This is a genomic window from Prochlorococcus marinus str. MIT 9302, from assembly GCF_000759975.1.
Taxonomy (GTDB): Bacteria; Cyanobacteriota; Cyanobacteriia; order PCC-6307; family Cyanobiaceae; genus Prochlorococcus_A; species Prochlorococcus_A marinus_M.
The window spans coordinates 1-55,634 of record NZ_JNAM01000011.1 but is presented as its reverse complement, the minus strand read 5'-3'; the positions used below and the strand labels follow the sequence as shown (position 1 = coordinate 55,634).

69 protein-coding genes and 1 pseudogene (1 of these 70 running past the window's edge) are annotated in these 55,634 nt (G+C 31.2%); 39 read left to right on the top strand and 31 right to left on the bottom strand.

What is annotated here, in order from left to right; translation table 11 throughout:
- The 3 genes from trxB to EU96_RS02485 all read right to left on the bottom strand — a co-directional run.
- Nucleotides 1-1,256: the 5' portion of a thioredoxin-disulfide reductase gene (trxB, locus tag EU96_RS02475; protein ID WP_032527089.1), read on the bottom strand. 121 nt of this gene lie to the left of the window's left edge; 1,256 of the gene's 1,377 nt are visible here — the first part of the coding sequence; it begins with the start codon at nt 1,254-1,256; the stop codon falls past the left edge of the window.
- Between the two features lie 76 nt (nt 1,257-1,332).
- Nucleotides 1,333-1,557, bottom strand: coding sequence for a hypothetical protein (locus tag EU96_RS02480; RefSeq protein ID WP_032527088.1), 225 nt, complete (start codon nt 1,555-1,557; stop codon nt 1,333-1,335).
- Nucleotides 1,558-1,711: 154 nt separating this feature from the next.
- Complete coding sequence (locus EU96_RS02485; RefSeq protein WP_032527087.1) at nt 1,712-2,290, bottom strand: hypothetical protein; 579 nt, start codon at nt 2,288-2,290, stop codon at nt 1,712-1,714.
- A gap of 123 nt (nt 2,291-2,413) precedes the next feature.
- Here EU96_RS02485 and EU96_RS02490 point away from each other — a divergent pair, with 123 nt between their 5' ends.
- From EU96_RS02490 to EU96_RS02505, 4 genes are read left to right on the top strand one after another with little or no spacing between them, the layout of a single operon-like run.
- Nucleotides 2,414-3,544, top strand: a complete 1,131-nt coding sequence (locus EU96_RS02490) for a Re/Si-specific NAD(P)(+) transhydrogenase subunit alpha (protein WP_032527086.1) — start codon at nt 2,414-2,416, stop codon at nt 3,542-3,544.
- A 12-nt stretch (nt 3,545-3,556) separates the two neighbouring features.
- Nucleotides 3,557-3,850 carry an NAD(P) transhydrogenase subunit alpha gene (locus tag EU96_RS02495; protein ID WP_032527085.1) on the top strand — a complete coding sequence of 98 codons (294 nt, stop codon included), beginning with the start codon at nt 3,557-3,559 and terminating at the stop codon, nt 3,848-3,850.
- An 8-nt stretch (nt 3,851-3,858) separates the two neighbouring features.
- Nucleotides 3,859-5,298, top strand: coding sequence for an NAD(P)(+) transhydrogenase (Re/Si-specific) subunit beta (locus EU96_RS02500; RefSeq protein ID WP_032527084.1), 1,440 nt, complete (start codon nt 3,859-3,861; stop codon nt 5,296-5,298).
- A complete protein-coding gene (locus EU96_RS02505) occupies nt 5,279-6,364 on the top strand; it encodes an alpha/beta fold hydrolase (RefSeq protein WP_032527083.1) in 1,086 nt (361 codons plus the stop codon). Before EU96_RS02500 ends, EU96_RS02505 begins: the two co-directional genes overlap by 20 nt.
- Here the strand turns inward: EU96_RS02505 and EU96_RS02510 are convergent.
- From EU96_RS02510 to EU96_RS02530, 5 genes are all read right to left on the bottom strand, one after another.
- A complete protein-coding gene (locus EU96_RS02510) occupies nt 6,351-6,695 on the bottom strand; it encodes a (2Fe-2S) ferredoxin domain-containing protein (RefSeq protein WP_032527082.1) in 345 nt (114 codons plus the stop codon). The two genes, EU96_RS02505 and EU96_RS02510, sit on opposite strands and share 14 nt — an antisense overlap.
- Before the next feature lie 2 nt (nt 6,696-6,697).
- Nucleotides 6,698-7,927, bottom strand: coding sequence for a 1-deoxy-D-xylulose-5-phosphate reductoisomerase (locus EU96_RS02515; RefSeq protein ID WP_032527081.1), 1,230 nt, complete (start codon nt 7,925-7,927; stop codon nt 6,698-6,700).
- An 82-nt stretch (nt 7,928-8,009) separates the two neighbouring features.
- Nucleotides 8,010-9,479, bottom strand: coding sequence for a cysteine--tRNA ligase (gene cysS / locus EU96_RS02520; protein ID WP_032527080.1), 1,470 nt, complete (start codon nt 9,477-9,479; stop codon nt 8,010-8,012).
- 24 nt (nt 9,480-9,503) lie between these two features.
- Complete coding sequence (gene polA / locus EU96_RS02525) at nt 9,504-12,434, bottom strand: DNA polymerase I (RefSeq protein ID WP_032527079.1); 2,931 nt, start codon at nt 12,432-12,434, stop codon at nt 9,504-9,506.
- Nucleotides 12,431-13,492, bottom strand: coding sequence for an efflux RND transporter periplasmic adaptor subunit (locus EU96_RS02530; RefSeq protein WP_032527078.1), 1,062 nt, complete (start codon nt 13,490-13,492; stop codon nt 12,431-12,433). The genes polA and EU96_RS02530 overlap by 4 nt, the downstream gene beginning before the upstream one ends.
- Nucleotides 13,493-13,636: 144 nt before the next feature.
- Here EU96_RS02530 and ychF point away from each other — a divergent pair, with 144 nt between their 5' ends.
- The 5 genes from ychF (at nt 13,637) to EU96_RS02555 (ending at nt 19,135) form a co-directional block, all read left to right on the top strand.
- Nucleotides 13,637-14,728 carry a redox-regulated ATPase YchF gene (ychF, locus tag EU96_RS02535; RefSeq protein WP_032527077.1) on the top strand — a complete coding sequence of 364 codons (1,092 nt, stop codon included), beginning with the start codon at nt 13,637-13,639 and terminating at the stop codon, nt 14,726-14,728.
- 6 nt (nt 14,729-14,734) lie between these two features.
- Complete coding sequence (locus EU96_RS02540; RefSeq protein ID WP_032527076.1) at nt 14,735-15,430, top strand: hypothetical protein; 696 nt, start codon at nt 14,735-14,737, stop codon at nt 15,428-15,430.
- Nucleotides 15,372-17,186 carry a carbamoyltransferase C-terminal domain-containing protein gene (locus tag EU96_RS02545; protein WP_032527075.1) on the top strand — a complete coding sequence of 605 codons (1,815 nt, stop codon included), beginning with the start codon at nt 15,372-15,374 and terminating at the stop codon, nt 17,184-17,186. The genes EU96_RS02540 and EU96_RS02545 overlap by 59 nt, the downstream gene beginning before the upstream one ends.
- 260 nt (nt 17,187-17,446) lie before the next feature.
- Complete coding sequence (locus EU96_RS02550; RefSeq protein WP_032527074.1) at nt 17,447-18,724, top strand: hypothetical protein; 1,278 nt, start codon at nt 17,447-17,449, stop codon at nt 18,722-18,724.
- Between the two features lie 96 nt (nt 18,725-18,820).
- Nucleotides 18,821-19,135, top strand: a complete 315-nt coding sequence (locus EU96_RS02555) for a hypothetical protein (RefSeq protein ID WP_032527073.1) — start codon at nt 18,821-18,823, stop codon at nt 19,133-19,135.
- Nucleotides 19,136-19,172: 37 nt separating this feature from the next.
- Here the strand turns inward: EU96_RS02555 and EU96_RS02560 are convergent, their stop codons facing one another.
- Nucleotides 19,173-19,946, bottom strand: coding sequence for a tetratricopeptide repeat protein (locus tag EU96_RS02560; protein ID WP_032527072.1), 774 nt, complete (start codon nt 19,944-19,946; stop codon nt 19,173-19,175).
- 113 nt (nt 19,947-20,059) lie between these two features.
- Complete coding sequence (locus tag EU96_RS10375) at nt 20,060-20,203, bottom strand: hypothetical protein (RefSeq protein ID WP_193741375.1); 144 nt, start codon at nt 20,201-20,203, stop codon at nt 20,060-20,062.
- 161 nt (nt 20,204-20,364) lie between these two features.
- Between EU96_RS10375 and EU96_RS02565 the strand changes: the two genes are divergently transcribed.
- Nucleotides 20,365-20,649: a hypothetical protein gene (locus EU96_RS02565; protein WP_032527071.1), complete on the top strand. Its 285-nt coding sequence runs from the start codon at nt 20,365-20,367 to the stop codon at nt 20,647-20,649.
- A gap of 788 nt (nt 20,650-21,437) precedes the next feature.
- Here EU96_RS02565 and EU96_RS02580 read toward each other — a convergent pair.
- From EU96_RS02580 to EU96_RS0109340, 5 genes and pseudogenes are all read right to left on the bottom strand, one after another.
- Complete coding sequence (locus EU96_RS02580) at nt 21,438-21,617, bottom strand: hypothetical protein (RefSeq protein WP_032527068.1); 180 nt, start codon at nt 21,615-21,617, stop codon at nt 21,438-21,440.
- Between the two features lies 1 nt (nt 21,618).
- Nucleotides 21,619-21,732 (bottom strand): annotated as a pseudogene (locus EU96_RS02585) (chlorophyll a/b-binding protein); the annotation flags it as partial.
- Between the two features lie 44 nt (nt 21,733-21,776).
- Nucleotides 21,777-22,037, bottom strand: a complete 261-nt coding sequence (locus EU96_RS02590; RefSeq protein ID WP_032527067.1) for a chlorophyll a/b-binding protein — start codon at nt 22,035-22,037, stop codon at nt 21,777-21,779.
- Nucleotides 22,037-22,243, bottom strand: coding sequence for a high light inducible protein (locus tag EU96_RS02595; RefSeq protein WP_032527066.1), 207 nt, complete (start codon nt 22,241-22,243; stop codon nt 22,037-22,039). The genes EU96_RS02590 and EU96_RS02595 overlap by 1 nt, the downstream gene beginning before the upstream one ends.
- Nucleotides 22,244-22,407: 164 nt before the next feature.
- Nucleotides 22,408-22,677, bottom strand: a complete 270-nt coding sequence (locus tag EU96_RS0109340) for a DUF1651 domain-containing protein (protein ID WP_032527065.1) — start codon at nt 22,675-22,677, stop codon at nt 22,408-22,410.
- 148 nt (nt 22,678-22,825) lie between these two features.
- Between EU96_RS0109340 and EU96_RS02600 the strand changes: the two genes are divergently transcribed.
- The 3 genes from EU96_RS02600 (at nt 22,826) to EU96_RS02605 (ending at nt 23,719) form a co-directional block, all read left to right on the top strand.
- Entirely contained in the window at nt 22,826-23,008 is a 183-nt protein-coding gene (locus EU96_RS02600) for a hypothetical protein (RefSeq protein WP_032527064.1), read from the top strand.
- Nucleotides 23,009-23,081: 73 nt separating this feature from the next.
- Nucleotides 23,082-23,243, top strand: a complete 162-nt coding sequence (locus EU96_RS10370) for a hypothetical protein (protein WP_179852273.1) — start codon at nt 23,082-23,084, stop codon at nt 23,241-23,243.
- 53 nt (nt 23,244-23,296) lie between these two features.
- Complete coding sequence (locus tag EU96_RS02605; protein WP_032527063.1) at nt 23,297-23,719, top strand: cupin domain-containing protein; 423 nt, start codon at nt 23,297-23,299, stop codon at nt 23,717-23,719.
- A gap of 45 nt (nt 23,720-23,764) precedes the next feature.
- Here the strand turns inward: EU96_RS02605 and EU96_RS02610 are convergent, their stop codons facing one another.
- Nucleotides 23,765-25,468, bottom strand: coding sequence for a protein adenylyltransferase SelO family protein (locus EU96_RS02610; protein WP_032527062.1), 1,704 nt, complete (start codon nt 25,466-25,468; stop codon nt 23,765-23,767).
- Nucleotides 25,469-25,841: 373 nt separating this feature from the next.
- Nucleotides 25,842-27,185: a sodium-dependent transporter gene (locus EU96_RS02615; protein ID WP_032527061.1), complete on the bottom strand. Its 1,344-nt coding sequence runs from the start codon at nt 27,183-27,185 to the stop codon at nt 25,842-25,844.
- A gap of 134 nt (nt 27,186-27,319) precedes the next feature.
- On the opposite strand from EU96_RS02615, the gene EU96_RS0109335 reads away from it, so the two are divergent.
- The 10 genes from EU96_RS0109335 to EU96_RS10365 all read left to right on the top strand — a co-directional run bounded on the left by EU96_RS0109335 (nt 27,320) and on the right by EU96_RS10365 (nt 33,118).
- Nucleotides 27,320-27,601 (top strand): DUF3764 family protein, encoded by a 282-nt coding sequence (locus EU96_RS0109335; RefSeq protein WP_032527060.1) that lies wholly within the window; start codon nt 27,320-27,322, stop codon nt 27,599-27,601.
- 15 nt (nt 27,602-27,616) lie between these two features.
- The gene (locus EU96_RS02620; RefSeq protein WP_032527059.1) at nt 27,617-27,916 is read left to right on the top strand and encodes a hypothetical protein; all 300 of its coding nucleotides are present in this window, start codon (nt 27,617-27,619) and stop codon (nt 27,914-27,916) included.
- Nucleotides 27,917-27,993: 77 nt separating this feature from the next.
- Nucleotides 27,994-28,305, top strand: coding sequence for a hypothetical protein (locus EU96_RS09615; protein ID WP_052044270.1), 312 nt, complete (start codon nt 27,994-27,996; stop codon nt 28,303-28,305).
- 414 nt (nt 28,306-28,719) lie between these two features.
- The gene (locus EU96_RS0109325; protein ID WP_032527058.1) at nt 28,720-30,024 is read left to right on the top strand and encodes an NRAMP family divalent metal transporter; all 1,305 of its coding nucleotides are present in this window, start codon (nt 28,720-28,722) and stop codon (nt 30,022-30,024) included.
- A 570-nt stretch (nt 30,025-30,594) separates the two neighbouring features.
- A complete protein-coding gene (locus EU96_RS02625) occupies nt 30,595-30,825 on the top strand; it encodes a hypothetical protein (RefSeq protein WP_032527057.1) in 231 nt (76 codons plus the stop codon).
- 2 nt (nt 30,826-30,827) lie between these two features.
- A complete protein-coding gene (locus EU96_RS02630) occupies nt 30,828-31,043 on the top strand; it encodes a DUF2839 family protein (RefSeq protein ID WP_032527056.1) in 216 nt (71 codons plus the stop codon).
- A 205-nt stretch (nt 31,044-31,248) separates the two neighbouring features.
- Nucleotides 31,249-31,383 (top strand): hypothetical protein, encoded by a 135-nt coding sequence (locus EU96_RS10655; protein ID WP_275040765.1) that lies wholly within the window; start codon nt 31,249-31,251, stop codon nt 31,381-31,383.
- A 319-nt stretch (nt 31,384-31,702) separates the two neighbouring features.
- Nucleotides 31,703-31,981, top strand: a complete 279-nt coding sequence (locus EU96_RS02635) for a hypothetical protein (protein ID WP_032527055.1) — start codon at nt 31,703-31,705, stop codon at nt 31,979-31,981.
- 545 nt (nt 31,982-32,526) lie between these two features.
- A complete protein-coding gene (locus EU96_RS02640) occupies nt 32,527-32,817 on the top strand; it encodes a hypothetical protein (protein WP_032527054.1) in 291 nt (96 codons plus the stop codon).
- A gap of 154 nt (nt 32,818-32,971) precedes the next feature.
- Complete coding sequence (locus EU96_RS10365; protein ID WP_187146050.1) at nt 32,972-33,118, top strand: hypothetical protein; 147 nt, start codon at nt 32,972-32,974, stop codon at nt 33,116-33,118.
- A 279-nt stretch (nt 33,119-33,397) separates the two neighbouring features.
- On the opposite strand, the gene EU96_RS10360 is transcribed toward EU96_RS10365, so the two are convergent.
- Nucleotides 33,398-33,541: a hypothetical protein gene (locus tag EU96_RS10360; RefSeq protein WP_193741347.1), complete on the bottom strand. Its 144-nt coding sequence runs from the start codon at nt 33,539-33,541 to the stop codon at nt 33,398-33,400.
- Nucleotides 33,542-34,034: 493 nt separating this feature from the next.
- On the opposite strand from EU96_RS10360, the gene EU96_RS02650 reads away from it, so the two are divergent.
- The gene (locus tag EU96_RS02650) at nt 34,035-34,346 is read left to right on the top strand and encodes a DUF3303 domain-containing protein (RefSeq protein WP_032527052.1); all 312 of its coding nucleotides are present in this window, start codon (nt 34,035-34,037) and stop codon (nt 34,344-34,346) included.
- Nucleotides 34,347-35,106: 760 nt separating this feature from the next.
- On the opposite strand, the gene EU96_RS10355 is transcribed toward EU96_RS02650, so the two are convergent.
- Nucleotides 35,107-35,259, bottom strand: a complete 153-nt coding sequence (locus EU96_RS10355) for a hypothetical protein (protein WP_193741346.1) — start codon at nt 35,257-35,259, stop codon at nt 35,107-35,109.
- 465 nt (nt 35,260-35,724) lie between these two features.
- Nucleotides 35,725-35,871, bottom strand: coding sequence for a hypothetical protein (locus EU96_RS10350; RefSeq protein ID WP_193741345.1), 147 nt, complete (start codon nt 35,869-35,871; stop codon nt 35,725-35,727).
- A 194-nt stretch (nt 35,872-36,065) separates the two neighbouring features.
- Here EU96_RS10350 and EU96_RS02655 point away from each other — a divergent pair, with 194 nt between their 5' ends.
- Complete coding sequence (locus EU96_RS02655; protein ID WP_032527051.1) at nt 36,066-36,704, top strand: SOS response-associated peptidase; 639 nt, start codon at nt 36,066-36,068, stop codon at nt 36,702-36,704.
- A gap of 212 nt (nt 36,705-36,916) precedes the next feature.
- On the opposite strand, the gene EU96_RS02660 is transcribed toward EU96_RS02655, so the two are convergent.
- Nucleotides 36,917-37,522, bottom strand: coding sequence for a hypothetical protein (locus tag EU96_RS02660; protein WP_032527050.1), 606 nt, complete (start codon nt 37,520-37,522; stop codon nt 36,917-36,919).
- A 367-nt stretch (nt 37,523-37,889) separates the two neighbouring features.
- On the opposite strand from EU96_RS02660, the gene rluF reads away from it, so the two are divergent.
- A complete protein-coding gene (rluF, locus tag EU96_RS02665; RefSeq protein ID WP_032527049.1) occupies nt 37,890-38,612 on the top strand; it encodes a 23S rRNA pseudouridine(2604) synthase RluF in 723 nt (240 codons plus the stop codon).
- Between the two features lie 371 nt (nt 38,613-38,983).
- On the opposite strand, the gene EU96_RS10345 is transcribed toward rluF, so the two are convergent.
- Nucleotides 38,984-39,133, bottom strand: coding sequence for a hypothetical protein (locus EU96_RS10345; protein WP_193741344.1), 150 nt, complete (start codon nt 39,131-39,133; stop codon nt 38,984-38,986).
- Between the two features lie 99 nt (nt 39,134-39,232).
- On the opposite strand from EU96_RS10345, the gene EU96_RS02670 reads away from it, so the two are divergent.
- The 8 genes from EU96_RS02670 to EU96_RS02700 all read left to right on the top strand — a co-directional run bounded on the left by EU96_RS02670 (nt 39,233) and on the right by EU96_RS02700 (nt 42,717).
- Nucleotides 39,233-39,460: a hypothetical protein gene (locus EU96_RS02670; protein WP_032527048.1), complete on the top strand. Its 228-nt coding sequence runs from the start codon at nt 39,233-39,235 to the stop codon at nt 39,458-39,460.
- Nucleotides 39,461-39,754: a hypothetical protein gene (locus EU96_RS02675; protein WP_032527047.1), complete on the top strand. Its 294-nt coding sequence runs from the start codon at nt 39,461-39,463 to the stop codon at nt 39,752-39,754.
- Nucleotides 39,755-40,138: 384 nt separating this feature from the next.
- On the top strand, nt 40,139-40,480 hold the full coding sequence (locus EU96_RS02680; RefSeq protein WP_032527046.1) for a DUF1330 domain-containing protein: 342 nt from the start codon (nt 40,139-40,141) through the stop codon (nt 40,478-40,480).
- Nucleotides 40,481-40,610: 130 nt separating this feature from the next.
- Nucleotides 40,611-40,898, top strand: coding sequence for an RNA recognition motif domain-containing protein (locus EU96_RS02685; protein WP_032527045.1), 288 nt, complete (start codon nt 40,611-40,613; stop codon nt 40,896-40,898).
- Nucleotides 40,899-41,368: 470 nt separating this feature from the next.
- Entirely contained in the window at nt 41,369-41,512 is a 144-nt protein-coding gene (locus EU96_RS10340) for a hypothetical protein (protein WP_193741343.1), read from the top strand.
- A 66-nt stretch (nt 41,513-41,578) separates the two neighbouring features.
- On the top strand, nt 41,579-41,935 hold the full coding sequence (locus EU96_RS02690) for a hypothetical protein (RefSeq protein ID WP_032527044.1): 357 nt from the start codon (nt 41,579-41,581) through the stop codon (nt 41,933-41,935).
- A gap of 299 nt (nt 41,936-42,234) precedes the next feature.
- On the top strand, nt 42,235-42,489 hold the full coding sequence (locus EU96_RS10335) for a high light inducible protein (protein ID WP_032527043.1): 255 nt from the start codon (nt 42,235-42,237) through the stop codon (nt 42,487-42,489).
- Nucleotides 42,490-42,717 (top strand): hypothetical protein, encoded by a 228-nt coding sequence (locus EU96_RS02700; RefSeq protein ID WP_032527042.1) that lies wholly within the window; start codon nt 42,490-42,492, stop codon nt 42,715-42,717.
- A gap of 673 nt (nt 42,718-43,390) precedes the next feature.
- On the opposite strand, the gene EU96_RS02705 is transcribed toward EU96_RS02700, so the two are convergent.
- From EU96_RS02705 to EU96_RS02720, 5 genes are all read right to left on the bottom strand, one after another.
- Nucleotides 43,391-43,576, bottom strand: a complete 186-nt coding sequence (locus EU96_RS02705) for a hypothetical protein (RefSeq protein ID WP_032527041.1) — start codon at nt 43,574-43,576, stop codon at nt 43,391-43,393.
- Nucleotides 43,577-43,951: 375 nt separating this feature from the next.
- On the bottom strand, nt 43,952-44,212 hold the full coding sequence (locus EU96_RS02710; protein ID WP_032527040.1) for a hypothetical protein: 261 nt from the start codon (nt 44,210-44,212) through the stop codon (nt 43,952-43,954).
- Nucleotides 44,213-44,434, bottom strand: a complete 222-nt coding sequence (locus EU96_RS10570; protein ID WP_241434578.1) for a DUF3721 domain-containing protein — start codon at nt 44,432-44,434, stop codon at nt 44,213-44,215.
- A 22-nt stretch (nt 44,435-44,456) separates the two neighbouring features.
- Nucleotides 44,457-44,975: a DUF411 domain-containing protein gene (locus tag EU96_RS02715; protein ID WP_032527039.1), complete on the bottom strand. Its 519-nt coding sequence runs from the start codon at nt 44,973-44,975 to the stop codon at nt 44,457-44,459.
- A 54-nt stretch (nt 44,976-45,029) separates the two neighbouring features.
- Nucleotides 45,030-45,482 (bottom strand): MauE/DoxX family redox-associated membrane protein, encoded by a 453-nt coding sequence (locus EU96_RS02720; protein ID WP_032527420.1) that lies wholly within the window; start codon nt 45,480-45,482, stop codon nt 45,030-45,032.
- A gap of 610 nt (nt 45,483-46,092) precedes the next feature.
- Here EU96_RS02720 and EU96_RS10650 point away from each other — a divergent pair.
- From EU96_RS10650 to hsdR, 4 genes are all read left to right on the top strand, one after another.
- On the top strand, nt 46,093-46,626 hold the full coding sequence (locus EU96_RS10650) for a prepilin-type N-terminal cleavage/methylation domain-containing protein (protein ID WP_052044269.1): 534 nt from the start codon (nt 46,093-46,095) through the stop codon (nt 46,624-46,626).
- Between the two features lie 307 nt (nt 46,627-46,933).
- Nucleotides 46,934-48,391: a type I restriction-modification system subunit M gene (locus EU96_RS02730; protein WP_032527037.1), complete on the top strand. Its 1,458-nt coding sequence runs from the start codon at nt 46,934-46,936 to the stop codon at nt 48,389-48,391.
- Nucleotides 48,391-49,491 (top strand): restriction endonuclease subunit S, encoded by a 1,101-nt coding sequence (locus EU96_RS10330; RefSeq protein WP_052044268.1) that lies wholly within the window; start codon nt 48,391-48,393, stop codon nt 49,489-49,491. Before EU96_RS02730 ends, EU96_RS10330 begins: the two co-directional genes overlap by 1 nt.
- The gene (hsdR, locus tag EU96_RS02735; RefSeq protein WP_032527036.1) at nt 49,488-51,824 is read left to right on the top strand and encodes an EcoAI/FtnUII family type I restriction enzme subunit R; all 2,337 of its coding nucleotides are present in this window, start codon (nt 49,488-49,490) and stop codon (nt 51,822-51,824) included. Before EU96_RS10330 ends, hsdR begins: the two co-directional genes overlap by 4 nt.
- An 11-nt stretch (nt 51,825-51,835) precedes the next feature.
- Here the strand turns inward: hsdR and EU96_RS10505 are convergent, their stop codons facing one another.
- Together EU96_RS10505 and EU96_RS10500 are read right to left on the bottom strand one after the other, a co-directional pair.
- Nucleotides 51,836-51,982 (bottom strand): hypothetical protein, encoded by a 147-nt coding sequence (locus EU96_RS10505; protein ID WP_241434577.1) that lies wholly within the window; start codon nt 51,980-51,982, stop codon nt 51,836-51,838.
- A 78-nt stretch (nt 51,983-52,060) separates the two neighbouring features.
- On the bottom strand, nt 52,061-52,276 hold the full coding sequence (locus EU96_RS10500) for a hypothetical protein (protein WP_206537467.1): 216 nt from the start codon (nt 52,274-52,276) through the stop codon (nt 52,061-52,063).
- A gap of 377 nt (nt 52,277-52,653) precedes the next feature.
- Here EU96_RS10500 and EU96_RS02740 point away from each other — a divergent pair, with 377 nt between their 5' ends.
- Complete coding sequence (locus EU96_RS02740) at nt 52,654-53,664, top strand: NmrA/HSCARG family protein (protein WP_032527035.1); 1,011 nt, start codon at nt 52,654-52,656, stop codon at nt 53,662-53,664.
- Between the two features lie 627 nt (nt 53,665-54,291).
- Here the strand turns inward: EU96_RS02740 and EU96_RS02745 are convergent.
- On the bottom strand, nt 54,292-55,206 hold the full coding sequence (locus tag EU96_RS02745; protein WP_032527034.1) for a hypothetical protein: 915 nt from the start codon (nt 55,204-55,206) through the stop codon (nt 54,292-54,294).
- A gap of 40 nt (nt 55,207-55,246) precedes the next feature.
- Nucleotides 55,247-55,634 (bottom strand): inverse autotransporter beta domain-containing protein (locus EU96_RS0109300; protein ID WP_032527033.1); only part of this gene is annotated, 388 nt, incomplete at its 5' end.

Here is a 55,634-nt window from a genome sequence, read left to right as displayed (position 1 = left end):
TTTGCAATATCTTGATCTTTATCAATATCTATTTCTACGCCGAGCACTGCACCATCTAGTTCTTTGATTACTCTTTTTAACTGAGGTTTCAAAACATGACATGGGCCGCAGCTTGGGGAACTAAAAATAACCAAGATAGGTTTCTTACTCTCATGATAAAGTTTTCTTAATGCATAACTACCTTTCTGCCATTCAGAGTTTGAATCGAAAGTCTCTTCATTAACTTCCTCTTCATTAAAATCTGAAGAATTTAGTTTTTTTTCTGGTTCGGGTGTTTCTCTAATTATTGTTTTTGCTAAGTTTTTCTCGGCAAGCCACCTTTCAGTAGCTAATGCCGCCATACATCCTGTTCCTGCAGCAGTAACTCCTTGCCTCCACTCTGAATCAACAACGTCACCTGCCGCGAAAATACCTTCAATAGACGTCTCTGGCCTGCCTGATTTACAAGCTATATATCCTTTATTATCAAGATCAATTTTGTTATCCAAAAATTTTGTATTTGGTGTGTGCCCTATCGCATAAAAAAGTCCCTTTATATTAATTTCCCCTTTCCCTTCATCAGAGTGATAAGTTTCTATTTTCTCAAGCCATTCAGAACCATTAGCCTTCTCAACTTTTGTGTTCCAGTGGATTTCTATCTTTGGATTCGCTTTTACTCTATCAACCATTGCTGCACTAGCTCTTAATTTTTCTGATCTAACAATCAAATGCACTTTGCTTCCATATTTTGTTAGGTATGCGGCTTCTTCACATGCAGAGTCTCCTCCTCCTATAACCGCTAATTCTTCATCTCTAAATTGTGGTGTCGCTCCATCACAAATTGCACAAGCACTTATTCCTTTACTCCAGAATTTATCTTCATTTATAACGCCTAGTCTATTTGCACTTGCTCCAGTAGCAATAATAATTGAGTTAGCTTTTAAATTCCCGTCCAAAGTTTTTAATTCAAAAGGATGTAAATCAGTATTGATTGAGACAACATCACTTTCGTATAAATTTGTACCCCATCGTTCAGCTTGAGCCTTCATTAGGTCCATTAATTCAGGGCCAAGTACTCCATCAGGGAATCCTGGATAATTTTCAACAAAGGTCGTAGTCATTAATTGACCACCAGGAATTCCACCGGAATTAAATCCCGTTACAAGCATAGGTTGAAGATTTGCTCTTGCTGCGTATATTGCGGCTGTATAACCTGCAGGGCCTGAGCCAATAATTACAACATTTTCTACGTTTGAATTTTTCTCTTTATTTTCCATTTATTTACTAATTTCACTAATAATAATAAATAAACCCAAATAATGAAGTTCGGGTTTCACAGGAAGGATTTATTATTTAATCATTTATTTTTTGGTCTAATAAGTCCTTTAATTCCTTTGGGAAGTTTAAAATAGAATCACTTAAGTTTTCATTCTTTTCTCCAATATGTAATATCCACTCTCTGAATTCTTCTGCTATTGCATAACTGTCTTCATATCTTTCTAAAGTATCCATTGCAGAAATTCTATTGGTAGCCCAACAGGTAGCAATATCAATTCTTTTTCTAATGAAACTTTCCATTGAAACTTAAAATTTGTATATAGATAAGCACATGGAATAATATATATATTGTCTAATAAGTTACAACTTTGTACTTCCCAACAATAATTTAATTTTTTATTTATATTTGGAGCTGTTTTTGCGGAAATTATAAAGAAAATATAAAGAATTAGAGTTAAACTGCCTCGCTATGATTTGCAAGTAGCCTTTCGACTTCTTCAAAACCCTCTTTGGCTGAATTTATTGCAAGTTCCTCGCTAACTTTTTCTTCTGATACTAATTTCGTGGATATTTTTTTCAAAAGATTTTCTTTTTTTTCTCTTAGTGAACTAACAATTTCTTCTTCAATGATAGATTTTATTGCTTTAGAAATTATTTTTTTGTCATTTGCTTCTTCAAATGTGCCCTGGACTAATTCCTGAATAAATAATCGATGAACCTCACTACTTCTTAAAAAGCTTTCTGTGGCATTGATAATTCCTTCAACAAGAGCTTCATCAGGTTCAGAATCATTTTCTGCTAGCTTGAATTCCCAATCTAAATGTCTTCTTTGCCAACCTGCAGAGTGTAAACTTGGCATGACTGTCTGTGAATAAGTATCAACTGACATTTCATAAATTCTTTCTGCTAATTTCTCGCACCAGTCTTTACCATGCTTTTCTAAATTTTTCTGCATAGCTTGCCTGGGAACAGCATGACCTCCATGATGGCTGTGACAAACTCCATCAGGACATTCGATTGCTTTTATACTCATTTGTTTTTAGTACCTATATTCTAGATAGCTATTTTTTGTAAAAAAGAAAATATATTATTAACAAAAATCCAAGACTTTTGACTTTCTTCAATTTATATTTATTATGTTAAAAAAATAAATAAATTGACAAAGATACTTATTCCTTCCGAAACAAGCTCTGGTGAAAGGAGAGTTTCAGCGACGCCAGAAGCAGTAAAGAAATTAAAAAGCCTTGGATGTGATGTTTATATTGAAAGTTCAGCAGGAAAATTATCAGGATTTAGTGACCTATTATATGAAAAGTCGGGCGGCACAATAATCAGGGAATTAGATCAAAACATTTGGGGTGAAGCTGACTTAGTATTTTGTGTCCAAACTCCATCTGAAGATAATTTAACTAAATTAAAGAAAGGTGCTATTCTTATTGGTCTTCTTAACCCATATGGTAATAAAGAACTTCTTAGGATAATAAATAGTAATAAGGTTTCAGCTTTATCACTAGAGTTGCTTCCGAGAATTAGTAGGGCTCAATCTTCTGATGTTCTCTCTTCACAGGCCAATATAGCTGGATACAAAGCAGTTCTTTTAGCTGCAAGTGAATTAGATAGATATTTCCCCATGCTTATGACTGCAGCAGGCACCGTCCAACCTGCCAAAGTTGTTGTTCTAGGTGGAGGAGTCGCAGGATTGCAGGCAGTTGCTACAGCAAAAAGACTTGGTGCAATAGTTTTTGTATCCGATATAAGACCCGCTGTTAAAGAACAAGTAGAGTCCCTTGGGGCAAGATTTATAGAACTTCCTGAAGTTGACGAGAAACCAGGCGAGGCAGGTGGTTATGCAAAGGCCGTTACTCCTGAATTTCTCTCAAAACAGAAGGCTACTTTAACTAAATATTTATCTGAAGCTGATGTTGCTATTTGTACTGCCCAAGTTCTAGGCAAAAAGGCTCCTGTTTTAATAGACTCTCTAATGATTGAAAAAATGAGGCCTGGGGCAGTAGTGATTGATTTGGCAGTTTCCCAAGGAGGTAACTGTGAAGGAACAAAATCAAATGAAACCATTATTAAAGATGGTGTAAAGCTTATAGGTGCTGGTGAATTACCATCATCAGTTCCTTACGATGCGAGTTCACTTTATGCTAAGAACTTAACATCTTTGATTACACCATTTATAAAAGATGGTCTAATTAAATTAGATAAAGAGGATGAAATTATTTCTGGATGTCTATTAAGTGATGAAGGAGTTGTCCTTCAAAATAAAGTTTTTGAAAATTGAGGTTTTAAAATTATGTCTTTTATCAGTCTTCTTTGGGTCCTTTTACTTGGTAGTTTGTTGGGTCTGGAGTTGATAGGAAAAGTTCCTCCAACGCTTCACACTCCTTTAATGAGTGGAGCAAATGCAATCTCAGGAATTACAATGCTGGCAGCATTAACTTTAATTGTAAAAGCAGATGGTAACGTACCGCTTTTAATTATTGGTTCAGTTTCTCTTGGATTCGCTCTTTTCAATGTTGTAGGTGGTTTCTTCGTGACTGATCGAATGCTCGCAATGTTTAGTCGTAAACCCTCAAATAGGAAGTAATTATTAGTATGAATCTACCTGTAATCATTAAATTCGTTATTGACCTACTAGCTGTACTTTTGTTGGCTTTGGGAATAAAAGGATTGTCAAAAGTAAAATCAGCAAGAGATGCCAATAGATTAGCTGCATTTGCAATGTCGTTATCAGTAATAGGATTATTATCTTATTATTTGGGTACTTCTGGAATTGCTATTCAGTCTTGGATTTGGATCATAATTGGATCAAGCATAGGTAGTTTGTTCGGAGCAATACTTGCAAAAAAAGTACCGATGACCTCCATGCCCGAAACAGTTGCATTGTTTAATGGTTGTGGTGGTATGTCATCACTTTTAGTGGCACTAGGGGTAGCTATTTTTCCAATTTCTAATAGTTTAGAAAATCTTGATTTTTTCAAGTCACTGATTAACGAAGTTTCTATATCTGTTTCTATATTTGTAGGTGCCATAACTTTCACTGGTTCGATTGTGGCAATGGCAAAGTTGCAGGGTTGGTTGTCAACTCCAGGATGGACTCAGAGCAAATTTAGACATTTTGTAAACATTGTTTTTGCAGTTGCTTCCTTGATAGCCTTTTTTGATTTGATAAACGGGAATACAAGTTCTATTTGGCTTTTAGTTATAGTTTCTTCTTTATTAGGAATCGGAGTTACTTTGCCAATTGGTGGAGCAGATATGCCAGTTGTTATATCTTTATTAAATAGCTATTCAGGGATTGCAGCAGCAGCAGCAGGTTTCGTTGTAGATAGTCAGCTATTGATAGTAGCAGGCGCAATGGTTGGAGCTGCAGGACTAATACTTACTCAAGTAATGTGTAAGGGCATGAATAGATCATTGGTCTCAGTCCTTTTTGGAGGATCTTTATCTGCGCAAAGTACAGTATCTGCTGGATCAGGAGAGTATACAAATATAACTTCTTGCAGTGTTGAAGAATGTGCATTGACTTTAGAGGCCGCAAACAAGGTAATAATTGTTCCTGGTTATGGTCTCGCAGTAGCTCAAGCTCAACATACTTTAAGGGAAGTTACAAAAAAACTAGAACAAAATGGTATTGAAGTTGTCTATGCAATACATCCTGTAGCAGGGAGGATGCCTGGACATATGAATGTACTTTTAGCAGAAGCAGATGTTCCTTATGAACAACTTAAAGAGATGGATGTTGTAAATCCTGATTTTCCAGCAACGGATGTTGTTTTAGTTTTAGGAGCAAATGATGTAGTTAATCCTCAGGCTAAAAATGATAGTTCATCTCCTTTATATGGCATGCCAGTTCTTGATGTGCAGGAAGCAAGAACGGTATTTGTAATTAAACGAGGTATGAGTGCAGGTTACTCCGGAATAAAAAATGATTTATTTGATCTACCAAATACTTCTATGGTCTTTGGTGATGCAAAGAAAGTATTAAATGATCTAATTGGAGAATTAAAGGATCTTGGAGTTGGGGAGAAATAATAGTGTATCTTCTGGTTTTTCAGAGTACTTGAAAAATAAGCCATTTCGAGAAGTCTTACCTTGGATAGGTGGTGACTTACAAACTTTAAGAGATACTTTTGTTATTGATTTTGGTAAATCAAAAAAAAATAAAAAAATATTCTTTCCGATTAATAAAATTCGTTTTGACAAATTTGAAAGTGATTATCTTCTGGGATTTTTAGAATTACCTGAAGACTTAAATTCTCTAAGAGGTTTTGTTATCGTTACACATGGATTAGGTGGCTCAACTAAACGCTTTGGGTTAAGAAGAATCTCTAGGAAATTAGCAAAAAATGGTTACTGTGTTCTTAAATTAAATCTAAGAGGATCTGGGTCTGCGAGATATTTGGCTAAGGGAAATTATTGTGCCAGATGCTCCAGTGATGTTATTTCAGCAATTAAATATTTTAAAAAATTAATTAATTTAGAGTTTAAAGATCTCATTAAGATGAATAATCTTCCAATTTACGGAGTTGGATTATCTTTAGGGGGAACAATTCTTTTAAATGCCTGCTTAGATTACGATGAAAACAAAGGAGAAAAACTTTTAGATGGCCTGGCCTGCGTGAGTAGCCCTTTAGATTTATCATCATGTAGTCTCTGTATTGAAAAATCTAGAAATTATATCTACCAAAAATGGTTACTTCACCGCTTAAAAAATCAGTTATGGGAGGGATTTAATGATGAAGGAAAACTTCTTAATAACGAAAAATTAAGAAAAAAAATTAGAAGTTTAAAAAGTATAAGGGAATTTGATCAGAAATTTACAGCTCCTAGTTGGGGATTTAATTCTTTAGAAGATTATTATATTAAAGCTTCTCCAATATTTAGAGTCCAAAACTCAATAAAAAAATTACCTAAAATGCTTTTTATTCATGCCAAGGATGATCCTTGGGTTCCATATAAGGATACTTTGAATTTAAGAAAAGAACTTATTGATAAATTTACTATTCTTATAACTGAAAAAGGAGGTCATAATGGTTTTCACTCGATTAATGGCTGCTGGTCAGACGAAGTCGTAAAGAACTGGTTTATAAGTATCTAGGACTATTTAAAAATGGTGTTTTTTTAAAAATCCATTTTTCTATTGGCTTGTCGTTAATAATATGTGAGGTAAAAATTTCTGAAATTTTTTCCGGAGAAACTTTCTCGTACCAAATACCATCTGGCCAAACAAGAAGAATTGGGCCGTTCTTACATATCCTTAAACAGTCAGCTTTTGATCTTAATATATGAACGTTTTTTGTAGAGGGATCATTCTCAAATTTTTTTAAAGTCTTTTTCAAACATTCCCATGTTTTTTGACCTTCATTGCCTTTAAAGCATTTCTGTTTTGTGGGTGTTGCGCATAGTAGAAGATGCTTTTTAATATTCACTTTTATCCAATACTTACGTATTTTTTCCCTTTTTTAATTTCTTGCTCAACAAAAAGTCTGGCCCAATTGTCTACTTCAAGAATATCCTCCAATTCGGGACTCAAATTCAAATTCTCCATATGTGATTCACAAGCTTTACTTATAAATGTTGGAATTTCTTGAAAAGAAATTTTTTCTTTAAGGAATTGTTCAACAGCCATTTCATTAGCAGCATTTAAGACTGCAGGCATAGTCCCAGAAGATTTTCCTGCGGCATAGGCAAGTCCCATGCATGGATATTTAAACTCGTCTGGCTCTTTAAAAGTTAATTTTCCAATTTCACTTAGGTTTAATCTTTTCCAATTTGTTTTGAATCTTTCAGGCCAACTCATCGCATATAAAATAGGTAGTTTCATATCTGGCCAACCTAATTGAGCTAATACTGAAGAATCTTCCATCTCAATCATTGAATGAATAATACTTTGAGGGTGGATAACTATTTCTATATTTTCGTAAGAGGTCCCAAATAAATAATGAGCTTCTATAACTTCTAATCCTTTATTCATAAGAGTTGCAGAATCTACAGTTATTTTTTTTCCCATATCCCAATTAGGATGTGAAGTTGCATCTTCCACTGTGACGTGCTTTAAATCCTCAACGGCCCAATCTCTGAAAGCACCACCAGAAGCTGTTAAATGTATGGCTTTTAAACCTTTAGGTATTTCTCCTGTTGAAAAATCTGCATTTTCATAATTGGGTAATCCTTGTAAACATTGGAAGATAGCAGAGTGTTCTGAATCAGCAGGTAAAAGCCTACTATTATTTTTCTTTAATGCAGGAATAACAATTGGCCCTGCTGCAATTAAAGTTTCTTTATTAGCAAGTGCAATATTTTTTCCCGCATTAATTGCTGACATTGTTGGAATTAAGCCTGCACAGCCTACTATCCCTGTAACCACAGTATCTGCCTTATCCCATGCTGCAACTGCGTTAATCCCCTCCTTTCCACTCAAAATCAAGGGAGCATTATCCAAATCTAAGTTATTAATATTTTCTTTTAAATTTTCTACAAGATTTTCATCCTCAATCGCAACTACTTCTGGGTTATGTGCTTTAACTTGTTCGGTTAATAAATTAATATTTCTTCCTGCCGAAAGAGCTACGGCTTTAAACTTATCAGGCTGCTCACTAGCTATTTCGAGAGTTTGAGTCCCAATTGAACCAGTAGAACCGAGCACAGTAATGTATTTCAATTTTCTCTGATATTTCTAATATCTTCCCATTTAAAGGTGTATTTAAAAAACAAAAATTTCAAATTGGTTTTTTTCTTAAAATTTAGACTCTTATCCATGTTGTTATTTCCTTTGATTGATCAATAAGTTCAATACCTTTTTCTTTTAACAAATTCCTAATTTCATCGGCCTTAGTATAATTCTTTTCCTTTTTTGCTTTCAATCTTTCATTAATAAGTGTTGATATTTCTTCTTCTGTTATTTTACTTTTTTTTACTAAAACCTCTTTTTTAAGACCAAGTACCTCAGTCAACTTTTCAAGAGTTTTAAAATTCTCAAGTAGAAAGAATTTTTCATTTAGGTCTATTTTAAAACCTTCGACCCTTTGAAATTGGTTTAAAAAGTTTTTTAATGGTTTTGCTAAATCGTAAATAATTGCAATAGCACCTGCTGTATTAAGGTCATTTCCAAGAGCCTCTGAAAATTTAAGTTTTTTTTGAGATAATTCAAAGCTTATTTTCTCTTTATATTCTTCTTCGATAGATTCATTTTTATCAATAGATCTAAAAGCACCTTTTGTAAGGTCCATAAAAGAAAGGGCTACATTTATGTTTCTCCAAGCTTCTAAAGCACTCCTTAAAGCTTCTTCAGTAAAATCAAGTGGTTTTCTATAATTCACAGTCATAACAAAATATCGCAAAGTCATAGGGCTTATACCTGACTTAATTAGCTCTCTGATAGTTTTAAAATTTTTCAGGGATTTACTCATCTTTTGTCCATTTACATTGACCATCCCATTGTGTAACCAATAGTTCGCTAGCTTTTTGCCATTGGCTGCTTCTGATTGGGCGATTTCATTCTCATGATGTGGAAAAATCAAATCAGAACCACCTAAATGGATATCAATAGTATCTCCTAATTCATCTTTAACCATCGCCGAACATTCAATATGCCATCCTGGCCTACCTTTACCCCATGGCGAATCAAAAAATGGTTCATCATCTTTGGCTTTTTTCCATAGTGCAAAATCTTGCGGATTAAGTTTTTTACTATTTTCATCATTAGCCATTCTTCCTTGCTGATTGATATTTTGTTCTTGTATATTTTGATTACTTAGCTTTCCATAATTTTTATTTTTAAAAACAGAATAATAAACATCTCCATCACTAGAGTATGCATAACCTTTGTCCTCAAGGATTGTTATGAAGGAGCAGATATTGCATATATGATTCGTTGCTCTTGGCATACTATCCGGACGCATTATTCCTAAAGAATCCATATCTTTATGAAATTCAATAATATTTTTTTCAGATACTTCCTTCATTGAACTGCTTTCTTCTTTAGCTCTTTTTAAGATCTTGTCATCAATATCTGTAAAATTTTGAACATACTTCACTTTGAAATTACTGTAAATTAAAAATCTTCTCAATACATCCCAAGCTATATAACTTCTGGCATGACCAAGATGACATAAATCATAAACAGTTACTCCACAACAATAAATTTTTACCACATCATCAATAGGCTTAAAAACCTCAACTCTCTTGCTTAAAGTATTAAAAAGTTTGATCATTTTAAATTAAGTATTTCATAAGGTTTATTTTGTCTCCATCCAATTGTCTCCAATACCAATATCAACTAAAAGAGGCACATTTAATTTTACACAATCTTCCATAGTCTTTTTTACTAATTTCGTAGTAAATTCCAAAGAATCTGGTTCAACTTCAAACAATAATTCATCATGTACTTGTAAAAGCATTTTTGCGGGAACATTCATTTCTATGAATTTCTTATTTAGTTTAACCATTGCAATTTTAATAATGTCTGCACTTGAACCCTGAATTGGTGCATTAGCTGCGGCTCTTAATGACTGTGCTTCCATGCCAGCCCTTCTTGCAGATTGCAGGTCAATTTCGTAAGGATCTTTCCCTATTAATCTTCCGAGTCCATTTTTATCAAACTTAAATTCTCTTTTTCGACCAAAAATTGTTTTAACATAACCTTTTGATAAGGCAAGCCTTTCTTGGAGTTCAAGAAATTTGAAAATTTTTGAATATCTTTCTTTGTATTTTATTAGGAATTCTTTTGCCTCTGCAGTACTTACTCCTGTTGAACGGGCAAACTTTTTTATCCCCATACCATAGATAACTCCAAAATTTATTGTTTTTCCAACTCTCCTTTCGTCGGATGATATTTCTTCTTTCTCGAAAATTAATCTTGCAGTCAAAGAATGGATGTCATTATTTTTATGAAACGCGTTAATTAGTATTTCTTCATCCGCTAAGTGAGCAAGTATTCTTAATTCGATCTGAGAATAATCAGCTGATAAAAGTTTCCAATTTTTTTCAGGCAAGAATGCTTTTCTGATTCTCCTACTAAATTCAGTCCTAACAGGGATATTTTGAAGATTAGGATTGCTACTACTTAGTCTCCCAGTCGCTGTAGCAGCTTGATTAAAGTTTGTATGAACTCTTCCTGTCTTTTCGTTTATAAGATTTGGAATAGCATCAATATAGGTGCTAAGTAATTTGCTAAGAGTTCTGTGTTTTATTAAATATTGGATTATTTCATGTTCGTCGACTAATCTTTCAAGAACTACTGCATCTGTACTCCATCCTGTTTTCGTTTTCCGTGATTTTTTCTTATCCAAATTTAATTTTTCAAACAAGATCTCACCAAGTTGTTTTGGTGAAGATAGATTAAAAGTCTCCTCTGCTAATTCATAAACTTTACTTTCAATATCTTCTAAGGTACTTTTTAGTTCTTTTGAGAGTTTATCTAAATAAGGGATGTCGATGGTTATTCCATTCATTTCCATTTGAGACAATACCGGTTCTAAGGGCAGCTCGATTTCTTCGAATAATTTGATTAATTCATTTTTTTCTGTTGAAAATTTTTCTTTAAAAATTTTGACAATCTTAAAAGTTAGAAATACATCATAACCACAGTAAATACTAGCTTCATTAATATCAACAAATGAAAAGTCTTTATTTTTCCCAACTGTTTCCTTAAATGAAGGAGGCTTAAATCCAAATAATCTAAAACTAATTTCACTCAACCCATGCTTCTCCTGATTATTTAGAAGATAGTCTGCTAACAACGTGTCAAAGGTTACGCCTTTAAGATCAAGTCCGTGATTAAAAAATATTTGCCTGTCAAATTTAGAATTTTGGAGTGCCTTTTCTTTTTTTGGATCTTCTATCCAAGTTCTTAGTTTTGAGAAAACATCTTCAATCGATAATTGATTGGGGGTCTCTTTTTTTGTTTGATGACCAAGAGGTACATAAAATAAATCATCAGTTTCTTCTCCAAGACATAGTCCTATCCCAACAAGTTCCGCATCGATTGGATTTAAACTATTAGTCTCTGTATCTAAAGAAACTATCTCATTGGTCTTTTCTAATCTTTGAATTAATTTATCAAGTAATTCAAAATCATTTACAACAGTTACTTTGATTTTAGGGATTTTATTTTCACTATTTTCTAATTCACTTTTACTAGAGGCCTTTGGATCTTTCTCCTTCTCTTGCGCCACGTTATTTTTGTCAAAACCACCTTTACTAAAAGTTGAATTGAAAATATCAATTTGCCGAAGTAGTGTTGATAATTCTAGTTTTTGCAGTGACTCTGAGAGAAGTTCTTGATTTATATTTTTTAATTCATAACCATCACTTAATATCAAAGGCACTTCAGTATTTATTTTTGCTAAATCCCTGGAAAGAAAAGCATTATGCTTATCGTTTCTGAGCTTTTCTATAACCGAACCTTTGATGAATCCTTTATATTTCTTATCGTTGTTCTGCTGAATCTTGTCCAAAGCCTGATAGATTCCATCAAGAGTGTCGTTCTCTTTTAGTAGATTAATTGCAGTTTTTGGACCTACTCCTTTAATACCCGGAATATTATCAGAACTATCACCAGTTAGGGCTTTAAGATCTACTACTCTTTCTGGCGCAACACCTAATTTTTCTTTTACTCCATTTTCATTAATAAGGGTTGGATTACCACTTTTTGCATATGGACCACCACCCATATAAAGTACATAAATATCTTTTTGATCATCTACTAATTGAAATAAGTCCCTATCTCCAGAAAGAATATTCACGCACCATCCTTTAGAAGAAGCATCATTTGCAATTGTTCCTAGTAGATCATCTGCTTCGTATCCTGGAGATTTAAAAATTGGTAAATTAAGGCTTTCTTCTAAAATGATTTCTAGTTGTTCAATATCCTGAAAAAAAACATCTGGCGCCACATCTCTATTGGCCTTATAATTCGGATCTAATTCATGTCTGAAAGTTGGTTTTTCGGTATCAAACGTAATACAAACACCCTCAGGACTAATATTTTTGCAATTATCCAGAAGACTTTTTAGAAATCCATAAGTGACACTTGTTGGAAATCCCTCTTTAGTGGTTAAACCTCCATCAATCCCTTTGCTAAATGCATAGAAGCTTCTAAAAGCAAGTGAGTGGCCATCGACTAAAAGTAAAATTGGTTTTTTAGAGTTTTCAGATTTTAAACTCATTTTCTCTTCTTAGCCCAAGGTGGAATATCAATAAAGATTTGCTCTCCAGGTTCTAAGCCATCAATGACTGAAGTTTTATTTCCACTACTAATACCAATTTCGATTTTTTCAAATTTGGGAGAATTGTTTTTATCAACTTTCAAAATTCCTTTTTCACCTTTTTCTGTGACAATAGAAACTGTTGGCACTAGGATTTTTTCTTCATTACCTTCGACTCTAAATTCAAGATCTGCAGTCATTCCAATTTTAATTTCTTCAAAAATATCTTTAAAATTTAAAGTTACTTCGAATGAGGTTACATTATTATCTTTTACAGCTCTTGTAGCTATTTTTTTAACTATGGCACTATATTTTTTTGAGGGATAAGCCTCAATTCTTACTGAGGCTTCTTGACCTGTTTTTATTCTGCCAATGTCACTCTCAGGAACTTTTGCAACAATTTCTAGACCCTCTGATAGTTCAAAAATAAAGTTTTTGGTTTTAGGGTCTGAACTTAAGTTTGTACTTGGTGTGACATAAGATCCTATCTCCGCATATTTTGCAGTTATCTTTCCTCCATAAGGAGCTTTAATGAGATAGAAATTTTTTTCAGCTTTTGCATCATTAAGCTTGGCGCTACTAATGTTGTAGTTGTTTTTATAACTTTCGTAATCTTCTTTGCTTACTGCACCTTCTTGATATAAATATTCTCTTCTTAAAAATTCAGATTTTTGTTTTTCTACATTTAATTCAAGTTCTTCAATTTTATAGATAAAGTCTTCATCATCAAGTGAAGCTAAAACCTGATCTTTTTTTACAAGATCGCCCTCATCTACTTTGATTTCTTTTATTACACCTTGCTTCCGAGGTCCAATATTGCTTGTCCTGATTGCTTTTACTTCACCACTTGTATTAATTGAATCTGAGAGGATTCCTTTTTTAACTTGAACTACAAAATCAGAAATGTCTTTTGATTTATTTTTCTTGAAGGAATTGGTTATGAAAACGAAAAATATAGTTAAAGAAAGTAATATAATTCCACTCCTTAGATTTATATTTTTTTTTATTAAATCAAGCATTTCTTTTGAAAAACAGTAATTGAGAATATTTGGGAACTAAATAAATAATCAAGTCGATTATAATTAACTTATCCAAGATTGGTTAAGTAAATACTATATTACTAGAAGATGTTTTCTGAATAATTTTTCCATAAATTTTTTCAAATGTTAAAAGCCGGTATTATTGGATTACCAAATGTTGGAAAATCAACTTTATTTAATGCACTTGTCGAAAATGCTAAAGCTCAAGCGGCTAATTTTCCCTTTTGTACTATAGAACCTAATAAAGGTATAGTTTCCGTCCCAGATCAAAGGTTACAAGAGTTAGGTGATTTAAGTTCTAGCCAAAATATTATCCCAACAAAAATTGAATTTGTAGATATCGCAGGACTAGTAAAAGGAGCCAGCAAAGGTGAGGGTTTGGGAAATAAATTTTTATCAAATATTAGGGAGGTTGATGCAATAGTTCATGTTGTGAGGTGCTTTGAAGATAGTGATGTAATTCATGTTTCAGGTAAGGTAGATCCCTTGGATGACATTGAGATAATTAATCTGGAATTGAATTTAGCTGATTTATCCCAACTCCAAAAAAGAAGAGAAAGAATTAAAAAACAGGTTAGAACTAGTAAAGAGGCAGCAAAAGAAGATAATTTACTAGAAAAAATTGAAGAAGAGCTACAGAAAGGACTTTCAGTTAGATCAATATCTTTGAGTGAAGAAGAAAATTTAACAATTAAGCAACTAGGCTTCCTTACTGCTAAACCAATTATTTACGCAACAAATTTGAATGAAAATGATTTAGCTGAAGGTAATGATTTCTCATCAAAAGTTCAGAGTTTTGCAAGCAATGAAAATACAGAATGTATAAAAATATCGGCGCAAGTCGAATCTGAATTAATAGAGTTAGAACCAGAAGATAAAAAAGACTACCTTATTGGTTTAGGCGTAGAAGAAGGGGGATTAAGTTCTTTAATTAGATCAACATATAAATTATTGGGTTTAAAAACTTATTTCACAACCGGAGAAAAGGAGACAAAAGCATGGACCATAAAAGATGGGATGACTGCGCCACAGGCAGCAGGAGTAATTCATACTGATTTTGAAAAAGGATTTATTAGAGCTCAAACCATTTCATATCAAAACTTAATAGATTCAGGTTCAATTGCAAATGCAAAAACTAAAGGTTTACTAAGAAGTGAAGGTAAGGAATATGTTGTTAATGAAGGAGATGTAATGGAGTTTTTATTCAACGTTTAGAAAAAGATGAAAAATATTCAATCAGAACTACCTATTTTCTATGAAACGGCACATGCTGAGCTTGCTTCCGCCCTAGAAATGCTTGCAGCGTGTAAAGGAACTGATACCCCAAAGCAAGCATTAGGTTATTTTATGCACGCCAAAGATGAATATATGCATGCGAAATGTTTTTTTAAAATGCTTTCTCAAAGAGGAATTAAGGTATCTTTAGAAAAGGCTAGAGAATTTAGATTTACCCCTCCTTCATTAATTATCAAAGGCTACATCTCTAATAAGGGTTTTCTAATTGATACTATGAAATTAAAAGACTTCATAGCTTTTGTTTATACAAACGAACTTTTAGCTAAATCATCTTTTGAAAATATATTAAATTTAGTTGGTTCAGATACTGATGAAGGTAAGATAATTTCTAGCATTATGATGGATGAATTGCGACATCATGGGATGGCTAAAAAATATTTCTTGAAAAACTACCCTGCTTTACAACCTTGGCAACTGGTTATGTATCGCTTTAGAGAGACTCTTCAAAACAAAGGACGAAAATTATATGATGCAAATTTAAAGTTTTTAGACAAAATTCTAACTCCTTTATATAAAGGAATGGCTTTTGTCGCTGGAAATATGGCGAGAAAATTAAATTTAAATGAATTTAAAAGAGAAGGGAAAAATCTTATGGAAATTTCATCTAAATCTATCCTTTAAAGTATCTAGCAATTTTAAGATGTTTATTGGTGTTTCCGGATATAATCATGAATCTGCTGCTGCATTAGTCGATAAAAATGGAGTCCTCATTGATTATTACAGAGAAGAGTCTTTAAGCAGAATCAAAGGTGATAAATCATTCCCACGGAGAGCAATAAGTAAATTACTAAAATCTAACAACCTCCAAATAAAGGATATAGAGAGAGTTGCATTTTATGAAAGACCATTAAGCGCTTTTCTTCACATTGTTAAAGAAGCCTCTCTAAATATGCCAAGAAGTTTATCTCTTCTTGTACATCAGTTTCGTAATTTTAATCGCTCATCTGTTTCTTGTTACCTAGATTTTGCAAAAGAATTTAAAGGACTAGAAACAAAATTAATCTATTCTGATCATCATTTGTCACATTCACTTACAGCTCTTTCGTATTCAAATTCTAAGAAAGATGTTTGCTCTGTAGTTGTTGATGGATTTGGAGACAGAAGTACAGCTTCAATTAGTCAAATAGTTAATCCATCAGAGATTAATGAGTTATGGGAATGTCCATATCCTGTATCTTTGGGCCTTTTCTATTCAAGTATTACTGATTACTTAGGATTTTCAATTAATGAAGGTGAATATAAAGTTATGGGATTAGCTTCTTTTGGAGATTCCAAAAGTAAGTCAGCAAAGTTAGTTAGGGGGCTAATGGATTGGGATTCCACCTCTAATAAAATAATTTCTGATATGAGCTATTTTGATTATCATCTATCAACATCTAACTCATTTAATAGTAAATTGGAGGATTTATTAGGTCCTGCTCGTAATCCTTTTGTACAACTTATACCGGGAGAAAGTGATTTTCAAAGATGCGCCGACATAGCAAGGGGAGCCCAAGATTTAACAATTTATCTACTTCAAAAAATTTTTACGCATGCCCATAAAATAACTAGATCTAGAAGATTTCTTTTCTCGGGGGGAGTTTCTATGAACTCAGCATCAATTGATAGTCTTGCTCAATTACCTTTTATAGATGAAATAATTATTCCACCAAGCCCTGGAGACGCTGGTTGTGCTATTGGAGCAGCTTTTTATAGCTACATAAAATCTAATTCGTACATTGATTTAAAAATTTCTAAGCCCTCTTTATTCCCTTCTTTAAAAGAAATAAGAAATGATGAATTTCTCACAGAGCAAATTATTTTTAATCAATTTTCTATTTTAGAGAAAGATGAAGATGATGCTTTTTTGAAGGCTGCTGAACTTATAAGTGCAGGAGAAGTAATTGGAACAGTATTATCGCGTAGTGAAACAGGTCCAAGAGCACTAGGTAACAGATCTCTACTATGTGATGGAAAAAATAAAGATGCAGTAAAAAAATTAAATACGGTAATAAAGAATAGAAGTCCCTTTAGGCCAACTGCACCAGCTATGAGATATAAAATTGCGAAAAAATATTATAGATTAAGGCCTGAAATTTATGATTGCTATCAATCTATGAGTGCAACATGCCAATGTCTTAAAGATAATGTTTCTTTAAAATTCCCAACAACCCATGTTGATGGAACAGCACGTATTCAAATTGTTGAAAATAATTCTTCCTTAGACAAGTTATTATCTATTCTGGAACCTATGGGAGTCGAAATATTAGCTAACTCTTCATTAAATGTTAGTGGAGATCCTAATTCTTTTGACTTGGTTGATGGACTTATGGTTTGTTCGAGAACAAAATTACGTTATCTTTTAACTGATTTAGGATTGCTAAAAAGAAAAACTTAAAATTTAAAATGTTTAGTTTTCTTCGATTTTTAAAACACATCACTTTATCTGCTTGGAAGAATGCAACACCTATTCAGGCTGCTTTGATAACCGCAATTTTGTTGGTAATCATTATAATTTTAATAATAAGCGTAGTACAAGTTATTGTTCCATTTACTTACATAGCGATTTAGTTCTTATTAATAAGACCTTAAAGATTTTGAATTGTTAGATTTAATATTTATTTTTAAAATATATTTGTAAGTAATATACATTTTTCAATGAGGAGTAAAAGTGGAATTATAAAATTTATCCTTTATACAAGTATATTTATTCCAATAATAATTTTTATTTTAGAATTATCCTTCTTATTTATAAATAAATCAAATTCAAAAATTACTAATGGAACAAAATTTGATTCCCTGACTGGTTGGAGAGAAAATTGCGAAAATAAGCATATTAATCCCGAAAATTACAAATTTTTAATTTGTGATCGCAATGGTTTTATAAAGACACCTTTTGAGCATGAAAATAAAAAAATAGATACATATGGAATTTTGCTTCTTGGTAATAGTGTGGCTATGGGAGAAGGTCTTTATGGATTTGATAATAAGAAAACTTTTGCTAGTCAGTTAGAAAAAAACTTAAGAAATATTAATCCTAAAATTGATCTTGTAAATGCTGCATATTCTGGTTTTAATACATGGCAAGAACATGTTGAGACTTTTAGATATTTAAATTCCGAACCATTTAACGATTACTTGCCACCTCTAGAACTAATAGTAAGTTTTGGAGGTATCCAAGATTTCTGGAATTTTATGAGGCTTTTATCTGAAAATGATGAAAAGAGAAATGAATATAGTTTTGCTAATGGCATGATGATTAATACAAATAATATTGAGTACGTAAATTTTTTAACTAGTAGCTCATTAGGAAATATAAGTAGTGGGGTTATTACATTTTTAAATTCGATAAAAAAAAGAAGCTATTTTCTTTCTTATGTAGATGATTTGAGATCTATAAATAAAGTGAGTCCAGGAACTTATGAAAAGAAACAGTTAACTATAAATTTAGAAGAAAATAAAAAGAATAAGAATCTTAAAGAGATACTAGAACAGAGACTGAATTTAGATTTTGCAGAATATGAGAAGATAAAAAATTATTCAATACAATCTACATTAAGGAATATAAGTTCTACTGCAAATCTTTATTTGGATAACAAATATATTTATGTATATGCGCCTAATTACTTTAGTTCTTTATCAAAGGAGCAATTAAATGGGCAAAATTATAAATATTTGATTGGTATAAAACATCTAGTTGGAAATCCTGTTTTTGCACCTAAAATTTTAGAAAGGGAGATGTACTTGATTGAGAAGGATTACAGGGAAACCTTTTCTAAAGAAATAGAAAAAAATAAAAAAATAATTTATCTTGATTATTCGCTAGAGGCTGAATCGACTAGTTGGTTTTTGGACTACAGTCATTTTATTGAATTTGCAGCTAGTAAACTAAGTTCAAAACTCGCTGAAGATATATTTGAGTTGGTTAATAGATAAATTTTATACATCAAAAATTGTGAAATATTAAATATTATGTTCGCCCTTCCTGTTTCTGAATATGAAAGCATAGAATCTAAAAAATTTAATTATTAAATGAAGTTAAACAAATCTTTAAAACTTTCCCTAGGAGCATTAATTGCATTCCCATTGAGTTTCTTTGTTGGTAATGAACTACTTGCAAATCATCTTACAGAGAAGTTTGATAATCAAATAAATAACGATAATCTTATTGCCTGTGGCGGCGGCGGCGGCTCAACTCCTGCAGCAAAGGCCGCTAAAAAGGCGAAGCAAGCTAAGGCAAAACTAAGTTTCAAGAAAAGAGCATTATCTAAAGCTGCTGCGGCAGGTGAAGATACTTCTAAGCTGGAGGCTGAAATAGCTGAACTTGAGGCAACTATTGCAAAATAGAAAGAAATTTATTATTACTTACTTTAAAAAATTTTTTTTAAAAACATATTTTTGAATATTCTGACTTGAATATTTCTTTACCAAGCTTGTTTGATTTTTTTAAATCAATACAAGCTTTTTTAAATTCTTTTAATTCAAAATGAGTTAGGGATTTATTATAAAAAGTATTGTAATTATTGGGATTTAGTTTCAGAGATTTTTTGAAATCTTGTAGGGCGTTTCTGTACTTTTTTAATTTAAATTTACTAACTCCCATATTATTCAGTGCAACATATGATTTTGCATTGATTTCTAGAGACTTTTCATAGTCTTTTATAGAACCTATATAATCACCGATTTTGAATTTTGCATTTCCTCTATTTAAATAGGCATTTTCTTCATCCTGATCGTACTTAATAGATTTGCTGTAATTTTCAATTGCCTTTTCATATTCAAGGAGAATGAATTGAGAATTGGCGATGCTATAAAAAACTTGATCCTGAAAAATATTTCTTGATATAAATTTCTCGTAATCTTTAATTGCTCCATTGTAATCTCCATAAGCATATTTGGAATTCGCTCTATTAAAAATGGCTTTTGAATTTGGATTGAGTCTTAATGAATCATTAAAATCTTTAATTGCCCCAATATAATCTCCATAAGCATGTTTTGCTTTCCCTCTCTCTAAATAAAATAAAAAATTATCTGCATTTTTTGATATTGCCTTAGAGAAATTATTTATAATTTCTTTGTTGAGGTTATTATTTTGTTTTTTTGTATGATCTTTATTTTCATAAAAAAAAGAGCAACTACTAACCAAAAATAAAAACATTATTGAGATTAATGTTTTTATTCGAATATTAAAAATTTGTTTTTTGAAGCCTAAAATAATTTCGGGAAATATTTATTCATTATTATATCTTCTATTTAAAACGAGTTAGGCTATTATTTTTCAACAGAATTTTCAATATCCTCTAATAAATGTTTAGTTGATCTACTAAAACCATTAGTTTTTAAATAGTTTTGAGCCTCTCTAAATTTTTCAGATACTCTTTTTGCATAAGGAGTATTCATGGAATTTTGAGTCATTTTAAAAATGCGACTCATTTTATAATCTGATTTGAGTATACCCTTGAAAAGTATTCAAAAATACAAGAATATAAAAATAGGATTTTTTACTTACTTAGAAATTTATTGGGAAAGTTCTTGATTCTCCAAAATAAAGTTTTTTCAAATCAGAAAAATTGACAATGACAAAAATATTATTAATTCTTTTTTTTGTACTTTTATTTTTATTATTTTTTTATTCAAGACGAAATAAAAGGTCAGCCCAAAAAACAAAAATTATTCCAAATTATGTACCTTTCTTAAAAGAACTAGAATTTAATCCTGATATAAGTACAGATAATTGGGATATACACAAACTTAGATTAGAAAAGTTTAGAAGATCACAATATAAGGGATTAACTTTTTTTGTAAGTTCAGAAAATAGAATTTACTATCTTTCTAAAGAAGGAGATAAAGTTTATTGCTAACAAGAGAAATTAATTTTATAAATAGGAAAAGCCGATAGAAATTAATAATTTTAATGAAGTATTTATTTTTATTATCAGAAAAGTTCTACGGGTTTATCGAATGGGAATGGAATACCTTAAAAAGGTTAAGAAGACTAAAAAGAAAGAATTTTTTTCTAAGAGGATCATTTGCTTTATTTAGTTTATTCTCTATTCTTTTTTTAATATTTTCACCTCCTATTGCTTTTGGAATGTTATTCGGAGAGGGATTAAAATTTAGTATTTTTTTTATTTGGATATGGATTTTAAATTTAAAGTTTTTTTGATAATGAATAATAAATTTCCTGAGATAATTTAAAATTATTAATATAAAAACTTGACTTATGCCAAAAATATTCAAACAAAATAAGTTCGCTTTGTTGGGAGCCAATATATTAATAATTTTACTCTGGGTAACTACATCTACTTTTTTGATAAATTTATTTCAAAGTGAAAATGCCCCATTTTATATTTATAAAATTAACTTTTTAATCAGATTTCTCCCTCCTATTTGGGTTACATGGTTTCTATGGATAAAAAGAGGCGGTTTAAAAAGGTAAATATCAAAAGCATTTTTACGTATTTACTATAAAAAAAAATCAGTTATAATTTGTGAGCTTACTTGAAATTTTCATGTAAGAATTAGGTAATTGAGAGATTGTTTTTAGCTAAGAAACAATCTCTTTTTTTTACATTTAATTTTCTCATTAAAAAAAGTGCTTGTCAGTATCCCTATTGACAAACACTCATGACGATCTGATTTTTAATAGTTAAACATTCAATCTATTATCAATTTCCACAACTCCAGAGTCCATAAGACGGCCGATTTTAATAACTAAAGCCATATCTAATCTTGAAAATTCAGATTGATGGTTTGTGACCCAATCAAGTTCTGAAATAGTTATTACCCCTGTAATATTTACTTTAAGAAAAAGTAAGCCTAAGTTCATTTTAAAAGATTCCTGGTATTATCCAGCCGAATAAGCCATAATTTACAACTAATGCAAATAAGCCCATCATTGCCATTCTCCCATTAGTTCTCTCGGCATTTTGCCAATAAGTTGATTTTGAATTTTCCATTTTTATTTAAATGATTTTTTAGTAAAGTTTTAAACGAAACCAGGAATTATTTGACCTGTTGTTAGATATGCTCCAATAGCAGCTATTAGTCCAAGCATTGCGAATCTGCCGTTGAGAGTTTCAGCAACAATTTTTTCTTTTTCGATTATTTTAGATTTTGTGTTTGTTTTTTTCATTGGATTTGTAGATAAATAGTTTGAATTTTCATTTTGAAATTGCTTAGTTAGATAAGCAATGAGGATGGCTGTAAATAATACCATTACAGCTAAAAAACCATAAAGAGGAGTCATTAAAAAATGCCAGGAATAATTTGTCCTGTTGAAACATAAGCACCTACTAATGCAACAAGCCCGATCATTGCCCAACGACCATTAACTTTTTCTGCATTTTGAGGGTAACTGCCGTATGAAACAGACTCATCTATGTAAGGACGTGTCTCAGTAGGAAACATGTTTTGTCTGCCTCCTGATTCAGTCGTAACGTTTGAATTAGCCATTGAAGTTGTGTAATTGTTAACTAATGTAACACTAGTATTAACGAATGTAAAGTAATAGGCCGAAATTAAGTTATTTTCAAGATATATGCTACATATATGTAACAATATCATTACATATTAAGTTAAATAGTTGGTTTTTTGAGTATTTTCTTAACGGGGAACCCTCATCCGTAATGGTAATAGACCTCCGTCCAGCCTTTTTGGTGAAGCTCGTGCCACTTCTCCCAAGCTGCATCTATGTTTAGTTTCTCTGAGGATTTGTACCCTCCAGGTTCTCCAAGGTGATTTGCGTAAAAAAGATGAGTATGAATTTTTAGATTAGGTTTAGGGGAATTTTTGCATTCTTCGAAAAAGATCATTCTGCTGCCTTCAGGATTTAGTAGGCATCCGTTTGGTTTGCTAGTGCTGCATCCGAATGAGTACTTAGGCTCCATGTTTTTCCATTAAAGGCTGGCTGATTTTTAATACATTTGTACTATAAATTATATTCTTATTGTTTCGCTGTCAATCCTTTTAAGGTTAAGTACTTATTTACTATTAATTATTTTGTTTTTTAATAGAAAAGATAATTTCTCTAAGCTCATGAATTACAGGGAAGATTTAGAAATCAAACTACAAAAAGTAACACTTGCAATGCAGGAAGTTGTAGAGGATATCTATAAAACTGATAATGAGAAACAAAGAATAATTTCCAAACTTATTGAATTTAAAGAAGCAATCATTTTAAAGGGTATTGAACTTAATATTGAATTAGAAGCAGCCTAGAAATATTAAATATCTCAGGAATGTTTAACAACTTTTAGAATAGTGTTACTAACAAAGAAGGGTTATCTATCAAATGCAGCCTGGTACTTTTGAATTATTGATTCTTGTATTTATCTTTTTAGGTCTTCAAGCTTGGTGGATTATCCCAATAGTTATTAAGAATAATAAATTAAATAAGAGAGGTAAGGATTTAAGAGAGGAAATAAAGCAATTAGAAAAGTTATATAAAAAATAAATTAGTTTATTATTTTTGCAAACTGCCTATTATTAGTGAAACTTAAATATCTAATGAAATTAAAAAAATTTATTCCATTATGTTTCCTTTTTATTGGGACTTTAGCTTTACCATACCCATCTCTTTCTGAAGAAAAGATTGAGGTAATTCCTCTTATTCAAACTTCAAAAGGATTAAGTGGCAAAAACTTTAATTATCCAGAAGGTAAGCCTGAATTAAGACTTTTAAAAGTGAAGATTCCAGCAGGGATAGAAACCCCAATTCATACCCACCCTGCCCCAATGTTGATTCATGTCACAAGAGGGAGAATAAGGCACTTTAGGGGGAAAGAAATTAATTTCTTTAAAGCAGGCGATGCATTTGTGGAGAGTAATAATGGGGGTGCCCACTATGTGAAAAATATTGGAAAGAAGCCGGCTATACTTCATGTGGGAGTTGTATCAGTAGTTGGAATGCCTACGACCATAAATAAATAATATTTTTCTGTAATTTGTTCAATCTGCATTTTTAGGATTCACCTTTTATGAAGAACAACTGTAATGAGATACTCCTCCATAGTTAAAATACTGGCTTGGCTTTAGTCGATTATATTTTTGATCTATTTCTGGGGGTTGTTCTACATATGGATTGCTAAAGACATCCTGTAACTCTTTTATTTTTTTGTAATTCCCCTTTTCAGCTTCTTCATATGCGGGAACGACCATCCATTCGCGCCAAGTATAGACTGGATTAAGGGATTTCATTGATGCCGATTTTGCTTTAATATTTCCCTCTTTCTTTAAGACTGATTGCCAGTTTTCAAGCCATAATTCCCACCTATTATTGAGCTCGTCATTAATTGGTAAATAGAAACAGTCTTTTAAAGAATCTAAGTTATAAGGGATTTCAGAGAGTTTACGGAACAAAATTGTATAGTCTGCTTTTGAAATGACCATGAGATTAAAAAATTCATTTATTAGAGTTTCGTTGTAATGTTCTAAACCAAGCTTGTTTGCCCACATTTTCATCAATTCCTTATTCATTAATTCAAAAAAGTCTTTTTCGATTTGATCTAACTTTTCTTGATCTTGTTTGCTTTCTGAGAGTAAAGGACTAAGAGATGAACAGAATGTTTTAAAGTTGATTGCCGCTGCAGAAGGCTGGTTAAAAAATGAGAAATGTTCACCTCCACCTGTCCATGGTTGAAATCTTGGATCAAATAATTCACAGAATCCAAAGGGGCCATAATCCAAGGTATAACCTCCAGCAGCACAATTATCACTATTGAAATTACCCTGGCAATAACCAACTCTCATCCAGTTGGCTATAAGTGATATAAGTCTTGATCTGAATAAAGAAGCCAGTTTTATTACTTTACTTTCAATTGAAATCTCATATCCAATTTCATCTTTATAATTTCTATCAATTAGATGTTGAACTATCATCTTTAGTTCATTGAGGGCCTCATCATGCGCATTATTACGAACTCGTCTTGCAAAAAGTTCAATCTGGCCTACACGTAAAAAAGATGGAGCGACTCTCGTAGTAATTGCCGCTTGATTATCAATCATGATATCAGGTTCAAAATATCTGGACCCTTTGGAATACCACGGTCTTCTAACTATTTCTGAACGTGAGACATAAAGTGTTAAAGATCTTGAGGTAGGGATTCCCAAGGCATCCATTAATTCCTGTGCGAGAAATTCTCGTACGCTAGACCTTAAGACAGCTCTGCCATCTGCTCCACGACAGTAGGGAGTTGGACCTCCTCCTTTAAGTTGCATTTCCATTCTTTTCCCATTGAATAAACCTTCAAAAACAGAAATTGCTCTGCCATCACCATAACCATTGCCAGTGCCAAAGGGACATTGTTGGGTATATTCAGTTCCGTAAATTGATAATGCATAACCTGTTGCCCAACCAACAGGACTCATTGGATAACTAGCAACAGAAATATCACCTGAGAAAAAACGACAAAAATTCTTGTCTTTAGTAAGATCTGAGCTTAGCCTTAGTTCTTTAAAAAGTTTGTTGCTATGGGAAATATATTCTGGTTCTGGAATAGCAGTTGGAACAACTGGTACATAATGACCTGAATATACTGAACGCGGCTTATGATCATTTCCATCTTTTGTTGATTGAGGATCTGCTTTAAGAGAATTCATAAAAGAATAGTTAGATAGTTGAGAAAATTCAGAAAAATTTTCTGTAAGCTTTCCTTTTAATGAATCAGATTTGGTTGACATCAAAGTTGTTATCTATTCTTTTAGGCGCTCTATTTCTTTTAAATTAAACACCTAAATGTATCTTATATAGATTCTATTGGGTATGGTTTTTGGCGATACGTTTGAGATTAAATTTAAGTTAAAAGTTAATACTTAATTAAAAAAGGATCCGCGGTAAGACATTTTTTTGGAAAAAAATTTTTTGGCTTTTAAAAAATAAAAAAGAACTTCTCCAATATATTAATTTTTAAGCAATAACCACTGCAAATACTTATACATTGAAGATTTTTTTTAGATTGTTTTAAAATAATTTGAAAAAAGTTTCACAATTTAATTTGTTGATCCGCTTATACCACCCCCCTTATTTCCGAAGTATATTACTTGTAAAAATTTTCTAACTTACCCAGCCTTTCAGCAAATCAAAGACACTAATAAATAGTCCAAAACCAATAATTGGGGGCGCAACCCATCTTGTCATGAATTTCAAATAACGTGTCGTTTTGATTCCAACTTTTGAATCACTAAGTTCTTCATTAAATTTTCCAGGGACTACCCATCCCATAAAGAAAGTAACCAAGAATCCACCAAAGATAAGTAATACCCCTCCAAAAATCGAATCAATAGTTCCAAGAATGTTTAAGTTCAATGCAGAAGGAATGCCTGCTAAGAAAAGGAAAAGAGTTATCAGCCAAACAGATTTTTCTCTTTTAAAACCAAATTTATCCATTAAAGAAGAAACTGGAACTTCCAATAATGAAACAGAGGAAGTTATTGCTGCAATATAAGCCAGTGCAAAAAATGCAACAGCTACAATTCTTCCAACCGCTCCATATGAACCTAAGCCCGTGGGAATTGATATAAATAATGCACCAACGGTTGATTCAGAAATAGCGTCACTTAAACCGAATGTTAAAACTATTGGGAAAGTTATAAATCCAGCCATTAGTCCAACCAAAGTATCTAATGATGCGACTCCAACACTTAGTTTTGGGAGATTGCTTTTTTTATTTAGATATGAGGCGTAAGTAACCATAATTCCAATCCCTAAACTTAATGAAAAGAATGCTTGTGTAAAAGCGTTTCTTATTGTTTGAGGATTTCTTAATTCATTAAAATCAAACTTAAGTAAAAATGTTTTATATCCTTCCCATGCCCCTGAAAGTGAAGTAGCCCAAATAGCAAGAATCACGATAATTATGAAAAGGATTGGCATGAAATATCTAGTAACCTTTTCTATACCTTTTTTTATGCCTGATGAAACTATTATGGCTGTAAGTACAAGACTTAATAGGTGCCCCAATAAAACACTGCTTCCACTACTAATCGAGCCAAAGAAGGTTTCTGCTTCAGTTAAATTCTTTGGTAATCCAAAAAATAAAGAATGGAACAAGGTATCTGCAGTCCATCCCATTATCACTGAATAATATGATGCTATACCTAGAGGAGCTATGAAGAAAAGAATTCCTAATGGATACCAATTCTTTCCAGCCAGCTTAACAGGAGCAAGTAATGTGCTTGCCATTGCGTTTCTCCCTAGAGCCATTTCAGCAACAAATACTGGAAGACATACAATTAAAACGATCAATATATATAAAAGTACAAACGCCGCACCTCCACCTTGAGATGCTCTGTAAGCAAAACCCCAAAGGTTGCCTAGACCTACTGCACTTCCAGCAGCTGCGAGAATGAATCCTAGCTTACTAGTCCATTGTTCTCTCTGAGAAATTTTTGAGTCCAAAATTAAAATCGTTTTTTATAGTTGATTTATAACTCATAAATGAAAATTAGTTAACACTTTGCTTAATAAAAACTAATTTTTTTAGATTAATTTTTTTGATAAAGATTTAGACTTAAAAAAGCTTAATTATTCTTATGACTATTGAAACGACTATTTTAGATTTTCAACTAAGTAATACTTTTGAACAGTATGAATCATATATGAATGCAAAAGAACAGCAGACTATGTTTAAAGAAATGGGAGTCAAAACATTTTATATTGGGAAATCATTAGATGATCCTCAAAGGGCGACTGTAATTTTTCAAGGACCAGAAAATGTTTTATATGATATTTTTATGAATCCTGAAACAAAACCTATAGTTGAAGCTTCAGGACATATGTACGCGGGGACAAAAATCACTCGCTGGATTTCTTAAGAAAATAATTCTTTTATGAATTACCAACTTTTAATTGAATCATATTCTTTTGGGTCATCCCTTTCTGAGCAAGAAATAGAACTCTTAAGTCTGGAACTTGAAACTCAAATCATCAACATTAATATATCAACAGAATTTGGATGTTTTAAATCTGCTCCCTCTCATATTTGCGAAGGTCTTAATTTAAAAAAAGATACTTATTGGATAATGTGCCTTGCTGAAATATTAGATTTACATAAGCCCCCACAATTTGGGAAAACGAAAAGTGTGGAGGTTTTCGATTTACTTCTTGAAAGAGGACTTGTTATTGGCTAATTAATTATTTATTTGATTATTAAAAATGAATTCTTTTTTCTTGATGCTTATATGATTGATTTTAGGTCAGCAAAAAAATGGATGATTCTTGGCGATTGATATTGGGAAATCTTATTAAGATAACTAGATCAAGTGAAAATAAATTTAAACGAGGAAATTTTAAAGGTGCTTTAGACGACAAAATTAAGGCTAATGCAATATTGAATTCTAAATCTTGTGATGAAAAAATGATTCAAGAATATAGAAAAGAATTATCTAGTTTGTATTGCTCAAAATTTGATCTTATTTTTGATCATAAACTGAAAATTAATGAAATAAAGATAAATGAAATAGTGAAAATTTTGGAACGTAAAAGTCAGGAAAAATTAAAAAATCTTGATTATAGATGAGCAATAAAAGCATTAAGAAGGGCAGAAAAATATATATCAAATTAAAAACAATTCAAACTACGTTGAGTTTTAAGAAGTTTTGCTTATTGTGTTTTTTTTAGCTCATTTTAAAGTTGAAATACTTAAATAATAATTTATGCAAAAACAAAATAAAAAGAAAATAAAAAGTTTTGATAAAAAGGAATTAGATGTTTTAGATAGGTTTTTGAGGATCTTATGGAGAAAAGAGGTTGAATACAAAATAAATATCTGATAAAAGCATATTTGAAGGAGATATCTTATGAAAGTTAGAATAGGATTCCTAATTATTCTTTTTATTTTCCACTCATTATCTGATTTTGCGTTTAAAAAAAGAGTATTAAAAAATAAGTTTAGAAGGGCTCAAAAATTAAATTAAATTATTTGATTAAAGACATGAATTTAACAAAAGGCATACAAAAAAGTTTAGGTCCAGGAATTTTGCTAGCTGGGGCGGCTATTGGGGGCTCTCATTTATTGTCATCAACTACTGCTGGTGCAAGGTTTGGATTTTCATTAGTTGGCCTAATCCTTCTTACTAATCTTTTAAAATATCCATTCTTGTTGGTTGGGACTAGATTTACAGCATCTACTGGTAAATCATTATTAGAAGGTTTCAAAGAGCGGAATTCTTTATATCTTCCTTCATTTCTAATAGTTAGTCTAATTACAGGTACTTTCACAATAGCTGCTGTAAGTTTTGTCTCTGGTGTCCTTTTAACTAATATTCCCTTTTTCTCAGCTTTTCCAGCCATGGATTTGTCAATAGGAATTCTGATTGTTTCTGGAATGATATTAATTCTTGGTAAATATAAAGCACTTGATAGGATTTCAAAATTTTTAGTATCTCTCCTAACTTTTTTAACATTATTTGCAGTTTTATCGCTTTTATTCAAAGGTTCAATAAATGAGTCTCTAAATATGAGTTTTTTTGAACCAGAAACCAGCCCATGGAAGTTAACAAACTTAGCTTTTTTGATCCCTCTAATGGGATGGATGCCATGCCCAGTAGAGTTATGTGTTTGGCCTTCTTTATGGATGTTTTCTCGAGCAAAAGATTCAAATTATAAACCAAATATTGGTGAAGCAGAATTTGATTTTAATCTCGGTTACGTAATAACTGTTGTTACTGCTATTTTCTTCCTTACTCTTGGAGCAATAACAATGTATGGTACCGGCGATGGAATGCTTTCCGGAAGTGGAGTCTCCTTTGCTCAAAAATTAATACTCCTTTACACTAAATCAATTGGCAGTTGGGCTAAATGGATCATTATACCTGCAGCATTTGCCGCAATGTTTAGTACTACAATTACTTGTCTAGATGCATATCCAAGAAGTATTTCTGCTATTCAAGGTTTATTGAGAGGAACTGATTTTGGACATATGGATTCCAAGTCAGAGCGAAATAGATTTCAACTGTGGATGATTGTACATATCTTTGCATCATTAATAGCTTTGCTAATTGCAAGGTCTGGAGGTATAGGGGTAAAAGATTTTGTATTTGCTGCAATGACGGGAAGTTTCCTTACGGCACCTTTATTTGCATGGATGGCAATGGATACTATAAATAGCAAATTAGTGCCAATTGAAAATAGATATGGATTTTTTCTAAAAACTATATGTTGGATAGGATTGATTTTCTTAACTTTATTTAGTTTATTGTTTATTGCAAATTCATTTTTTGGGATTGGAATTGGTTAATTGTTAATGATTAAAAAAACTTTTTTTCTAAGAGATTTTATAAGATTAATTAAATTTATTAATTTGAAAATAAAAAATAATTAAAGGGTTGATTTTTCTTCAGAATTCGTTTCTCTAGAAATATATTATTTTTTGGACTAATTATGGTTATGCCCCAATCTACCTTGGAAAGCTTATTATTTTTTTTGATACTTTCTATTGTCGCGATATACATTGTAAATTTAAAATATTCTTCAAATTTAAAAACACAAAAGTAGGTTTTTAATATTTATTTTTTTCCTGAATAAGATTTATTTACTTTGCTCACTAAAAGTCTCTTGATATAATGAATTTAAAAAAAGTAAGAGTAAGTATTTTACCAAATGCATAAGTTATTCCTAATAATTGGTAATAAATATTGCCAATATTTGTCTAAATAATAAAGATTATTAACCCTGTAATAATCAAATTCTCAATAGTCAAATGGTTTAAATTTACAGAATTTATCAATTGATTATTTTTATAATAAATTAAATAAATTATAAAACCAAAAAGTAACTTATTCATTCATATTGAAATATCATCTAAGATATGAATATTTTTAGAATTGCCAAGGTAATTGTAGTTTTATCATCATTATCTTATTTGAGTGTTATTTTTTTAAGAAATTATAATTCTCCAGAAAATATACAAAAAAGATGTACTCTTAAATTTGAAAAAGATTTTAAAAATCCTTTGGAAACATCTCGTGAAGAATGGGATCAAATTTTAGATTTAGCTGATAATAATTATTTAAAATGTATGGGAATAACTCAATATTAAATATGGGAGAAGCAAAGAGAAGAAAAAATTTAGGTATTTCGCCTAGAGAAACAACTGAAGATATAAAGTTACCTCAACTTGATAAAAAAGCTATACAACAAAAAGTTAGGTCCACATTATATAAATATCCAATAATACCTTTTCTTTTTTATGGAGGTGCAATATTGATCCTAATTGGAGGATTATTTCTTGCTTTTAAATTCTTTAATATTGCCTAATTATTAGTATTGCTAATTTTAAAAATAATTTCTCGATAGTTTTTATATTTATGATTGTTTGGCATCATCAATTAAAAATACTTTTAATGATAATAAAATGAGCAATCATTATTGCTTAATAAATGATCAAATAAATAATATAAGATTTATTTACTATTGACTCCATCTTATGGTGTTGTAATTTTGAATTAAATTACAAATTTTTATGAAAAAAATAAATAAAAAATATGTTGAAATAATGCTTCAAGCTGATAATGCAGTTGGAAGAAAAGAAGTAGTCAGTTTATTAAAAAAAGCCGCAATGATAATGTCAAAATCTGAGGAAAACTTAGCTGCTTAAATTAAAAAAAAATATTTTATTAGAATCAATAAAACACCATAAAGAATAATTGATGAGCATGCAGCCATAAAAACAAATGGTAATATTATTCAAGAATTCAACCATCTTAAAAATCTAATTTCTTTGTTAAATACTCTTGTGATTTTTTTTCGATGATCTTATTCGCAACTTAACAAGTTAATAAAAGGTGTAAATGATTAATTCATCTTTTTAAATTTGAGTCTTTAGATTTTTTGAAAATTATATATTTTTAGGTAATTAATACCTTGTATTCTCGAAATTTTTAAAGCAAGATTTAGAAATATTAGATTACTCAATAATGATTAAAAATTTCGAAGAGAGCTCTCAAGAATTTAGAGATTATGATTCCGAATTGTTACTTAAGATTCTAAATAAGACATCCATAGAAACAATAAATAGTGAGGGTAAAGAACTATTTGTAGATGAAAATTGGAAAATTAATTCAAAAAAAAATATGAATAATAAAATTAACTCCGATAATTCTAATTTGAAAAGAATATTATCAGAAATTTTTCCAGAAAAAAAAATATTGATTCATGATAATAATGATGGTTCTCAGACTATTTTGTTATCCTAGTTAACCCAATATTAAAATATTATCTTTCAAATTGATTGATTATTTATTGTTTACAAAATAACTAGTAAAAATTAATCTCGCGTAAATTTTTTCAAGGTGTTATTCATCATGAACGTTTATCTAAGTTTATATCTATGGACTCATTACATTGTAATAGGTAATGGGATTCTCATTAACTGAAGAAGACAATGCATAATCTCTTACTAATAAAAGAAAAATTCAACAGAGCCAATAGGCTTTATTAAGCCCGACTTTTGGAAAGTAAAATGTAGAAGTTACCCCATATAGACGATCATTCTTCGAAGAAAGAATAAGGCAAACACAAAAAAGAATGAAAGTGAAAGAGTCAAAACATTAAATTCTTATTTTTAACTGATCAAAAAAAAAAGTTTCAAACCCCTTTTTTTAATTACAAATAATGTAATTTTTAATTAATTTATTTTTCCGTTTCTGGATTATTAAAAGAACATAATTTTGATGCTTTTACTATTGCGTTCAAGTACATAAATGGCAAATTTAATATAGGAATCAAGAGGTAAATAAAGATGTTCAAAAAGAAATATAAACAATTTAATGACATACCTAACAAATCAAAGTTAGATCAAGTTTTATGGTTCATAGAAAATTATTTGCCACAGAAGAAAGACCGAGGTATTCAAAAAAAATTGTATATGGATAATCTAGAAGCAGAGACTATTAAGCAATTCTCTAAATTAGCCTCTCTGCGTTCTAAATCATTATTACCAACAACAAAAAACACGACAATCTCTTTTACTTTTGGTAATTGGGCCTTGCCTTATCTAAAATTGCTTAAGAAAATAGGAATAGCAAAGTAAAAAAATTGTGATGGAATAAGACAAGATTTATCCTGAAAATAGACTTAAATAAAGACGATAAAGTCTCACTAAGTTCTTTTTGAAATTTAAGGAATAATACTTACTTTACATAATATATACAATTGCTAAGTTAAGAATAAGAGATCTATTCATTATGTTTCTAAATTATCTTCCTAGTGAGATGGTTGAGGTTGTTGGTTTAACAATGATTTTTTCATTTTTAGTTGGAACTATATTAATTTTGTTATTTACATCAGATCAGGCAAATACAAAGAATCTATATTTAAAGAAGGCTAAATAAATTTTAAATAATTTATTCATATAAAAAGGACTATTTTTAAAATAAAATTAATTCTCGAGAATATCACTTAGTTTTTATTATTGATATATAAATTAAATTTAAAAATTATGGGGGAAGCTAAAAGAATGTTTTTAGCTAGTCGAATGTTTGGTGAAAATAAGATCTCATTCGAATTCTTTATTTAGGTCTATAACTTCCCTTAAATATATATCTTTTAGCTCGTAATTCTAGCCATTTTATTTCATCAATTTCTCTAATTCCATAGCTCTTTCCCTTTCATTAAGCAGCTTTGGATATGTTGTTTTTCATATCTTCAATTTTGTTGATTAATTCATCCAACCATTCTGTATTATTTTTGGATCTTTTCTGAAAATATGAGATTTTTGGTTGATTGATTTCTAATGTCTCATAATCTCCACTCATAAATCCCCCTTAAATTTATATTCTGCCTAATTTATCTAGATAAATTATCCTCATCAATAGGCGCTAATACTTATTTGCAATTTACTATTGGTAATAAGTTCCCTAATTATGAAAGATGGCTTTGAACTATCTTCAAAAGGTTCAAATACTTTAATCCTCGATTTGTTTTTATTTATTAAAGTAAATTTTTCATAAAAAAGGGCGTTAGATTCGCCCAAATAAAAAAAGCTGGAAATTCCCATCACCCAACCTTTTTTCAGGTCCTAGCACTACATATGGTGCTTCTTATTAATGAAAATTACCTATTGGTGGGGTTGTTTGTTCTTATTTAATTTGTCATTATAGGAGTCCCCATCACCTAGACTCTTAAGAGTCTTTTTTTTTTGTTATTTTCGCTATTTAGGCTTATTAATATTTTAATTAGTGTTTAAAGATTTTTTATTTAATTTTTAAATTAAATAATTAATATTAAAAAAAAATTAGAATTTTATTTATGCAATCATACATAGTACACTGGCAATTTCCAGATCAAGAAAGTCATATGCAAGGGGCAGAAGCTTTCGCGGGCTTTGTAGAAGGAGGATGCGAAGGTGATCAATTTGATGGGTTTAAAGTTGTTAATCGAGTAGTAAATCCTGAAGGGGCTAATGGTTGGGCAATAGTTGAATCTTCAAACCATCAGAACATTTGGAAATGGAGTAATATCTGGGTAGATAATTTTGGAGTGGAAATTGAAGTCACTCCAGTTTTAACAGATCAAGAATTTCTCTCCGTCCATAAAGAAATCGCAGCAGCATCAAATTAGTAATTAATCTTTTTTGATTGATAGTGGATCTAATATTGAGGGATAAAACCCTCTTTTTTTAATGGGAAAATTCTCTTCTCAAGAAATTGAAAGCCAATACAATTTGATAAAAATGCTTTTAGCTGAACCTGAAAAGTATTAAGAAGCCATTGATGCAATTAAGAAAGATATTGCTTATGTGCCCAAAGAGCTTAGAAATAAAATTAAGGGCGAAAATATTACCTTATGAATAAGAAGCTAAATCCATAAGCAATTTTCGTTGATTTATAATTATCTTGCTATAAATGTATTGAGGCCAAACCTCATGAGTATGCTCTACGTTTACTCCAAGACATAGATTGACTTTATATAGTACAAGTCGGTTTAATAACCCTTTCAGTAGTTGGAATTTCTGGAGGGGTTTCTTGTTAGCCTAGTATAGAAAAAAAATGATGTGCTGAAATTTAAGTTTTGAAAAATAAAAATAAGGTGATCAATTAATAAAACTGAATCAGTAAATTAATCTTTACTAAATTATGAGCAAAATTTTGGTTTTCAAATCAATAAATGTTTGCTTAATTAAAATTCTATCTAGCATAAATACATCTTTAGATTAAATTGTATCTCTCTTATATTCATCCTCAAAATCTTTATAAGATTAAATTTCTGATTGAACGCTTCTCTTATAAATTCCCTTGGTAAAATTAATTTCTTTTCTTTCTTTATTTAGGATTGAAAATGGTGATTTTTAAAAATTCATAACTAGCTATATATTCAAAAATTAACCAAGAGAATCTAGATCTCTCCTATGGTGGACTGTATTTGAGTCTTTCTGTTCTCTCATTAAATCTGCAATAGTTGGATAATCTTTTGCATTTTCAAGGTCTCTTTTGTTTTTATCTTGAATTGCGAATGGTGATCTTTTAAAATTCATGATTAATTACCTCAAAATTTTTGTGGGGTTCTCATTACAGAACCTGGATGGGCATGCACGTAAGAATTAAATTCTCTCGCAACCATCAAGCAACCGTATGCATCCCGTGCATAGAGGCCAAATCGATTAATATTGTTAGATGAAACTTTGTAACTCAAAACATATTTCTTGCAAGATTTCATCGGTGTTGACAACATTTAACTTGTGTGTGATTCTTCTTAGTTATAACTAGCCACCCTAAGCAACCGGCTTACAAAGATGTACGGTTTGAAGTACAAATATATACGGATAGAGGACCAGCAATTAGATTTTAAAATTAATATTATATTTAGGTTAAAATAGGATGAATAGAAATTTTATTTATAATAATATCCCAGTAGTTTTGAAAACTTCTTCCTTAGAATAGGAGCTTTTCAAGGAGAGTAACCTTTATTAATAATCGCAATAGCTTTAAAAACTTTTCAACTATTTAGCGAAATTAGTGTAATTGAGATTATAAATATATCTTTCTCCGTCATCATCACCATCGTCATCATCATGGAAAGAAGAGATTAATACATAAACTCCGCCAAGTCCAAGTAACATTGATAAATAGAGGATAGGATCTGTCATCTTTTTTATTGTGAAGCATTTAAATTAAATTTGAGGAAGGTTTGCAATATCTACAAGTTCTTTTAATCATTTAATAAAAGAATTTTTTTGAGAAATATTAATTATTTTTTATTTGATAACATTGACATTCGATATAAAATAAGAAAAATTGACTCGTTTTTTTAAGTGAGCTATAAAAAGATTTATTAAAATCAATGTGTGGAAGATTTGAGCTGAAAACAAAGTTTAAAAAGTTACCAAAGGTTTTAAAACAAGACTATCCAAGTGGACTTCATTCTAAATACGAGACTCAAAATTTAATAAGACCCACTGATCCTGTTCTTGTAATTAAAAATGAAGGCAGAATTAAAACTACTTTTATGACATGGGGTTTTATTTCACCTTGGGCTAAAGACCCTTTTGATAAAAAAAAACCAAGACCATTTAATGCAAGATCAGAAACCGTAGAAGAAAAAAAATTATTTAGTGGAAGTTGGAAACACAAAAGATGCTTAATACCAGCAAGTGGTTTTTTTGAAAAAAAATATCGTATACGAAAAGAGAATTATGAAACTTTTTGGTTAGGAGGAATCTGGAGCAAGTGGACTTCACCTGATGGCGCTGAACTCGAAAGTTGCTGCGTTTTAACAACTGAACCAAATCAACTAATTAAACCTTTACATCACCGAATGCCTGTAATTATCCCTAATGGATATGAGGAACAATGGACAGAGCAAGTTAAAGATACTAATGAATTAAAAGGTTTACTTCCAATAATGTTTAATTGGTCAACTGATGGTTGGATAGTAGAAGATATAAATAAAAAAGAAACAGATCAAATGAGTTTGTTTTAAATAAACGCTTACTAATGCCAGCAATAGTATTGATAGGAATATTTATGGCTTTAGATTATTTTGACTAATTTGGAATTACTGTTGAATTAAATTCAATTACTAAAATTCTAAAAAGTGGAGCTAAAATTTTAATATTGGAAGTATATTAATTATTCTTTATGAAAAATAAAAGTTAATAATTTCTAAACTTTTTGATTTAAAGATTTATTGATTTAGGATTTGCAAAATTTCAATGAATAATATGAAGCTTTACACCAAAAATTTAACCAACATGCAATGCCAAGAAATTTAAATCCTTCCTCAATTAATTGAGTTAAATCATAACTTTGATTGAATATCTGTTGAATTACCCCATCAAAAAAAATAGATAAACCAAGGAACAAAATTGAAATTACCAAGTTAAAAAGTCCAATTCTTTTTAATATCTTTCGAAATCTAACGAATAAAAAAATAGAAATTGATAGGTATGTTAAATTCAGAAAATCCGGCCCTAAATAACGATCATGAAGTAGAAAGAAATCATCAATACAAAGTAAGCCTGAGAATACCCCTCCAAGTAAAAGTAATTTAGATGAATCACTATTAATTTCCTGCGAGAATGTTGTAAATAAACAAATAGATGCAGCTGCTCCCCATAACAAAATCCCAATATTTGAAATCATCCCAACTCCAATTGGATATCCACAGGTTTGAGCAAGGTCTCGAACTACGAGACTAAGTTTGATATTGTAAATATTAGATATATATAACGTTACTATATATAAAATTGCAGAGGGCAATATAGAAATATAAAACAATTTAATTGGGAATTTAATCATATTATTTTTGTTTAATAATCACTATCTTAATTTCTGAATGAATCTATCGACTAATCTTTGATAATTTCTCATCTTAAATTATTAATATTTAAAATAAAGTTTCTTTTCAGAAAATCCACTTTTCTTAAAAAAACTTATAAAAAAATGAATTTTCCTAAGAGACAAAAAATTACCTCATTGATTATTGTTTTCCGTTTTAGTTTCTTAAATAGTGACATAATTAAAAATTGTAGATTTTAATGAAATAAATGATTTTGTGAATTATGGAATTATTTTGGATTTTTAGCTTAAATTCCTGACAAAATTGTCCGTCATTTGTCCATAAGTTGTCCTCATATTTAAAATATAAAAAGGTAACTTTGACAAAATGGCTACCAGAATAAATAAATATTTAAGTGAAGTAGGTTTCTGTTCTAGAAGAAGAGCAGATAGACTTATTGAACAAGGAAAAGTAACCATTAATGGAAAAATTCCTGAAATAGGTACAAAGGTAGAGGATGATGATCAAGTAGAAATTGAAGGTAAAAGAATAGAAAAATCAAAGAAACAAAAAAACATATATTTAGCCTTTAACAAACCTGTCGGAATAGTTTGCACCACTGATATAGGAGTAGAACCCGATAATATAATAGATTTCATTAAATATCCTAAAAGAATCTTTCCTATTGGAAGATTGGATAAGTCCAGTGAAGGATTGATTTTTTTAACTAACGATGGGGATATTGTAAACAAAATACTCAGAGCAAGAAATAATCATGAAAAAGAATACATCGTAAGCGTTAATCGTCAAATTAATAGAGAATTTATTCAAACCATGAGTAGTGGAGTCGAAATATTAGAAACTACAACTAAAAATTGTTTCGTCAAACAATTGGGGCCAAAAAAATTTAAAATTATACTTACTCAAGGACTTAACCGTCAGATTAGGAGAATGTGTGAGTGCTTAGGATACAGAGTACAATCACTGAAGCGGGTAAGAATTATGAATATTAAGTTAGACGTTCCGACAGGAAAATATCGCGAATTTACTAAAAAAGAACTCTCAGAATTAAATAAATCACTCGAAAACTCTTCAAAAACATTTAATTAATCAAAAATTCACTTTTATTTGTCGTGATAAGATTATTTTCCACATAATTTGTAAAAAAATAACAAATTCAATAAATACAGGCCTGGAAACTTTCTATAAATTGGAATTTTAGACACGAGGCGACAGCATTCTAACCTGAGACCTAGTGCACCCAAAGCACTCGACCTATTAAATAAGAAAACTCATATATTTTCTTACTAAAAATAGGTTATGGCTAAACGAGTGAAGCGAGTTAGAGTCTTAATAGAGTTCAAATTACATACCTATATATACAAGATATATAGTCTCAGCCCCCCCTTTTGCGACTTAGTGCCTCTTACTTAAGGAGGACTATCAAATAATGTTTCTCAATCTAGTCTATAAACTTAAATTTAGGAACAAAAATGATGAAATCTTTGATCATCAACGTCCGCCATTAAATCATATTCTTTTAATTTCTTTGTAATTCTTTTGTATTCAATATCATTTAATACATTAGCTAAATATTTTTCTAAAAAATTTATATTGACTTTTAGGTTCATTTATATCCTTTATTTATTAATAGCAATCTATTCTCTTTTTGACTTTTTGGTGATTGACAGTCGATATAAACTTAGTTGAATAAAAACCTATTTTTACTTATGTTGAGAAAAAAAGAAAAACAAACTTTAACAAGACTCTTCCTTTTAGGTGTTGGCGCACCAATTGGGCTTGATCGCTTCTACGAAGGCGATTTGACAGGGGGATTCTTAGCTATTTTGGGATTCCTTCTCGCGTTGATAACAATTGTGGGTTTGTTGATATGGATCATACCTTTTATTTCAAAAACTTTTCGTTTGCTAAGAGAATTTGAAGATGCAGAAGATTAAATGAAAGTTCTTGAAAATATAGCAGCGGATTTAGAACAAAGAATTTCTAATGCTTCAGTTGGTAATTCTTCTAGACCAACTATTGTGTTTTGTGGCTGCGATCCTCGACTTAAAAAAGATATGCATAAACGTGCAAAACGCATTGGCTTTACGCCCTCTTACTCAATGAAACATCCCACTATTAAAGTTGAATTGAAGAATTTTTGTGATAGAAGAATAGAAACAGATATTTTTAAGACAATAACTATGGACTACGAGAACTTTGAATTTATTTGCAGGTATTTAGAGAGTTAAGCCTTTTTCTAAATCTCTATTGTTGTTCATATCTTATTGTTAACTAATCTCAGCTAAAAATAAGAATAAGCAATATTGACCTGCTAAAGAATTTTTGAAAAAGAATCACACCTGCAATAGTCAAATAATTTCTGATAATTAAGTTGCTTTGATCTATCCAATATAGAAAATGCAAAGAATGTCAATCACTTATTAATCCTGTGTATATGATACTAAACAAACAAACTAATGAAATGACTAAACAAAAAACATACTAATTTAATAAGTAAGGAGCAATAAGCGATTGGAAGAAAAGAAGCCGTTGGATTAATCCATAAAGAAGATAAAAAATAAATTTGATCAATACGAAATGATGTAATCTAATTTAAATACCTAGATAAATAAATGGATAAAAAAGGAGCTAAAGGTTATTGGATATCAACGGCAAAAATAATTGATCAAGACTTATTTGATGAATATGTAAATAAAGTTGGTCCATGGCTGAAAGAGGTTGGAGGTCAAGTATTTGCAAAAGATACAGAGCCTCAAGGGAAGGAGAGGACTGAGGATGCCAATTTAGCAGTTATTTGTGAATTTCCATCAATGAGAGCAGCTGTTGAAGCTTATGAATCTGAGGAATATAAAGAGCTTTCAAAGCTAAGAAAAGAAGCAACTGAAAATTCCACATTTACAGTTATGGAAGGTTTAGATGAGGCTGCAAAGCTTAGAAGAGCAATGGGCATGTAAAAAATCTAAGTTTTCTACTAGTTGATATAGCCAATAAAGAGTTAGAGTAAGAACAATGGAAGCATTTGATTGGAGATAACTTCACTAGTCCAAAGCAACTATTTATACCTTCACAAAAAAAATTAAAGAAATGACTATTTTTATTGGAAATTTATCTTGGGAAACTGAGGTTGAAGATCTTGAACAACTTTTTAGTAATTATGGAGTAGTAAAGAAATGTTATTTACCTCTTGATAGAGAAACAGGAAGAAAAAGAGGTTTTGCTTTTATAGATTTAAATGATCATAATTCAGAAAAAAAAGCTATTGATGATCTTCAAGATGTTGAATGGATGGGAAGAGAGATAAGGGTTAATGTGGCTGAGAAAAGAAATGGACCTAATAATAAAAAACACAATAATTTCAATAGAAACAATTAGTACTTATTACTTGGCGATTTTGCACCGCTTTATTAAATACGATTGCTATTCGATCTAAAATTTTAGGCAATTAGCTCTTCTTTTAGGCCTGTTTTTTTAGATACTGTTTTAAAACTTGCATTATAAATCGTCTTGAATTCTCTTAAATTCGATAAAAGTATCTTTATTTTTCTTCATCTCTCAATATTTGAATGTATATATTTGTGACTAGATGCTAGTTATGGCAAGCTATTTAGTATTTCTGCTTATTGATATCTATAGATTCTAAACAATATAATCAAAAATAAACTTTAAATATGGGATTTCCACATTGCCCTATATGTGTCGCTTTAGCATTTCTAACCGCTTGTATAACTGTTACTAGAGGTTATTTTTTCTACTTTCTTTACAAGGAGGCTGAAAAGAAAAGAGCGTTTCAATTCGTTCCCGTTGGAAATTGGTCTCTCTAAAAGTATATCTTTACAACTTCTATGATTAATTTTCCTTTACTTGTAGAAGGTTTATTACTTCCTTTTTTAGGCTTAGGAGTATTTGTTGTTTATAAGAGATCAAAAAGAAAGAAACGAAATTTAAATTCACCATCTACACCAACCACATATCAATTTCCTGGTTAATGGCTTAATAAAAGGATTATAAAAATTAAATTTATGCTTAAATATCTCAATTCTTTTAACTCATAAATGGCTTATTCAGAAACTAGAATAGTGATTGGCGGTCTAGCTCATATTCCGGTTCTTATTTTTATAACCAATTTTATTAAAGGTAGGTTTGGAGTTAAAAGAAAAGAAGTAAAAGATACTGTAGTTAAAGAAGAGCCAGTTAAAATTATTGAGTTAAAAGATACTGTAGTTAAAGAAGAGCCAGTTAAAATTCTTGAGGTAAAAGATACGGTAGTTAAAGAAAAAAAAGCTGAAGCTATAATGGAAATCTCAAATAAGTTGGATAATATTGAACAAAAGGCGGATGATATTTATGAAAAGGTAAAAAAGAAAAAGAAAGTTAAGAAGAAGAAAAAGAAAGATATGAAAAGGGATTAACTGGATTACGTTCTCAGGTATGGAAGAAAACAAGTATCTTAAGGAGCTTTCCTGATGTACCATCTACAGTAAAAGTTAAAGGTTTATTCCAATTTAGAGGAGAACTTTTCAATCCTTCAGAATATGCAAGACCAAGTTATTCTCAAAGACAGGCGGGTGGTTATCTTAGGGCTGCTGATAGCAAAAGCGATAATCTTAGCTTTTGTTCTTTCGAGATAATTAATGGTTTATGAATTACCTTTTTAACCTATTTAGCCTTTTTATTATTTATGATACTTTAAGTTAAAATTTCTAATAAAATGAGTAAATTTAAAGATAATTTTTCAAGCAAAAGCTTTTACCCAGATAGTAATTATTATCTTGAACAGGAGAATACTCCTAAAGAGACTCCAGTTTCAGAAGATCAAATATCCAATATTGGGAAAAATTTTGAATGGCCAAATAGCTATTGGTTTATTGCAGAAAGAACAAATGGAAGGCTTGCAATGATTGGCTTCATGGCGGTCATTATTAACTACACCTTATTTGGATGGATAGCATATCCACTCCTTTAAATGAGTAATTCTAATTTTGATAAAAATGGTGTAGATAAGTCTGGAACTCATTGGCTTCAATATGCTGCGTTTGTTTTAACTGCATTTGCAATCTATTTTGGTTGGGCATTTTTCAATGATGCTAATTTTCATTACTTTGCTGTAAAAATATTTAAGTTTTGGAATTGCAATGGATATAACCCTCTAAGTTATTGCGTTATGCGCTGGAAAGTGGGCTTTTATCCTTAAAAATAACTTCTAAAAATACTGGTTTTCATCCAATCTTCTTCTAGTAGCTGTTTATATTCTTTTCTTGCATTTTTAATATTCTCTACTCTGCTACATTCCATATCTGGTTTACTTTATCTCTCATAAACGCAACCATAAGAAATCATGATTGCAACAATAGATGGGGAAGGCTTGGAGACATCTTCGAATAGTTCAAAGACTTTTATTCTTGATCTGTCTTTATTTATTAATGTAAATTTCTCTATTTTTACAATAAAAAAAATTATAGAAAAATTATTTATTTTTTCGAATTAGAACTAGGGGCAATTATTACAAACTTGGCAGTTTTAAATGAAATTTGGTTCTATAAGTAAAAGGTTATTTTTATGAAAATCTCATTTTTTGCAAAAATAGTTTTATTTTTAACTCTCTATTTTATTTCTAATTTATCAATAAAAAATAAAATTTTGAGAATAGTAATGAATAGAGCTAATAGAGCAAAAAAAATTTAGACTTCCCAATTTATGTCGTAATCGTCATCAATATCTTTTTCCCAAACCCTAGCAAGTTCTCTTAGTAGAGTTTTTACTTCCATATCTGTAGCTCCAGTTTCGTCTTGGGATTTAGATCAAATTGATTTAAGTTCGTCATAAGTCTGCTCTAGAAATATTGTTTTTTGATCTGGATTAGTCATTTAATTTTTATCTACTACTTCTCCTCCATACTCCCTAGCTATTACATCTAAACACCTAAGAATTTCTTTATTTTTTAATAGGTCTGTTTGCTCCAAATAATTAAGAAGAGTTCTTATTTGTTCAATAGTATTTTCTTCTAATTCCTTCATTAGTACTTTATTGCCATCTACAAGTAAGGATAGCAATTATTCTTTGGCCCATTGATGAGGAACTAAACCATAAAGAGCAGCTTTATTTCTATAGGTAAGCTTTGCATTAAGTGACATTACTTTGATATCAATTATTAATTTATCGTTATTTCGTAATTTAAAAATTTAACAGTAATTATTTAAAAAGGTCTTGCAAAATATCTAATAATTTGCTCTTTTGAATTTATTGCGGCTTGAAGTATATGATTTTTGTCGGAATTTCTTGAGCGTTTTACATCTTTCCACTTTGAGCTACCACCATAAATTGTATTAGGAAAGAGTAAAAATTTGTAATCTTGATAGTCATCTTTTTCTAACCAATAATATGGATAGGGCTTATTTGCTCCATATTGACGGCTGTTTTGGATAATTCTAAGTTTTTTTTTGTAATAATTTAATGCCAGATATGACAGAGATTATTGAGGAAATACCAAGAAATATTGAATAAAAGGGCTGTAAATTAAAAAATCCAAAATTACCTGTATGCCATTTGATTAACCAAAAAGCATCTACTCCCAATGGCTGAAGAATACTATAAGCAGTTCCAGATATAAGAGTAATTAGTAAAGGGATTGCAGAAAGTGCAGCTACTTTTCTATGTATTTTTCTTTTGTTAATTTTCGTTTTTTGCATTTATTTTCTTAGGTATCTATGTAATTCTTTTTCGTTCTCACAAGGAAGCCATTTATCTTGATTTTTATGTATTCCTTCGCAACCAAGTTCTAATGATTTTTTTTCAGCTTCTTTTTCGGTAGAAAATGTACCCTTCACATGTGCATTAGAAGAAAGATTGAAATTTAGAAATAAGAAAAAGAAAAAAGTGAGAGTTTTTATTTTCTTAAAAACAAAAGTCATAATTCAATTGATCAATATTTTTTTAGGGTGAAATTTGGTCGAATATTTTTGTATTGCCATTATTACTATATGAAACTACTTTATAAGTTTCATAATTATGAGAATGTGATTCATGAGAATGTGTTTCCATTCCAGGAGATCCATGCGGCATACCAGGAACGGCTATACCAGAGATACTTGGTTTCTCTTTAAAAAGTTTGTTAATTGATTCAATCGGAACATGGCCTTCAATCGTGTAGTTGCCTATTTTTGCAGAGTGGCAGGATCTTAAATTATTGGGAACATTATATTGTTGTTTAATTTCTGAGATATTTTCAACAATGTTATCAACAACTTCAAATCCATTATCTCGTAAATGATTTACCCATTTCTTACAACAACTGCATGATTCTGATCTATAAGAAAGGACTTTAGGGATATTTATATTTTCTTGATTTTTAGCAGCGCTTTCTTGAGCATTAAATGTATTTACGAAGAGAATACCAGAAAATAAAAGAGAGTTAAGCAAACTCCTTTTAATAATAAATTTATTAGATTCCATTTTTTTCAGAAATTATGATTTTAAAAATAAATTAATTCATTTTTTATAAATTTGCTATCGAAGTAGAATTAAACAACTCATGATTGCCATTAAAAGATTTTCAATAAAACTAATAATTCCTAAAGGGGTTTTTGCATATCCACCTACGCATGCACAATTTAATTTTAATTTATCTAAGTAAACTGCCTTGAATACTGATGCCATTCCAATAATGCCTAGAATAAAAGCAATTAAAATGACCGAAGAGGGTGGTGCAGAAAGTAAAAAACTAATACCAATTAATAATTCGCAAAAAGGATAAATATAAATCCACTGGTTAAACCGAGAAGAAATTAAATCATATTTTTTAAAACTTATACCAAAAGCTTCAATATCCATAATCTTCAGCATCGCTAAAAGACATATTGATATACCCATAAAAACTTGGAAGTTTTTAATCAAGGTAATAGTTATAATTAATGATGTACCAAAAACTACAATCAATGGTTTAAGAGACTTTAATTGCATTTTTTTAACTTTTAAGAATAGAGTCACAAATACTAGAGGGATTTGCTTGCTTAACTATTTTTAGTCTTTTGATTAGTGTTTCTCGGTCTACTTGATGTTTTAAATATTTAATACAAAGATTTTTCTCTTGATAGACCTCTGCTATTGGGGAGAGCTTTAAAGCTATAGCAAATGTGCCAATTACTAAAAGTATGTTTATGGTTAATCGAATGTTTGGGCGAAAATTAGATCTCATTATTATTTTTAAACTTTATCTAAAGCTCTATTTAATATAAATCTTCTAGTTAGATATTGTAGTTTTTTCGTTTGAAGATCACTTCTATATACATAATCTACAAGGAAAAAGTAAATTAATAGTCTCAAAACTACTGGATTGACGGCAATTTGACGGCTCTTGCTGCCGTCAGATTTTTCAACAAAAAAGAGAGTCTCCCAAACTCTCTAGTATGACTTGGATTATAAGAGTCGGGGCGACAGGATTCGAACCTGCGACCTAGTGCTCCCAAAGCACTAGATATAAAAAAAGAGCTCTAGGTCTTTATTTATCGCAATCTTTTTGCTTAATGTGAATATTATATTTAGCATTAGATTAGATAGATTTGACCGCAATTTGACCGCAAGATTAGTCAGAAAATATTTAAATAGAAATCAAGAGGGATTCACTCTTGTTGAATTAATAGTTGTTGTTGTAATTATTGGAATATTGTCTGCAATTGCAATCCCTAGTTTCCAAAATGCATCTGATAAAGCGAAACAAAAAGAGCCAACAGTTCTCATCGCTGGTTATTTAAAAGCAGCTCAGGCTTATTACATTGAATACGGAATTTTACCAGTATATACAAGTCATTTAGGACAGTACGTTAGTGTTGTATCTTGCAGAAGAAATTACCCTGCTTATTGCAAAAATAATCTTCCTAGGGACTACACAACTATAAATTCAATGAGTTGGACTACACCTGATGGGTATTTTGATATTTACATGAGAATAAGGAGTAATAAACTTACCTTCAGAGCAATGCCAGTACCGGTATATCAGAATAATGGATATGGAGTTTCTGGTTGTTATAACCCTCAAACAGGAGCTACAAAGGTTGTTGAACAAACAAGAAGAATGGGAAGATCTATCCCATATGTTGATTGTTGATTTGACCGCAATTTGACCGCAAACAGCTGCGGTCATTATTAAGCAATATCTGACTTCTATTTCTATGACTGATTGGGGCGACAGGATTCGAACCTGCGACCTAGTGCTCCCAAAGCAACTGGTCAAATTAAGCTATATTTTAACTTTTTAGTCATAACAACAGTAGTAGCAATATACTAGTGTTTTATATTGTTCGTAAATGTTCACTAGAGGTTGACTTTTTCCCACGTTTTTCCCAGTTAAAAGTTTCTAATGTTAAATCAAGGCTAAAATAGTTGAAAATTCATACCTAAAATTAAGTAAATATATGTATGAAGAAGCCTTCAAAAATATAGATGACGTTTTTTGGAAAGATGCTGGTTGCAGCAGTGAACTTGATTATATAGAGCAAACTAGTTGGATTCTATTTCTCAAATATCTAGATGATTATGAAGAGGAGAAAGAAACAGCAGCAATTTTAAATGGAGAAACTTACGAAAGAATTATTGACAAAGAATTTAGATGGAATGAGTGGGCTTATCCAAAGACTTATGATGGGAAACTTAATTACGATATTGCATTAACTGGGGATGACTTACTTGAGTTTGTTAATAAAGAGCTTTTCCCACATCTTGCTGGATTTAAACAAAGCGCAGAGAATCCAAATAGTATCGATTACAAAATTGGCGAAATATTTTCTGAGTTAAGAAATAAATTACAAAGCGGTTATTCCCTTAGAGATGTAATCAATAAAGTAAATGATCTGAAATTCCTTAGCAATAAGGAAAAGCTTGAGTTGAGCAGTTTGTATGAAGATAAGATCAAAAACATGGGGAATGCAGGGCGAAATGGTGGTGAGTATTACACGCCTCGACCTCTTATCAAAAGCATAGTAAAAGTTATCAATCCTCAAATTGGTGAGACTGTTTATGACGGTGCCGCTGGAAGTGCAGGGTTTCTATGTGAAGCGTTTGATTGGATGAGTAAAAGTAAAGAATTAAATGCAGCCGAATTTCAACAACTACAAAACAGCACTTTCTATGGAAAAGAGAAGAAAAGTCTTGCTTATGTAATTGGAATTATGAATATGATTCTTCATGGAGTTGAAGCTCCAAATATTATTCATACAAATACACTTGCTGAGAATCTTGCAGATGTTCAGCAAAAAGATAGGGTAGATGTAATACTTGCTAATCCTCCTTTCGGGGGAAAGGAACGTTCAGAAATACAGCAGAATTTTCCGATTAAAACCTCTGAAACAGCTTATTTATTTTTGCAGCACTTTATAAAAATGATGAAGTCTGGAGGAAGGTGTGGGGTCGTAATAAAAAATACTTTTCTAAGTAATGTTGATAATGCAAGCATTGCACTACGTAAGCAACTACTTGAAGACTGTAATCTTTTTGCTGTTCTCGATTTACCTCAAGGATCTTTTATCGGGACAGGAGTAAAAACAGTTGTCCTATTTTTTGAGAAAGGTAAATCTACAGAACAAATTTGGTATTACCAACTTGATGTTGGGAGAAGTATGGGCAAAACTAATCCGATGAATGAAAATGATTTAAAGGATTTTTTTGAAACTTATAAGACAAAACAATCAAGCAAAAATAGTTGGTTATTAGATATTGGATCAGTCAATAAAGATACTTGGGACCTGACAGCAAAGAATCCAAACACTATTGAAAAGATAGATAATCGAACACCTCGAGAAATTATTGATGAGATTGAACAGTTAGATTTACAATCAGCTGAATGTTTAGAGAGAATTAAAGGTGTACTGCAGTAATGAGTTTAGTTAAACTATCAGATGTCGCTAATGTTATTGCAGGTCAATCTCCTAAAAGTGAAAACTACAATAAGGAAAAAGAAGGTTTACCTTTCTACCAAGGCAAGAAGGATTTTGGAGAGAAGTTTTTAAAACCACCTTCAATTTGGACAAGAGAAGTTACTAAGATTGCTAAAGCTGGTGATTTACTTTTTTCTGTAAGAGCTCCAGTTGGTGCAATAAATTTAGCAACTGAAGAAGTTTGCATTGGGCGTGGCTTAGCTGCTATTAGGGTAAAAAGTAATATTGATAAAAATTATCTCTTTTATGTCTTATCTAGCATTTCTAAAAATCTTGACGTTACTTCAGGCGCAATATTTAATTCTATAAGTAAAAAGCAAATTGAAAGTATTACATTCTTATTGCCCCCATTAGCAGAACAAGTGTGCATTATAGAGATGCTTGATTTTACTTTTGATGAGATTCATAAATTAAAAAACATATCAAGAAAGGCTGTATTGATTTATTCTCAATTATTAAATCAAATTATTATTCAATTTCTTAGAAACAAAAACTTTAATTGGAAAAATAAATATCTTGATGAGATTTCTACCAATCTAGACTCAAACAGAAAACCAATAACTAAATCAAAAAGAATAAATGGATTAACCCCATATTATGGAGCCAGTGGGATTGTTGATTATGTTCAAGGGTATATATTTGACGATGATTTACTTTTGATTTCTGAGGACGGTGCGAACTTAATATCAAGGAGTTATCCTATTGCATTTTCAATTAGTGGAAGATCTTGGGTTAATAATCACGCACATGTTTTGAAGTTTAATTCAGAAGATATACAATCATGGGTTGAGATCTATTTGAATTTTAAAAATATTGATGATTTTATTTCTGGGATGGCTCAACCAAAGCTAAACAAAGCAAAATTGAATCAAATACCCATTCCGATTCCAGAAGAGAGCAAATTGAAAGAGATACTTGAAACCATAGTAAATGCTAAGGAACTAATAAAGAAGGTAGATATTAATTTAATTAAGAAGTCAGAATTGTTCGATAATCTTAAAAGTTCAATCTTAAAGAAAACACTTAATATTAACTTATGAACGAAGCAGATACTCGAGCTGAACTTATTGATCCCCAGTTATCAAAAGCCGGTTGGGAAACAGATATCTCTTTGGGTATACGTGTTCGTCGTGAATATCCAATTAATGATGGAGAAATAAGAGCAGGTGGTATTCGAACAGGTAAATTAAAAGCTGATTATGTACTTGAATACAAAAATATCAAACTTGCTGTGGTAGAAGCAAAAAGTGATGAGCTAGATGTTGGAGAAGGAGTCGCTCAAGCAAAGATTTATGCACAAAAATTAAGACTCAAGAATAGCTTCGCAACTAATGGAAAAGAAATTTATGGAATAAATCATGATTCAAAGACTGAAGGAATAATTAATTCTTTCCCTTCACCTGAAGAACTTTGGAAACGAACCTTTAAAGAAACTAATGAATGGAGTGATCGATTCAATGCAATACCTTTTGAAGATTTTAACGGCGCAATGCAAGCTCGCTATTATCAAGAGCTTGCTGTTAATCGTGTAGTTCATTCGATTGCAAATAATAAAGATCGCGTTTTACTAACCCTCGCTACTGGAACTGGAAAAACATTTATTGCTTTTCAGATTGCATGGAAATTATTTAAAAGTAGATGGACTGTACAAAGGAATGCCAAGAGACAACCTCGTATACTTTTTCTGGCTGATAGAAACATTCTTGCTAATCAAGCATTCTTAGATTTTGGGGCTTTTGAAGAAGATGCATTAGTACGGATAAATCCAAAAGATATTGCAAAGAATAAAGAGGTCCCAAAAAACGGAAGTATTTTCTTCACTATCTTTCAGACCTTCATGAGTGGAGAAAAAGATGAACCTTATTTTGGTCAATATGAAAAAGATTTCTTTGATTTAGTAATTATTGATGAGTGTCATCGTGGCGGTGCTAATGATGAAAGTAGTTGGAGAGATATTTTAAATCATTTTTCGAGTGCAGTTCATTTAGGTCTTACTGCTACTCCAAAGAGAAATAATAATGCAGATACTTATAAATATTTTGGTGATCCTGTATTTGTTTATAGTCTTAAAGAAGGTATTAAAGATGGATTTTTAACTCCCTTCAAAGTTAAAAGAATACAAACCACTATCGATGAATATCAATATACAAATGATGATGAAATTCTTGAAGGAGAAGTAGAGGAGGATCGCATATATGAAGAGCAAGATTTTAATCGTTCAATCGTAATTGAAGAACGAGAAAGAAAGCGAGTACAAGAATTACTTTCTGTGATAAATCACGACGAAAAAACACTAGTTTTCTGTGCGACTCAACTGCATGCTGGATTGATTAGAAATCTTATAAATCAGGAATCTAAAAATAAGCCAGTTGAGTACTGTGTTCGTGTTACGGCTAAAGATTCAGCTATTGGAGAAACATATTTAAAACAATTTCAAGATAATGAAAAATTAATTCCTACTATTCTCACAACTAGTAGAAAACTCAGTACTGGAGTAAATGCAAGAAATGTAAGGAATGTAGTTTTGCTTCGTCCAGTAAATAATATGATTGAGTTTAAACAAATAATTGGAAGAGGAACAAGGTTATTTGAAGGAAAATATTATTTCACAATCATCGACTTTGTTAATGCATATAAGTTGTTTAATGATCCAGAATGGGATGGTGATCCAATAGAACCAGAAAGTCCTATCAAGCCAATTATTGAAGGAGGAAATAACATTGGAGAAAATGGAAGTAATAACGGCGGAAATAATGAGGGAGGCGATGATGGAGAGACTCCAAAAAAAATTCGCATAAAGTTGAGTGATGGTAAATTTAGAGAAATTCAAAGCATGAAAAGCACCTACTTTTATCTAGATGGAAAACCTGTTAGTCCAGAAGAATTTCTTAAACGTTTATTTGAAAAATTAAAACTTCCAGACCTATTCAAAAGTGAATTTGAATTACGTACTTTATGGGCAAATCCACTCACTAGAAAAGAGTTGTTGGAAAAGCTTGAAAAGGAAGGTTGTCATATTGATGATTTAAAGAAACTACAAGAACTAATTAATGCAAAAAATAGTGATATTTTTGATGTTCTCGAATACATTGCTTATTCCAAAAAACCAGTCCCTAGAAGATTAAGGGTAGAAACTAATAAATCTAAGATAGTGAATTTTTTGAATCAGAATGAAAAAGACTTCATTGAATATGTTTTACGAAATTATATTGATATTGGTGAAGATGAAATCGATGTCAGTAATTTAAGTACAGTAATAAGGGCAAAATATGGAAGTATAAGCGCCGCTCAGGAAAAGCTAGGAACTGCTCAAAATATTCAAAAAACTTTCATTGATTTCCAGAAATATCTTTATCAAGAAATTAGGGTATAAATAATTTTGACTTATAACAAATAAGAACAAACACTTTCCCAATCTGGGAATTTGTCTGATCCAAAATGAATATGTTCTCCTTTAAATAAATTTACACCATTTGCTAAACGATCATCTATTAAATAATCTCCATAATTAAGGTTTTTATAATGGCTCAAAATTAATCTTTTATATGCAACATCTCCTAAATACTTTTTAACCCATTTGTTTTAATCACTCCATCCGCTTGAGTTTTTCTATGGAGCAGTTGAAAGGATATATGTATCAAATTTTTGTGAAAGTCTTTTATATGAATTAATTGCTCCTTTAAGAGGATTCATCAAAGAAAATATTCCTGGAACTTCATCTAATCTATCTTCATATTCAGACTGTAATTCAAGAGAGATTCTTGATATACCAGAAGGAAAGTCAACAAGAACATTATCCATGTCTACATATAAGATTCTTTTCATTAAATTAACTATTTAAATATCTATTTTTCAGTTTATATTTTTTTGTCTTTTAAAGATTATATGAATACCTAATTGATTACCATGGCTCGAAAAAATCCTCTTTCAAATTCAGAAAAAGAACCTTGTGATAAGAAAGTTTTGTTCACTTAAGTCCGTTCTGAGCCATTTCTTTTCCCACATTTTTCCCACGAGCAATATTAGCAATCTTTGTAATCCCAATCGGGGCGACAGGATTCGAACCTGCGACCTAGTGATCCCAAAAGCATACTCACGATTGAGAAGAAAATGCTTTACATTTTGTAACAGTTAATGTAATTTTTCTTAACATCTGGACTTAACTCCTCAAGTTGGTCTTTCTATCGGCGATTTATCTAGTTATGAAGAACTTAATCAAAAAGTGCTCTAGGCCTGTTATTGCAGTGACAATGGCCTCCAGTAGACAGGGTTCTTCAGTTGTAAGGCATTTGTCCCAAAGTGGTGCTTATCAGATTCGAGCAATTACTCGCTCTCCTAATAGTAAGCGGGCAAAGGTTTTGGCTAACTTGCCAAATGTAGAAATTGTTCGAGGGGATCTCCTTGAACCAGAAAGCTTAAAAAGAGTTTTTTCAGGGGTTTATGGAATATTTGGTAATACGACACCCACAAAAGGATGGGTATTGGGCCGTGGAAGTATGGTTCGTGAATATGAAATAGAGCAAGGGAGAAACTTAGTAGACGTTGTAAAGCAACTTGCTGACTTAGGTACATTAAAGCACTTTGTTTTTAGTTCGGTTTGCAAACCCAAGGATCCTCTAAAGAATGAGCCAGCACCAGGACATTTCACAAGCAAGTGGAATATTGAGGAATACATCCTGATTAATGGTTTGAAAAAGATTTCAACAATTCTTCGACCTGTTAGCTACTTCGAGAACTTCGATAGTGATCTTCCCGGTGTGAAGATTTCTGAATCAATTTTCCCGGGAATTGTCGATAAAGACAAAGTTTGGCAAACCATTGCAGTTGATGATGTTGGACTATGGACAAGGGCTGTTTTTGAACATCCCAAAAGGTTTTGGGGAGAATCAATGAATGTTGCTGGAGAAGAGATGACAGGGCAGGAAATGGCAGCTCTATGGCAAAAAATAAACTCTAAGGAATCTCCTTCAGTCCGCTATTCAATGGTCCCACGTAAACTTATGAATTTCATTGAGCACGATATTGCACTAATGGCTAGTTGGATAGAGAGAGCAGGTTATGGAGCAGACTTGAAAGCACTAAAAGTCCTTGCGAATGAGCTAGATATAACTATGACCCCTCTATCTTTCTGGCTCAAGGGAAAGGCATCAGTCAATGCAGAAAAAAGATTGCCTAACATTGATTTACAAAGAAGATATTTAATTAGAGAATAATTACTCTATATATTTGATTAGATAACAATTACTCTAAATATATAAGGAGTAATCTTTTGTGGAATTTTTAGAGGAGCTTTGGCTTAATCATCATGACCCATACCATGCAGCTCTTGGTATAGGTGGAGTAATAGTATTGTTGGTAATTTATAATCGATTACTCAATAAATATCAGTAATAACGGGCGAGCTAACCTCCAAAGCTATCCAAAGGTATATAAATCCTCGCCCGTAGAGATTTTAAGACAAATGAGAAATAAAAAAAAGCGAGTTGTGAGACTCGCTAGTATGAATTTGATTTGATTGAGTCGGGGCGACAGGATTCGAACCTGCGAACTAGTGCTACCAAAGCACCATGTATTGACTTTGCAACAAGAGCTAAAACAAACAAGTGAGGCTTTAGCTTCTTAGTCAAGAAAGCTTTATTTAAGATTAGTCTCAAGGTTGAGTTGTCTTACTGCAAAGATGAGTATAGATATGCAATTAATCGCTAAGTACAGACTGGGTTCCAAATAAGTGTTTTTTAGAAGCAAATAGAAATGGCTGAATGTGGTTTTCATAGCTCTCTTGCTTGATTAATAAAATAATCTTTCTAAAAAAGAGAATAGATTGAATAGAAGTAATCTATCTATTCAATTACTTCAAAGGAGACACTGAACGGACCAGAATCAAATTCAATCTCATTATTAGCCTGATCTAGAATTACTGATGCACCATTATTAGTAACAACAAAAGTAGCCTTCAAACCTGTAGTAGCTGCAGTTATATTTACTGTACTATTCATATTCATAACACCTAATAATTTTTCAACCCCTGAGCATGTTGTGACACCTGCACTTGAATCATCAGTAATAACTGTGCCCGCAGAATTAAGTAAATAAGCATAGATTTTTCCTCCAATCACATTAGCATCTGTAGTAGCCTCACAGGATGAACCTGGATCAAAAGAGTCAAGCGGAGCCGTACTTGCAGCCCAAGTACTTGGTGGAGTGCCATCAGTTGATGTTGCTGATTCTTGAAAAGTTGAAGTTGTATAGTAAGTCGTTCTTGTGCCCCCTACAGGTCCTATTGGTCCATATTTAGCTTTTATTCTAAATTCATTATCAATAACAATCACAGCGTAGTCATAAGAACCGACTGCAGGTTTGGTAGCATAAGTATCAGAAAGATTAAATGTTGCTCCCGCTCCAAAGGACGCTGCTTCTCCACTTGTGTTCTCGTAAGTCCAAGTACAATTGCTGTAATTAGGAGCAGATCCAGATGCCGGATTTCCAGGATCAGAAGTGCAAAACCCCATTTTGTAAACAGTTACACCGTACGAATCAGGTGTACCCTCACAAAAGCCTCCATCTCCAGGTTCATTGTCTTCAGTAACTTGAAAGAAGCTGGTAGCATCACCACCGGTAGCAAGACTAGTAAGAGTTGTAGTTGATGGATCTGGGCAAGCTGCTGCAGACACTTTCTCGGAAGGAAAAAGTACTGTAGAGCCAAAAACAGTTAGCCCAGTAATTAGTGTATTTGAGAGTAATTTTGAGAATTTCATTTGTAAAATTGTTTTAGAAAATAATTATTTGAGTTCGTTTTTAGGATCCACCAACCCTATTACTAAATCCACCTGTGTTACGTTCAAGAAGTACATCATATTTACGTTTTACTGGTTGAGTCATTTGAGTAATCATGTTTTTCTTGTAGTTGGCTTTTTCAAACTTGACTGGATTACCTGTGATATTCATCCTTAGACCAAAGAAAGTTTCATCTGTTCCTGGTAGGTCATTATTAGCTGTTGTTGATGCTGCTGAGATTTCATTCGATACATAAGCTTCTAAACCAACGTGCGGAGTAGCTTGCCAACTCACTGCTCCTTCTAATCCAGAATTGTCTTGTGTATATTTGTAATCCCAGTTAAATCCTCTAACAAAAAAGGCAAGTTCTGGATTATTAGGGAGTCTGTAACCTACTTCTACATCCCAT

What these genes read in the sequence shown, in the direction of transcription:
- EU96_RS02480 (WP_032527088.1), bottom strand. Translation starts at nt 1,557, where the DNA reads ATGGAAAGTTTCATTAGAAAAAGAATTGATATTGCTACCTGTTGGGCT.
- EU96_RS02485 (WP_032527087.1), bottom strand. Translation starts at nt 2,290, where the DNA reads ATGAGTATAAAAGCAATCGAATGTCCTGATGGAGTTTGTCACAGCCAT.
- EU96_RS02495 (WP_032527085.1), top strand. Translation starts at nt 3,557, where the DNA reads ATGTCTTTTATCAGTCTTCTTTGGGTCCTTTTACTTGGTAGTTTGTTG.
- EU96_RS02500 (WP_032527084.1), top strand. Translation starts at nt 3,859, where the DNA reads ATGAATCTACCTGTAATCATTAAATTCGTTATTGACCTACTAGCTGTA.
- cysS (WP_032527080.1), bottom strand. Translation starts at nt 9,479, where the DNA reads ATGATCAAACTTTTTAATACTTTAAGCAAGAGAGTTGAGGTTTTTAAG.
- polA (WP_032527079.1), bottom strand. Translation starts at nt 12,434, where the DNA reads ATGAGTTTAAAATCTGAAAACTCTAAAAAACCAATTTTACTTTTAGTC.
- EU96_RS02530 (WP_032527078.1), bottom strand. Translation starts at nt 13,492, where the DNA reads ATGCTTGATTTAATAAAAAAAAATATAAATCTAAGGAGTGGAATTATA.
- ychF (WP_032527077.1), top strand. Translation starts at nt 13,637, where the DNA reads ATGTTAAAAGCCGGTATTATTGGATTACCAAATGTTGGAAAATCAACT.
- EU96_RS02540 (WP_032527076.1), top strand. Translation starts at nt 14,735, where the DNA reads ATGAAAAATATTCAATCAGAACTACCTATTTTCTATGAAACGGCACAT.
- EU96_RS02545 (WP_032527075.1), top strand. Translation starts at nt 15,372, where the DNA reads ATGAATTTAAAAGAGAAGGGAAAAATCTTATGGAAATTTCATCTAAAT.
- EU96_RS02550 (WP_032527074.1), top strand. Translation starts at nt 17,447, where the DNA reads ATGAGGAGTAAAAGTGGAATTATAAAATTTATCCTTTATACAAGTATA.
- EU96_RS02555 (WP_032527073.1), top strand. Translation starts at nt 18,821, where the DNA reads ATGAAGTTAAACAAATCTTTAAAACTTTCCCTAGGAGCATTAATTGCA.
- EU96_RS02560 (WP_032527072.1), bottom strand. Translation starts at nt 19,946, where the DNA reads ATGTTTTTATTTTTGGTTAGTAGTTGCTCTTTTTTTTATGAAAATAAA.
- EU96_RS10375 (WP_193741375.1), bottom strand. Translation starts at nt 20,203, where the DNA reads ATGACTCAAAATTCCATGAATACTCCTTATGCAAAAAGAGTATCTGAA.
- EU96_RS02565 (WP_032527071.1), top strand. Translation starts at nt 20,365, where the DNA reads ATGACAAAAATATTATTAATTCTTTTTTTTGTACTTTTATTTTTATTA.
- EU96_RS02580 (WP_032527068.1), bottom strand. Translation starts at nt 21,617, where the DNA reads ATGAACTTAGGCTTACTTTTTCTTAAAGTAAATATTACAGGGGTAATA.
- EU96_RS02590 (WP_032527067.1), bottom strand. Translation starts at nt 22,037, where the DNA reads ATGACTCCTCTTTATGGTTTTTTAGCTGTAATGGTATTATTTACAGCC.
- EU96_RS02595 (WP_032527066.1), bottom strand. Translation starts at nt 22,243, where the DNA reads ATGGCTAATTCAAACGTTACGACTGAATCAGGAGGCAGACAAAACATG.
- EU96_RS0109340 (WP_032527065.1), bottom strand. Translation starts at nt 22,677, where the DNA reads ATGGAGCCTAAGTACTCATTCGGATGCAGCACTAGCAAACCAAACGGA.
- EU96_RS02600 (WP_032527064.1), top strand. Translation starts at nt 22,826, where the DNA reads ATGAATTACAGGGAAGATTTAGAAATCAAACTACAAAAAGTAACACTT.
- EU96_RS10370 (WP_179852273.1), top strand. Translation starts at nt 23,082, where the DNA reads ATGCAGCCTGGTACTTTTGAATTATTGATTCTTGTATTTATCTTTTTA.
- EU96_RS02605 (WP_032527063.1), top strand. Translation starts at nt 23,297, where the DNA reads ATGAAATTAAAAAAATTTATTCCATTATGTTTCCTTTTTATTGGGACT.
- EU96_RS02610 (WP_032527062.1), bottom strand. Translation starts at nt 25,468, where the DNA reads ATGTCAACCAAATCTGATTCATTAAAAGGAAAGCTTACAGAAAATTTT.
- EU96_RS0109335 (WP_032527060.1), top strand. Translation starts at nt 27,320, where the DNA reads ATGACTATTGAAACGACTATTTTAGATTTTCAACTAAGTAATACTTTT.
- EU96_RS02620 (WP_032527059.1), top strand. Translation starts at nt 27,617, where the DNA reads ATGAATTACCAACTTTTAATTGAATCATATTCTTTTGGGTCATCCCTT.
- EU96_RS09615 (WP_052044270.1), top strand. Translation starts at nt 27,994, where the DNA reads ATGGATGATTCTTGGCGATTGATATTGGGAAATCTTATTAAGATAACT.
- EU96_RS0109325 (WP_032527058.1), top strand. Translation starts at nt 28,720, where the DNA reads ATGAATTTAACAAAAGGCATACAAAAAAGTTTAGGTCCAGGAATTTTG.
- EU96_RS02625 (WP_032527057.1), top strand. Translation starts at nt 30,595, where the DNA reads ATGAATATTTTTAGAATTGCCAAGGTAATTGTAGTTTTATCATCATTA.
- EU96_RS02630 (WP_032527056.1), top strand. Translation starts at nt 30,828, where the DNA reads ATGGGAGAAGCAAAGAGAAGAAAAAATTTAGGTATTTCGCCTAGAGAA.
- EU96_RS10655 (WP_275040765.1), top strand. Translation starts at nt 31,249, where the DNA reads ATGAAAAAAATAAATAAAAAATATGTTGAAATAATGCTTCAAGCTGAT.
- EU96_RS02635 (WP_032527055.1), top strand. Translation starts at nt 31,703, where the DNA reads ATGATTAAAAATTTCGAAGAGAGCTCTCAAGAATTTAGAGATTATGAT.
- EU96_RS02640 (WP_032527054.1), top strand. Translation starts at nt 32,527, where the DNA reads ATGTTCAAAAAGAAATATAAACAATTTAATGACATACCTAACAAATCA.
- EU96_RS10365 (WP_187146050.1), top strand. Translation starts at nt 32,972, where the DNA reads ATGTTTCTAAATTATCTTCCTAGTGAGATGGTTGAGGTTGTTGGTTTA.
- EU96_RS10360 (WP_193741347.1), bottom strand. Translation starts at nt 33,541, where the DNA reads ATGAGTGGAGATTATGAGACATTAGAAATCAATCAACCAAAAATCTCA.
- EU96_RS02650 (WP_032527052.1), top strand. Translation starts at nt 34,035, where the DNA reads ATGCAATCATACATAGTACACTGGCAATTTCCAGATCAAGAAAGTCAT.
- EU96_RS10355 (WP_193741346.1), bottom strand. Translation starts at nt 35,259, where the DNA reads ATGAATTTTAAAAGATCACCATTCGCAATTCAAGATAAAAACAAAAGA.
- EU96_RS10350 (WP_193741345.1), bottom strand. Translation starts at nt 35,871, where the DNA reads ATGACAGATCCTATCCTCTATTTATCAATGTTACTTGGACTTGGCGGA.
- EU96_RS02655 (WP_032527051.1), top strand. Translation starts at nt 36,066, where the DNA reads ATGTGTGGAAGATTTGAGCTGAAAACAAAGTTTAAAAAGTTACCAAAG.
- EU96_RS02660 (WP_032527050.1), bottom strand. Translation starts at nt 37,522, where the DNA reads ATGATTAAATTCCCAATTAAATTGTTTTATATTTCTATATTGCCCTCT.
- rluF (WP_032527049.1), top strand. Translation starts at nt 37,890, where the DNA reads ATGGCTACCAGAATAAATAAATATTTAAGTGAAGTAGGTTTCTGTTCT.
- EU96_RS10345 (WP_193741344.1), bottom strand. Translation starts at nt 39,133, where the DNA reads ATGAACCTAAAAGTCAATATAAATTTTTTAGAAAAATATTTAGCTAAT.
- EU96_RS02670 (WP_032527048.1), top strand. Translation starts at nt 39,233, where the DNA reads ATGTTGAGAAAAAAAGAAAAACAAACTTTAACAAGACTCTTCCTTTTA.
- EU96_RS02675 (WP_032527047.1), top strand. Translation starts at nt 39,461, where the DNA reads ATGAAAGTTCTTGAAAATATAGCAGCGGATTTAGAACAAAGAATTTCT.
- EU96_RS02680 (WP_032527046.1), top strand. Translation starts at nt 40,139, where the DNA reads ATGGATAAAAAAGGAGCTAAAGGTTATTGGATATCAACGGCAAAAATA.
- EU96_RS02685 (WP_032527045.1), top strand. Translation starts at nt 40,611, where the DNA reads ATGACTATTTTTATTGGAAATTTATCTTGGGAAACTGAGGTTGAAGAT.
- EU96_RS10340 (WP_193741343.1), top strand. Translation starts at nt 41,369, where the DNA reads ATGATTAATTTTCCTTTACTTGTAGAAGGTTTATTACTTCCTTTTTTA.
- EU96_RS02690 (WP_032527044.1), top strand. Translation starts at nt 41,579, where the DNA reads ATGGCTTATTCAGAAACTAGAATAGTGATTGGCGGTCTAGCTCATATT.
- EU96_RS10335 (WP_032527043.1), top strand. Translation starts at nt 42,235, where the DNA reads ATGAGTAAATTTAAAGATAATTTTTCAAGCAAAAGCTTTTACCCAGAT.
- EU96_RS02700 (WP_032527042.1), top strand. Translation starts at nt 42,490, where the DNA reads ATGAGTAATTCTAATTTTGATAAAAATGGTGTAGATAAGTCTGGAACT.
- EU96_RS02710 (WP_032527040.1), bottom strand. Translation starts at nt 44,212, where the DNA reads ATGCAAAAAACGAAAATTAACAAAAGAAAAATACATAGAAAAGTAGCT.
- EU96_RS10570 (WP_241434578.1), bottom strand. Translation starts at nt 44,434, where the DNA reads ATGACTTTTGTTTTTAAGAAAATAAAAACTCTCACTTTTTTCTTTTTC.
- EU96_RS02715 (WP_032527039.1), bottom strand. Translation starts at nt 44,975, where the DNA reads ATGGAATCTAATAAATTTATTATTAAAAGGAGTTTGCTTAACTCTCTT.
- EU96_RS02720 (WP_032527420.1), bottom strand. Translation starts at nt 45,482, where the DNA reads ATGCAATTAAAGTCTCTTAAACCATTGATTGTAGTTTTTGGTACATCA.
- EU96_RS02730 (WP_032527037.1), top strand. Translation starts at nt 46,934, where the DNA reads ATGTATGAAGAAGCCTTCAAAAATATAGATGACGTTTTTTGGAAAGAT.
- EU96_RS10330 (WP_052044268.1), top strand. Translation starts at nt 48,391, where the DNA reads ATGAGTTTAGTTAAACTATCAGATGTCGCTAATGTTATTGCAGGTCAA.
- hsdR (WP_032527036.1), top strand. Translation starts at nt 49,488, where the DNA reads ATGAACGAAGCAGATACTCGAGCTGAACTTATTGATCCCCAGTTATCA.
- EU96_RS10500 (WP_206537467.1), bottom strand. Translation starts at nt 52,276, where the DNA reads ATGAAAAGAATCTTATATGTAGACATGGATAATGTTCTTGTTGACTTT.
- EU96_RS02740 (WP_032527035.1), top strand. Translation starts at nt 52,654, where the DNA reads ATGAAGAACTTAATCAAAAAGTGCTCTAGGCCTGTTATTGCAGTGACA.
- EU96_RS02745 (WP_032527034.1), bottom strand. Translation starts at nt 55,206, where the DNA reads ATGAAATTCTCAAAATTACTCTCAAATACACTAATTACTGGGCTAACT.